Source organism: Aquamicrobium sp. YD-1-mutant5 (assembly GCF_059509755.1).
This window is the reverse complement of record NZ_JCAKKP010000016.1, coordinates 1-57,531: the sequence shown is the minus strand read 5'-3', so window position 1 is coordinate 57,531 and position 57,531 is coordinate 1. Positions and strand designations below refer to the sequence as shown.

The following is a 57,531-nucleotide window of genomic DNA, read 5'->3' as shown; positions in this document are numbered from 1 at the left end:
GTCGGCGCCTATGTCCAGGCGCGGACGGCCTTTTCGGTGCAGGATGCGGACGGTCTTGTGTCGATCTCGACCAATTTCCGGTCCTGCGCCTCGATCCTCACATTCGTCAACGAGCGCTTCGAGGCGATCCTGTCAGCGGACGGACAGCCCGGCTTCACCGCACTCGATCCCTTCCATGACGACCGCGGCGGCGTCTGTGTTGCCGCGCTCGACATCGCCGTCGCCGACGAGAATGGCAAAGCCAGCGCCGAACAGCAACGCGATGCCGAAGCCGACGCTGTGGCTGAGCTGTGTGCTCGCTTAATCGGTAGCCATCCCGTTCTGGATCGGAAAGCCGGCGCGGAACGCCCCTGTCAACCGGGTGACATCGCTCTTCTCGCGCCGACCGGCGCGGATTTGTGGCGTTATGAGGAAGCCCTTGAACGGCGCGGCATTCCGGTGGCAACGCAAGCCGGCAAGGGCCTTTTCCGCCGGCAGGAGGTGCAGGATCTTATCGCACTGACCCGTGCGCTGGCCGATCGCCGTGACACTCTGGCGCTGGGGGCGCTGCTGCGCGGCCCGCTGGTCGGGCTCAGCGAAGAAGAGTTCCTGGACGTGGTCTGGGCTCTCCCCCGGTCCGAGGAGGAACCTGACCGAATCCCCCGCCTCGACCTTGGCGTCGACCCGGCGGCAATCAGTCATCCGCTAGCGCGCGACGTCATTGAAAAGCTGCAGGCACTCCAGCGGCGCGGCAACAGCACCACGCCGCACCAACTGCTGTCGCAAGCCGTGGATGTCCTGCGCTTGCGTCCCATTCTGCTCGATCGACATCGGGGTCAGGCCGAGCGGGCGCTCGCCAATGTGGACCTATATCTCAGCCTCTCGAGCAGTTATGCGGTGCGCGGCCTACGCGCCTTCTCCGAGGCGATGACGGCGGCCTGGACTGACGAGGCCCGGGCGGTCGAGGGTCGACCCGACGCGCAAGAGGAAGCCGTCGCGCTGTTCACCATGCATGCTGCCAAAGGTCTCGAATGGCCGGTCGTTATCCCCATCAACACTATGACCGGCGTAATGGCACCTGACAGCGCGGTGATTGACCGGCAGAACGACACTTTCTACTGCCCTGTTCTCGGTGTCCCTCCCTCTGGCTATGACACAGCGCGGCAAGCCGAGAAGGCGGAATTGGACCGAGAACGTGTCCGTCTCTGGTATGTCGCTGCGACCCGTGCCCGTGAGCTGCTGATCCTGCCACGCCTGGACGTAGCCCCTTCGAAGTCTGCCTGGATTGGTCTTGTAGATCTGTCACTCGCGGACCTCGCCGCGCTGGACGTATCGCATTTACCACCAGATCCAGTCGTGGTAGCTCACGGCCACAGCAACAGTCAGACGCGTGAGAGCTTCGCCGCTGAGGCCAGCGCAATCACGGATCAGCAGATCCTACTGAAATGGCTTGCTCCGAGCCGTGACGAGAATGCAGCCGGAACGGTCTTGCAGGAAGAGCAAGCCGATATCTGGACCGGTTCGGATGATAATACACCGCCGGAGCTCGTAGCTTCCTCCACCGTGCAGGGTGGCCGTGAGCGCGGGCTCGTCCTTCACAAGCTCATGGAAGAAGTCCTGAACGGCGAAACCGGCGACTCGCACGCGGCGCTCTCTGCGCGAGCCGGGGAGCTCGTCCGTGCGCTTGGCGTAGTTCCGGTCGCCGACCCAACTGCCGGGCTCTCCCCCGAGGAGCTGGCTGGTTGCGTTGGACGGACTTTAAGGCTGCCCGAAATCGCAGCCCTCCGGCCGGCGCTGTCTGCCGAGTTCCCCGTTTACGCGCTTCGCGAGAAAGACGCTGAGCTGGTCGCAACGGCGGGCATAGCCGATGCGCTGACGGTTGGTCCAGGGGAGACGCCAGCTGTGGTCATCGATTGGAAGAGCGATGTAAATGCCGATCCCAAAACGCTTGACCATTATCGGGCGCAGGTCCGTGCGTATCTCGAAATGACGGGAGCAGAACAGGGGCTGATCGTCCTGATGACGAGTGCGACGGTGATCGCGGTCAGGCCAAATGTTCCCTCCCCTCCATCCTGATTGCGGGGGGCCCTTCACAACGTGCCGACTTTTCATCAGGCCAGTTCAAAACCGTGACCACTTCCGCGGCAGGAACGAGCCGTCTGTTCCACTCAGCGCCCTAGACGGAATTTGTATGTCCTATCTTGCTTGGATTGATTTCGACCCCGAGGAGCGGCGACGCGCACAAACGCTGATCGATCTCTTCAAACAACCTGAAGCTCGCGACGAATTAGGTTTGGGAACAGTGCGCGATGGTCTTGCCGATCTCCTTTTTCCAGGCACCAGCACAATCCAGACGCGGCTACGCTATATGCTTTTTATTCCTTGGATCTACCTTGAGGCGCAAAGTCGCAAGGCGACACAAGCGGAGCGGACGAATATTGCTCGGGACCTGGAATTCCGGTTGAGCGAAGCTCTGCTTCGGGGCGAGGAAACGATCGGCGTGATCGGCCGAGATGCCGGCCGAAACCTCAAGCGGCTCGCCTCAAGCGTCTATTGGGCAGGTCTCAACACCCTTGGCATACGCACCCTGGCAGGGTCCCAAGCGACTTTCCTCTCCTATGGTCCCGAAAGCCTGAAGGATCACGATCTGAAACTATGGGCGCCAAGCCTACCTAAAGCGCCCGGCAATCTGTTTGATTCGGCAACGTTTGCGCTGACACTAGAAGAAGCGGATTTCCTGCGAGATCGCATTGCCGGCAATGCAAAGCCAACACTGCTGAATGAACTGGCGCGCACGGGTGAGACTTATTCTCAGGCTTGGCCGTGGCAGGTGGACGAAGGCAGCATCTCGAAATCCAATCGTGCGATGTTGCGTCACGCCGAAAGATTCTCGGGCGTGATGTATGGCGCCAGTCTGTTTTACAATCTTCTGCTGGCGCTCCGCGCCGCTGCGCGACCGAATGCCAAAAAGCATGCAGATGCTCCAGCCCTGGTGGAGCATTACCGGTCGCGACTTGAAGCCTGGAGGGCAGAGCTCAGGCATCTGAGCTTGAATGAGTGGGATCTCGACGATCTTTTTAGCCTTATTGGCAAGACCAGCCACAATTTGACGAAGTCGTCTCGTGATTTTATCCGCAGCTGGGCATCCATGGCGCGGGATGGCTCGGTCCAATTGGAGACAGACAGTGCAGCGATCGAGCTTCTAAAGCACCGAGAACACGGCCTGAAGCGGTTAAAGGCCCGCCTGCTGCACGATGCGCCACTAGAGAGATGGTCAGGTGCTTCTGGCGACGCCCGTCTCGATTTCAGATGGGGTATTTCAAGAAGCTACCTCGGGGAGCTCGCCGATGCCGGCTGAACCCGTGTTCAACCCTGAAAATCGCGAACTTTACACGTCTCTGGTGCGCGCGCCCGATCAATATCGGTTCGACAATGCCGCAGCGACAACCTACTCGCTTGACTTCGAGACGGCGCTCACCATTCCAATCGCCATCGTTTTTCGAGACGCCGAGAACCGTGACGAGATGTTGCGGAGCCCGCTGGCCCTGCTGCAAAGCGTCGAACGGATGGCCGGCAGAATGGCCATCTACTGTGATCGGGGCCGCATCAAGGAGGCGCGCCCGAATGCAGCACGGCTGATGGCGCTTTACGAGAAGACGATAATCGAGGTTTCGGCGCCGGAGGGCGGTGCATTCCATCCGAAGCTGTGGTGCATCCGTTTCCAACCGGAACAAGAGGGACAGCCCACGCGCATGCGGCTCGCCATTTTGTCACGGAACCTCACGAATGATCGATCCTGGGACCTGGCTCTTTGCCTCGACGGGAAGGTTGGCGACAATATCAACGATGCGAACGAGCCTGTCGTGCAGCTTCTTCGCGCGCTTCCGGGATTGGCGAATTCGGCAAATCGCCCGCCGGCACCCAAATTTCTTCCGTCGCTCGCGCGCGATCTCGAGCACTGCTTCTGGGATGATCTCCCCGCTGGCGCCACCAAAGTCACCTTCGCAGTGAATGGTTTGAAACCTGGCGCCTGGTCTCCGCAAAAGGGCGAGCGCCTCGCCGTTCTCTCACCTTTCGTAAGCAGTGCCGCGCTCGCGCACCTGGCCAAAGACTACGAGGAGCCGACAGCCTGTCAACTCGTGGCACGGGCCGAGGAACTGGATTGCATCAAGCCTGAGATTCGCGAGCTTTTTGACATACGGACCCTCGATGACCGAGCGACTCGTTACGAGGAAGAAGATCGTGACGAGATAGATTCTGCCGATCTTGAGGGCCTTCATGCCAAGGCCTACGTGGTGGAGCGGGGATCACGTCTTCATGTCCATCTTGGCTCCGCCAACGCAACGAGCGCTGCGCTGATCCCCGGCCGCGGCGGTCGTACCCAAAACGTAGAAATCATGGCAACCTTGGACGGCCCCAAAAGCCGCATGGGTTCAATTGCCGAAACGCTTTTCTCGGACGAATTTCAACGACTTCTGACGCCCTATGTGCCATCTGAGCCGCCCGGGCAGGATGCCGCTGCAGCCGCTGAGAAAGTGCTCGAAATTTTGCGCACCAGGATCGCGGCGCTGCCGCTCGACCTACACTGTACCCAACTTCCCGACGCCATTGGGCTCGAACTGGTGCTATCCGGCAAGACTTCGCCGATCGAGATACCGGCGGGAGTGAGATGTTTCGTTCGCCCCATTACGGTTGCGAATGAACGGGGATATGACGCGGCGCCTTTGCTCTGCGGCACGGCGCCGAGAATGGCTGTAAGCAGCGTCTCTTTGAGCGACGTTACACGCTGGCTTGTAATGAGGCTCCGCGATGAGGGTACAGGCGTAGAGGTTGCGTTCACTTTGGGCGCCCGTCTCATCGGTCTGCCCGATGGCCGGGATGCTGCCGTCCTGCGAGCACATATTGCCAATGTCGAGAACTTCTTCCGCTATCTGAGCTTGCTTCTCGGGAGTTTGGGTGAAGGCAGCTTCCTCGAAAGCGAAACTGCCGGTGAGGGCCAATGGCTTCGAAGGCTCGGTCAAGGTGGCAACGCGTTGCTGGAGCCGATGGTGCGAGCCCTCACCCTCGGTGGTGGTGAGCTCGCCGAGATCGATCACCTCATCAAGCGCCTAGATGACGGTGGCAAAAGCATAGTCCCCGAGGATTTTCTTCAGTTGTGGGCCAGCTTCGCGCCGCTCGTAGCCATCAAAGGAGCCCGAAAATGACTTATCAAGCAGAAGAGCATCTAAAGCTCCTCAAACCTTTTCAGCGGGCCACAGTCAATTACGTGTTTCGGCGTCTATTCACCGATGCGCAGACCACGGCGCAGTTTCTCGTTGCCGACGAGGTGGGCCTTGGAAAGACCATGGTGGCGCGGGGAGTCATTGCTAAAGCAATCCAAGAGTTGACCGGCAAGGTCGACCGTATCGACGTCGTCTACATATGCTCCAACCAGGCGATTGCCGAGCAGAACATCAAGTCGCTCAACGTTATTGGCTCGGCGACAAAACCTCTCAATACCCGCCTTACTTTGCTACCGCTCGAAATCGAGCAGGAGGGCGGGATTGCCTCACAGCCCGTGAACCTTATCAGCCTCACCCCAGGAACAGCACTCGATCTGAAGTCATCATTAGGTACCGCAAAAGAACGAGTCCTGATTTACGAGATGCTGAGAAAGAGGCTCGGCATCAGACACGGCGGCGTGCAGCGCGTCTTCCGCGGAGGCGTGGAGGCAGAAAACTGGCCTGGCTGGACTGACTGGATACGCACGCAGAAAATTTCCGAGGAGATCTCGAAGAATTTCAACGCGGCTGTTGGAGATGAATTCATCCAGCGGATTCGCGCAGCCGCGGAGTTGGCGAGGAGTAAGAAAAATCCAAACTATCCCGTCGATCAGCGGCCAGCTTCCATCATAGGGGAATTGCGGCGGATCCTGGCACGTATCTGTGTCGATGCGTTGACCCCCGATTTGATCATTCTTGACGAATTTCAGCGGTTCGCCGACCTGTTGCACGAACACGATGCACAGTTGGCTCCAGAAAAGGCAGCCGCGGCGGAGCTCGCGCGGGCGCTCTTTTCCTACTCTGGCGGCGACGGCTCGAAAGCTCGGTTGCTGCTCCTGTCAGCAACACCATACCGCATGCTGACCTTGAATAGCGACGATCCAGAAGATGGCGATCACTACAGTGATTTCCTGCGAACCATGCGCTTCCTCTTTGGCGCAGAAGATGGCGATGCGCGGATCAAGGAGCTGGAGCACGAGCTGACTCGTTTTCGCCGGGCATTGCAGGCAATGCCGGAGACAAGATTTGATGCCCGCGTCACGCGTGATCGCGTTCAACACATTTTGAGTGAGGTCATTGCCCGAACCGAGCGCGTTGATTCCAGCGATGATCGCAATGCGCTGGTCAGGGAGAGCAAGCCGCAGCTGACGATCGAAACAGAGGATCTTAAGGAGGCGAAGGTGATTGCTCAGGTAGCAGCGCTCGTCGGTGCGCCGGGCGTAGTGGAGTATTGGAAGTCGGCGCCGTACCTTCTCAATTTCATGCGTGACTACAAGCTCCGGCAGAAACTACAGACGGTGAAGCTCCGGCCATCTAAAGAACTTCGCCACGCAATCAAGGCTGCCGCTCCGTTCCTCATCAGCAAGGAGCAGGTCGAGGGCTATGGGGAGATTCCGCTTCGTAACGCACGAATGCGGGTTATGGCGGATACGACCTTCCAGCATCAGCTTGATCGCGCGTTGTGGATTCCGCCGTCTCGGCCAACATTCGGCGAGCAGATCCCGGCAACCAAGTCGCTCATATTTTCGGATTGGTCGATGGTGCCTGACGCGGTCGCCGCCCTTCTTTCGCATGAAGCAAGTCGGCGCATGGGAATGACGGCCGACCTCGTCAGCCGCACCAGCCGTCCCATTGGCATCGAGGAGATGATGCCAATGCTCTGCCCTTCCCCTACCCTGGCGGCGTGGATCGACCCCTTGGCATTGGAGCGCCGGTATGGACATGCGCCAAGCTATGATGAGCTGCATCTCCAAGTGGTCGAAGTGTTAACCGAGCGTATCGACGCAAAGCATCTAACACGTCTGACCGAGAGATCCGATCGGCTTCTGCCGCTCACACTTGAGGAAAAATTGGGGAGCGGCGTGGACTGGGGAAGGCTCGGTGCGATCGAGCATGAAGGTCATGATGAACACGGGGCAATGGCGCGCACCATCGAGATAATAGGAAACGCACTCGAAGGCGAAGATCATCTCGACGATGCAGACGTCAAGGATACCTACGACAAGCTCGCAGAATTTGCCCTCGGGTCCCCTGCAACCTGCGCACTTCGCGCGCTGGGCCGTCTATGCCCAGAGCTACCTCTGAACGATCCTGCCCTTGTCGGGGCAGCGATGGCGATCGCGCTCGGATTTCGGAGCCTGTATAATCAGCCGGAAACCAGGGCGTTGTTGGGAGAAACATCGCCCCTGAACTACTGGCGCCAGGTCAATGCGCATGCCGCGAGACACGATCTGACCGCTGTTTTGGACGAATACCTCCAGCTCGTGGTCGACGCTGAGCATGCTGCCGAACTGGACGCGCGACAACGCGCGGCTCTCATCGCCAACAAGGTCGTAGAAGTCGTCGCATTGAGGCCAGCTCAAATAACGCTGGATCACTGGACGGCAGGGCGCTCGCGCTTGCACGATAAGACCTTCGAGGTGCGGGCGCGTTTTGCGATGCGATTTGCGACAAAAGCGGAGGACGAAAAGGGGGTTCGCCGTACGACGCTCGTGCAAGCCGCCTTCAAGTCGCCTTTTCGTCCATTTGTACTGGCGACAACCTCGATTGGCCAGGAAGGTTTGGACTTCCATCCCTATTGTGCACGTATCGTGCACTGGAATCTGCCCCGAAATCCGGTTGACATAGAACAGCGCGAAGGGCGGGTTCATCGCTTCAAGAACCACGCTGTCCGGCGCAATATCGCTGCCAAGCTTGGTGATTTTGCGCTCCGTGGCGATGATTGTATCGCACCATGGGAAAGCATGTTCGAGGCCGCTCGGCAGCAGGAGATCTCACAGAGCCGCCCTGGTGACATCGTGCCTTACTGGCTATACCCCGGTGACGAAAAAATCGAGCGCGTAGTTCTTATCCCCCCGTTCAGCAGAGAAGTTGAGCGCTACGGAAATTTAAAGAAATCTTTGGCGACCTATCGATTGGCATTCGGTCAGCCACGACAGGAAGAGTTGGTTCAGCTATTTACGAGATTTGAATCTGAGGTTGTCGCGGAGCTGGCTGATCTGCAAATATCACTCAGGCCAAAAACTGATTTGAATATCGACAGCAAGCTGCACGATGCGCAGCAAGGGCAGCAGTAAGAATTTTGGGGCAGGAGGGTAGTTTTCGGATGGTGCAGGATAATCTTTCGGGCACATCGATATACAAGCATAAACAGGAGTCAGTGCAGCGCCCCGATGTCGGCGTTGAAGCGCAGTTTTCGAGTAAGAAAGCGCCCAGGACCTACCGCTACGATTCCAGCCTTGCGCCCGAACTCTCATGGGATGAAAACGCTGATCGTGCCTTCGCTGAATGGCTTTTGACGCTGGTTGCCGATGCCGCCGAGAAGGGCGAGGCCGCCGTCTTTGCTGAACCGCAGGTCTGGCAGGGCACCGAGGAACGGTTCACGTCCCTTTCGCAATGCGCGGCGCGGCTGCGCAGCCTGACCAAACCGTTCCTCAACTGGACCGGCAAGGCCGAACGGCAGCAGGTGACGGTGCCAACGCTGCCGCTATTCGTGCATGAGCGTCATTCGACGCAGGCCATTCTCGAAACCCTCAAATCGCACAAGGCGCTCGGCACCAATCTTGACCTGTTCGGCGATATCGACCTCGACGTGGCCGACAAGCTCGACGCCTACGAGCACAAAGGGCCGTGGACCAACCGCCTCGTCCTCGGCGATTCCTTGCAGGTCATGAACTCCCTGCTTGAATATGAGGGCATGGGCGGCCAGGTTCAGATGATCTATTTCGACCCGCCTTATGGCGTGAAGTACGGTTCGAATTTCCAGCCGTTCGTGCGCCAACGGGACGTGAAGCATGGACCGGACAATCAAATGATCCGTGAACCCGAGATGGTAAAGGCTTATCGGGACACGTGGGAGCTGGGTCTTCACTCTTACCTTACATACTTACGCGACCGGCTGACGCTAACGCGCGAGTTGCTGACAGAAGCCGGCTCTGTCTTTGTCCAGATTTCCGACGACAACCTGCATCATGTGCGCGAAGTATTGGATGAGGTCTTTGGAGCGGCTAATTTTTGCTCCATTATCGCATTCAATAAAACAAGCGGATTTAGCCCCAAACTTCTTTCAAATGTTGCTGACTATCTCCTTTGGTATGCGAAAGACATCAAGAGCGTAAAGTATCAGCAGATATACCTGCAAAAAGAATTGGGCGAAGAAGGCGCAACGCAATACACCTACGTTGAGTCTTTGGATGGCTCAGTTTTTCGTTCTATGACCGCCGAGGAACAGGCAGACCCAAGCAAAATTTCTGGCGACTTTCGCATCCTTACGCATGGCGACATGTCGGCACAGGGGACGTCCGGCAATACCGAACCATTTGATTTCAATGGCAAGATTTTTCGGGTGCCCGCAAACTGCCATTGGAAAACTACTCCGAATGGCATGCGGAAGCTCGCAGAAAATAATCGCCTTTTGGCGATGGGCAATTCATTGCGGTACAAACGGTATCTATCAGACTTCCCTTTGTTTCCTGTGTCAAACGTCTGGACGGATACCGGGACTAGCGGCTTCGCAGCAAAAAAACTTTATACGGTGCAGACAAATCCTTCGGTCGTGCAACGCTGCATGTTGATGACGACCGAGCCAGGCGATCTCGTGCTAGACATCACCTGCGGTTCCGGCACGACTGCCGTTGTAGCTGAACAGTGGGGCCGTCGGTGGATCACGGTTGACACCTCTCGGGTGCCGATTGCCCTTGCACGACAACGGCTGCTGACCAGCACCTACCCTTGGTATAGGCTCAAAGAGCCAGCCACAGGCCCGTTAGGTGGCTTTGTCTACGAGCGAAAGCGCAACAACAAGGGAGAGGAAACTGGGGGTCTCGTGCCCCGGATCACGTTGAAATCTATCGCCAATGATGAAGATCCGAAATGCGAAACTATTCCCGATCGCGCGGAAACAAACGACAAGATCACCCGTGTCTGCGGTCCGTTTACAGTGGAGGCGACCATCCAAGCCGCGATGAGCTTGGAAGAAGATGCACCGCATCAGGCCATGCAGCCGCAATCGAGTAGCCCCCGTTCCTACCTGGACCGCATGATCGAAGTCCTGCGCCAGAGCAAAACGTTACGTCTGCCGGGGAATGTGACGCTGGAGCTGGAGGCTGTTAGCCCGCTTTCCGACCGCGAGTATCTTCACGCCGAAGGCGTGGCGCGGGATGGAACCGAAAAGCGGATCGCCTTCGTCTTCGGACCAGAAGACGGCGCGATCGGCTCCGAGTATGTCTTCAACGCACATACCGAGGCTTTGCAGCAGGGCTTCCAGCAGCTTTTCCTGTTCGGCTTCGCGATCCAGGCCAAGGCGCGGGAAATGCTCGACAAGCTGAAAATTCCGACGGTCTACGTGTCTGTAACGCCGGACGTGGTCATGTCCGACCTGCTCAAAACCAGCAAGGCCAGCGAGATTTTCTCCATCACCGGCCTGCCAGACGTGGAGCTGCAAGCCGCCGGAAAACGCGATGACGGGACGCCGCTGCGCCGCGTCGTCATCAAAGGGCTCGACATCTTCCGGCCGGATACGATGGAGACGGACGAGATCAAGGCCGAAAACCTGCCGTGCTGGATGCTCGACACCAATTACAATGGCATGGCGTTTCTTGCGTCCCAGGTGTTTTTCCCGAAGACCAGTGCGTGGGACAATTTACAGAAGTCGCTCAAGGGCCAGTTCGCCGACACTGTTTGGGAACATCTGGCGGGAACGGTCAGCGAGCCGTTCGTTCTCGGCGACAAGAAACGGATCGCGGTCAAGGCCATCGACGAGCGCGGCAATGAGCTGATGGTCGTCAAAAGCGCGGAGGAAGCCCGCTGATGCCCGCCGCGCAGGAGAAGCAACAACCGCCGCTGACCGTCGCGGAGGTCGATTCCCCGATCATCAATTCGCCGTTCCGCGAGCCGGAATACCATTGGCAGATTGAACGCGGGAAGCCGCCAGTCAAGGCAGAAGGACGACGGCGCGCCAGCTATTTCTACCGCGTGCCGGAACACGCCGGGCGCGGACGGAAGAATAAGAAGCAGGCCGAGCTTTTCGAGAGCGAGAAGGGCGAGGAAATCGAGCTCGAGATCGTCAACCTCATCCGCGATCGGGTGAAGGAATGGCGTTCAGGCAGTCGGTCCGGCGGTATCGCCTATGACGGCGCGTCGCCCGTCACCAAGGAATTGCTGGAGCTATGGCGCAGCAGCGACCGGATGCAGCGGCTGTTCTTCGCGCAGATTGAGGCCGTCGAGACGATCATCTTCCTCATCGAGGCCAACGACGTTTACCACAAGGGCTTGCCGGAGATTCCAAAGGACGAACCCGGCCTGGAGGCGAAGGCCGCCGGCGTTCGCGCCTTCATCCGCTACGCCTGCAAGATGGCGACCGGCTCCGGGAAGACCACCGTCATGGGCATGCTGACGGCCTGGTCGATTCTCAACCGCACTGCCTCGCCCCGCGACGATCGGTTTTCCGACACCATCCTGATCGTCTGCCCCAACGTCACGATCCGCGAGCGTTTGCAGGAGCTGGACCCTGCGCTCGGCGACCTGAGCCTCTATCGCACGCGCCAGCTTGTGCCGCCGCACCGCATGGAGGAATTGCGGCGCGGCGAGGTCATGATCGCGAACTGGCACCGCCTTGCGAAGAAGGAAACCAACACCGTCAACGGCGATTCCGCAAAGGTCGTGAAGACCGGAGAGCCTGTGGAAGTCGTGAAAAACGCAGGCAAGGAAAACGAATCCGTCGAAATCAAATACTTTGAATCCGACGCGGCCTGGTTCAAGCGCATCCGGCGCGAGCTGGGCAGCGGAAAAGGACGCAGCCCGCACTGGCTGATCTTCAACGACGAGGCGCATCACGCCTATCGGCGCGGCGACGCCGGAGCCGAGGATCAGGCTCTTGAGGAAGACAAGGACCTTGCGAAGAAGAATGAGCGCGAGGCGACAATCTGGATCGAGGGGCTAGACCGCATAAACCGCCTTGCCGGCGGCAGCCGCAGGCGGGGGATCAATCTCTGCGTCGATCTGTCAGCTACGCCCTTTTATATCCAGGGTTCCGGCAATGAGGTCGGTAAGCCGTTCCCGTGGATCGTTTCCGACTTCGGCCTTCTCGATGCCATCGAGTCCGGCCTTGTCAAAATCCCGCAATTGCCCGCCCGTGACGTGACCGGGGCCGAGGAAGCTGCCTATTTCAATATCTGGCGATGGGTGCAGGCTAAAGCCAAGGAAGACGGCTACGGCACCAATCTCACACCTGAGCTGGTCATGAATTATGCCAGCGCGCCGATCAATCTACTGGCGGCCGAGTGGCATGAGCGCTTTCTTGAATGGGAGCAGTTCTCGAAGCAGCAGCACAAACATCCCGTGCCGCCTGTCTTCATTGTCGTCTGCCGCGACACGGCCGTCGCCAAGGAAGTCCATTCCTGGCTTGCGAACGGCAATGACGGCTACGGCGTTTCCCCGCCCTGGTTTCGGAATTCACCCGGCCAGGAGGTCACGGTCCGCATCGACTCAAAGGTCATCGAGGACATCGAGGAAGGCGGCAGCAAGGACGAGACCCGCCGCTTGCGCTACATCCTCGATACGGTCGGCAAGGCCGAATGGCCGGGCGGCAAGGTGCCGGAAGAATGGTCGGAGCTGGTCCGCAAACACAACGACAAGGTCGCCAGCGACGACAATGACGGCTCCCTGAAATGGATCGACGAGCGCATCCCGCCGGGCCGGGATGTGCGCTGCATCGTGTCGGTCGCAATGCTGGCCGAGGGCTGGGACGCCAACACCGTCACACATATTGTCGGCCTGCGACCGTTCGGATCGCAGTTGCTCTGCGAACAGGTTGTCGGCCGGGCGCTGCGCCGCAAGAGCTATGCCCTGAACGAGGAAACGCAGATGTTCGCCGAGGAGACCGCCAAGGTCTTCGGCGTGCCGTTCGAGTTGATCCCGTTCAAGGTTGCGCCTGCCGGACCGACTCCCCCGCAGCCGGAACCCAATCATATCTATTCGGTGCCCGAGAAGGCCGAGTTCGAGATCACCTTTCCGGTCGTGACCGGCTACCACCAGTCCGGGCAGTTTGAGGTTTTCATCGATTGGGACCAGGTCGCCAAGGTCACGATCGATCCGATGAGGATTCCGCAGATCGTCGAGCTGACCCCGCTGACGACGCCGGACGGCACTCTCGCGGCCTACGGTCCGGGCGAAAAGCCGGTCCTGTCGCTCAAGGACTGGCGCGCGATGTTCCGCGACCAGCAGGTCGCCTTCCGGCTCGCGCGCGAAATCTGCCTGCGCTGGCAGGCCGATAACGGCGCGGCGGCGGTGCCGACACAGCATCTCTTTCCAAAGGTCGCTTTCGCTGCAAAGCGCTTCCTGGCCGAGAAGCTGGATCGGAAAGGCGGCAGCCAGCCCTGCGACGTTCTGCTGGTCGGCGAATATATGCAGGCAGCGATCGGCTCCCTGCTTGAGGCGATCAAGAAGGGTTCATCAACCGCCGACGCAGAGGTCGCTGTCGTCCCGCAGGGTGCAGCCGGGCGTGGCAGCACCCTCTATGTCGATTTCCATACGACGAAGCCCATCTATCCCGTGACACACTGCCATCTGAATGCGATGGTCGCCGACACGCAGCGATGGGAGCAAAGCGCCGCCTTCCTTCTCGATAGTCATCCCGGCGTGAAAAGGTGGGTCAAGAATGACCGGCTTGGCTTTTTCATTCCCTATCGGAATCGTGGAATTCCGGCCAAATATGTGCCGGACTTCATCGTCGTCACCGACACGGATCAGAATGTCGTCATCGAGATCAAAGGGCAGATGACGGACGGCGCGGACGCAAAGGCGAAAGCGGCACAGCGCTGGACTGATGCCGTCAACCGACTGGGGCAATATGGCCAATGGCATTACCTCCTTGCGACCGATCCCGGTCGTCTTGGTCTCATGCTCAACGACTTCACCGAAGCCTCCTGGGATGAGGGGCCATTCGCGCTGACATAGCTCCTGGCGGTCGGGTTCCTGTTCTCTCGTGTGGCAGCGGAGCCCGATCGCCTGCCCATCACGGTCCCGGCGTGCGGCCTAGCACACCGCGACGCTGCCAGCTGCGCGGCCTTGCATTCTGTTCTCACGACCATCGAACCGGCTAACGGAGAAGGGGAGCGCATCGATAGAACGGAGATCCATCAGTCTATCGCTGCAACCTTACCCTAAGACGCCGAGCGCGCTCCTTGAAGGCGTCCTCGCCCCCTTCCAGGATACTGCACACCTGATGGCGCATGTCGGCGTCCTCCAGTCCTCCGGAAACGTAGGTGATTGACGGCAGTTCGCCAGGGCTATGCGTGCCGGCGCTAGCGACGATGATCTGGTCAGCATCCGTGTTGATCACGAGGTTGGCGTTGTGGGTGACCATGATGACCTGCCGCTTGGCCTTGGCCGCGATGAACAAGGCGACCAGTTCATCAAAGATCGATTTGGGATCGAGATTCTCCTCGGGCTGATCGATGATCAGGGGCCGATGATCGCTCTCGTCGAGCGCCAAGTACAAGAGGAGCAAGACAATCCCGCGCGTACCCGGCGACAACTTTGTGATGTCGGTGCCTTCGTAATCGATGCTGTAGGCGATCTGGATGTGGTCGGTGCTGAACAGCCACTTTGCGAAACGCATCAGCCAGCTTCGATATGCCGATTGATCATTCGCCGGTACATTGGCCACCGCGAGAAGCTCGTCCTGCCAGGCATCAGTGAAGTGCTGGATCGCCGTATCGATGGCGCCCACATCACCTGTTTCCCACGCCTTTCGGAGGTTGGCGTTGGCCCACTGTTCGATCGAGCCCTTTCCCTTAAAATCGCCGGCGCGCCGCAGGTCGAAAAGCTTCTCGCCGAGCGCGGCCCACTGCTTTACATCGGCATGCCGGCTGGCCGAAAAGGACAGCTTCTGCAACGTGCCTTGGGCGGCCTGTAGGCGGTCGACCAGAGGCTGATACAAGTCACGCAGGACCTGCTCTTCGGCGATAATCGCTTCGAACACGCGTAGGTAGCTGTCCCGCCGCTGCTTGCTGAGATCCGCCATGCGCACAGCGGCCTTTTCGCAATCGGCAAGCGTGGCGCGGCTGGCCTCGATCTGAGTATTCTCCTCGGCAATGCGCTTGACCAACGCTGCAAACTTCTGCGCGGTCTCGGTGTCGATATTGATGAGAGCCTGCAGACGCAATGCCTCCGCCTCCAACACTGCAAGCGGCGTCTTCTCTGGGTCCGCACCCTCTGCCAGATAGGACTGATTGGGATCGGTGATACGTGCCGGAGGCACCCCTCGCCACGCTGCCGCATTCTTTCGTGTGGTCTCAAGCTTGGCTGCCAGGGCGGCGTCGACGTCACCATGATACTCAAGCAGGAATGCTTGCCAGTCCGTGTCATCGAGACGAGCCGCGACGAAGCTCGATTTCGTCTGCCGAAGCGCTTCCGGCGCTTTGTTTTGCCGAAACGCCTTCACCTCATCCTGCAGGCCGAGGAGCGAACTCTCCTGATTGGCGAAGTACCGGACGTACGAACGCACCTTTTCGGCGGCATTGGTGATGGCTGAAAGACGGTCGGCCCGTGCCTCGCTCCCTTTCACGATGAGCTTGTCGCGATCGCTCTCCAATCCCTTGACGGTCTGCTCCTTCTGGGCGAGCTGCTGCTTTAGCCCAGAGATCTGCCGCTTCTTTTCCCGCTCGAGGCCGATCTGATCCGAGAGCGTGGAAATGGCATCCTCTTCGCGCTGGCGAGCGAGGCGGAGGCGCGTTGCCCGCAGCTCCAGAAGCTGGTCGAAGCGAAATGTCCCATCCTTTTCGGGATGCGCTTCGAAGATCACTCGTTCGATCTCGGCCAGAAGTGCATCGGTCATTCCGTCAGCCGAGCACAGTTCCTCGACGAACTTCTGCGAAAGATAACGCGCCCGCGGGAAGCGTCCGTCTAGCTCGGCATCATAGTCGTAGTCGAGCAGATCGCGTTCGGATGGGTCGCCGCTGCCCCAGTCAAGTCGGACACTTGCCCCTTCGAGTAGATCCCCTGCTCGGAGAAGGAAGGAGGCAGGGCTGAGATGTTCAGAAGCCGCATCGCAACCTGCGGCAATCGCGTCGGCGAGAGCCGTCTTTCCTGAACCCCGCGCGCCGATGATAGCGACGAGCCCAGGGTTGAGCTCGACGACGGGTGTTGCCGCCCAGTCGGCATTTTGGATTGTGACGCAAGAAATCACCTGCGAGGGCGTGGCGCGAGTCGGAGGTGCGGCGCCGACAAATGCCCGTCCGGCAGGATCGATGACCGCCTGACGCAGCGAGTCGAAGTGAGCACCCCCCTTTACCCAGGAATAGCGATCGCCGTCGGGAGCCCCGACTTTTGCTGTCTCATGGGCATCGCTTCCGTGCAGACAGGGTTTGAGTGCTCCATACCGGGAGCGGATATCGTCCGGCGTGGCGCTGCTTTTACGGCCTAACCAGAAATCCCGTTGACTGATGCTGCTGGCGAATATGATGTGAGCGAACCGCTCAACCTCCTGTCGCTGCGCCCCTTCAGCTTCGCCCCGCATGCCGGACGTGCCATCATGCTCGCTCCCGGCAACTGCTATGAGAACATTGGCTTGGGCCCAATCGATCGCGCGATAGAGCTCCACCAACTGTTCAAAGCTCACCTTAAACTGCGTCGCGCCACGTGCGAGTGCAGCTCGTCCAGAGAGACCGGGATCGATCCTCGAGCCGAGGCGCGTTAGCTCGTCTGGCGTGCATGCGAACCGATCCCCAGAATACTCGAACGTCAATTGCGCGAGGAAGCGCTGTGTAACCCCTACATGATCAGGATCCTGCGGATTGACGAGAAGATGGCAGTTCACCCAGTTGCCCTTGACGGTCCCAAAGGCAAGTCGCAGCTCCACATTCGGAAAGACAAGGTCGACGCCAGGAAGGCGACCGTCGCGGTGTTTCGCATCACGGACGCGCTCATAAGTGTCGAGCAAATAGTAATCGGTGACGCCTAGCGCGCGGATGACGGGCGCCGCCATTTCAATCCTGGTGAGATATTGCTCCCAGCTGTCGGTGCCATTAAACTGATCGTTCAGTACGGTACCCGGTGCATGAATATGAGGCTCCCATCGGAGCCAGCGTGATCCGGAACTACCCACATTCCCCCCAATCATGTGTTTTTATGCCGTCGAGTTCCGCCTCGTGACTATGTCAATGTCGCAAACCAAGAGCTCGCAGCCACGCCTCGACCTGCCCGAAGGCATCCTGCTGCCATTGCTCGGGTGTGCGACCATCAAGGATATCCGTCTCAGCAACGAATTTTCGGACGCTCGTCGGCCCATATCCTTCGGGCGCGTCGAACTTCTCCGCAATATATTGATAGCCTTGTGAGCCGCTCTCATGCTCGAGTAGCGGTTTGCACGCTGCGGCCAGGGCTTCGATCCCATCAGGATAATTTCGAATACAATAATAGATGTCGTAGGCGTCCTTCTGCTTGTGACGGCCGTTGAGGGCATAGCCCTTCATCGCAAGCAAGGCAGGGATCGAGCATACGGCTACCTCGACGCGGTTGGTGCCGCCTTCCGGCATATCTCCGGATATCGCGACGAGTTGGTAGAAGCGAAGAGCAAGGTCCGCTCCGTCAGCGCGCTGAACAGCAAAATCGCTCAAGATCGGCGGGCTATTCTTCACGATCTCCGCGTGACGGGGCATGAGGAAATCGACGACGATGTCGATGGGCGCCCCGCCATCGTTTACCGGCACCTGACGGACAAGCTGAAAGCGCCGAAGTTCCTCCCTCTGCTTGTACCCATTGCCCAAGAGAGCCTCGACCAAGTTCACATACTCGCCATCGCCGAGGGCTTCCGCGTCGAGGCCGAGATCGACATCAAGTGTCCCCAGATGGGGCATGTCCTCATTGTCGAGCAGCAGCCAGGGAACCGCACCACCAATCACCGCGAACTTCCCTTTGAAGCTGCCGAGGATCTGTCCGATTTCGACAAGGACACCCTTCACGGCCTTCGTTGTGCGGTCCTCATAATCCGCTGCGGACTGAGGCTCGGGCGGCACTATTTTCGCCATGAAAGGAGTTCCTTTCTGAGATGTTCAGCAGCTTCCGCTCCGCGTTCGCCCGCGATGGAAAGATCAAGATAGGTTTGGACGGGACTCGTGCAGATTACATTCGGGGCAGGCTCGACGATATCGTTGAAGAGGCCACGATCTTTAAGCACCGTAACCACAACGTTCGCTCCCGACGCCGCGGGGGAAAGTTTCAGGGCATCGCGCAGACGGTTGAGCCCGGCCGCATCCGCGTAAAAATGTTGTGTGGCAACGCGGCCATAAGGGGCCAGCCAGTGCGCCGCCGAAAACGAGGCGAACGCAGCGTGGGGATAGCCTTCCTGTGCACCAAGTGCGCCTCGCGCAGAGGCCTCCAAGGATTGGCCATGGAGCGTCGTGTAAAAACTCATGCGCTCGCCTGCCGGCGCTTCATAGGCTTCGCGCCAAGAGTCAAGGAGTCCATCGGGCTGAGAAAGCCGCAAGCCATCTTCCGTAACCTCGGCCCATTCGCGGTCGACCAACTCGCTCCGAACATTACTCACGTGGCCAAGGCTGACATCGGAGGCCTGGGCGAGGTCTGCGACTCGCCATGGTCGAATAGGATCGCGAAGAAGAACCCGAAGAACCTGCGCCGACTTTGGTTTGAATATTGATTTCAGACTGCGGTGGACCGCGGGTGGCTTCGCGTCGACCTGCCGCTCGATGAAGACGCTTTCGAACGCGATCCGCGCGTTCCCCACGAAATCGATAAATCCAACATTGAACTCCCGGCATAGCGCTTGCGCATCCGGCGATAGATATGGCGCGATGAAGATCGGTGTTGCCGGTGGATCGAAATGATCCGCGGCTTTGTGGAGCTGAAGGAGGGTCGCACGCACATGCCGCGGCTGGCCCGCTGGCTTGACCTCGCAAACCAGGAAATGGTGATGCCCATCGATGTTGAGTTCTACCAGAATATCGACGCCGGAGCGTGGTGACGTCAGCTCCACTTTGTTTATCCGTAAGACGGGCACACTCTGCAGCAGCCCCTCAACAACCTTCGCTGCTTGGCTTTCGAGTTCATTCAATGAGTCGTCGGTTTTCAACATTTGCTGAAAATGGCGCCTTCGGTGAAACCAGTCAAGCGAATTTCAGTGGACGATGGTTTTCAACAAGCGCTGAATAACCCTGCTAGAGTGAAACGCATTGCATGATCGGGCCACCTGGTGGCAAGGGAGCAAGGTCGTGCGGGTCTAGAGAACGCCCCACGCTCGGTATCTACCCCTGCCCGTCATCTCGCGAGCACCAAGCTCGCTAATTAAATTCAGAGCGCCGCGGGGCGTCACCCCGGCCGCCTTTGCGATCATGGACGCCGACACGATCGGGCGCGACAGGATCAGATCGATCACCGCCGGAAGGCTGCTCGACGAGCGACGGCCGCGCATCCTCCGCTCCATCTGATCCCGCGCCTGGTTGAGCCGGACGATCTCCTTCATACCAGCCTCCGCCGCGATAGACATCGCCTCAAGGAAAGCGAGCAACCGCGTCGTTCGCTCTCTCGCGCGACGTCGCTCTCGAGGAACAGCTTTCAGCCCGACATTGTATGCCAGCAGATGCGAGATGATCTTGCCGCTCGACCGGAGATAGGCGACGACGAGCTGGCCACCGAGCCAGTGCTGGCGTTGCACCGGCTCCAAGGATTCCCAGGCGTCGTACAACAGCACGGCCGCAAGTGCGGGTGGCAGTGTTTCTGCACACTTCAGGACCGAACGCCATTGTGACAGCCGTTCCGCCTCATCCCAGTCTGGGTCGCGGATAACCAGGTCGCCGACGGCGAGTGAGGGGCGCGCTGCGGATGTCGGCGCAGAGCCGTCGCTCAACGCGTCGAGGACGCGCTGCGAGCGACATATGATCGCATCAATATCAGCGAACTCGCGGGCAAGCACACCATCCTCATCATCGTCGAGATCGACGCTCCCCTCCCCTGCTCGCCCGGCCAGCGCGAACTCTTGCTGCCGCTCCGCGCCGAGAACCGCTCCTGTCAGCGCAGCCACGCCGCCCTCGCTGACCGCCCAGGCGGGATCGGCACCGAAGATCCGACGCCGAGCACGGAGGATCGTGTGCCCGATGGTCAGCTCATGGGTGGGCGCCCGGATATCCATTTGGGCATCGTGGAGCACGAGGTCCTCGACATGGACGAGTTCGCCCGCCACCCACATACTGGCAGCCGCATCAAAGAAATGTCCCCGCTCGACAAAACCATCGCCGACGGGGCTGCGGCGTACAACCTCGTCGAGTCGGGCAAGTCGATCTTCGGCCCGTGCAATGGCTGGAAGAAGCGTCTCCAGAGGCAATTTCTCGATTTCGTAAGCCATTGTAATAAAATGCCTGCCAATCCGATACAGAAGTTATCATGTCCTTCGCTTCCGTCACATAGGTAGATTTCCCGCGCGCGTACTTAGTAAAGGCGGCTAGGCCTTCCGGATTGAACAGAGGTATGCCCACCGCGCCTCAGGTCGACGAGAAAGGCCATTTTTCCAATGGTTTCGACATTCAGCGCTGCGGCAAATGGAAACAAGAGACGTTTACAAACGATCGTTTTCTGGCACATTGCTTATTTGTACAAGCCGCCCCAAAAACCCCAGAAAAATCCGATGGCGAAAGCTGCAAACCTCACTCCCCCTCCCCTGCCGCAAAGGCTGATCGGATACGCCCGCGTTTCGACTGACGATCAACTCAATGACGCGCAGGTCGACGACCTAAGGGCGGCCGGCTGCCACCGTATCCACCAGGAGCACGGATCCGGTGCGTCGCGCGCAAGGCCCGTGCTGACAAAACTGCTCAAGGACCTTGGCGCCGGCGACGTTCTCGTCGTCGTGCGCCTGGACCGCCTTGCCCGATCGGTCAGCCATTTGCTCGATGTCATCGAAGACCTCGAAAAGCGCGGTGTGCATTTCCGCTCGTTGCGTGACCCGATTGATACCTCGACGCCACAGGGGATGTTTTCCTTAGCAGTGCTTGGCGCCGTTGCTCAGCTCGAGCGGGCCCTGATCGCCGAACGAACGAAATCCGGAATGAAGGCCGCCAAGGCGCGCGGCCGGCTTGCTGGCAATCCCGGCCTTCGGGAACGCCGCCCTGAGGCGATCCGCGCGGTTTCTGCGGCGCGCGAGCGCGCCTACCTCGACGAGTTGATTGCATCGGCACAGACATGGCTGCCGACCGTACGGCAACTTAGACCTCAGCACAGCTGGGACAACGTCGTGCGTATCCTCAATCGTCGCGGTCATGACTGGACCATCGAGCGGCTGCGGCGAGCGGTTCATCGCTTGGTTCGTGAGAAGCTTGCCAAGCCGGAACTGCTGGCTCGCTCTCCTCGTCGCGCGCCCGAGGACCATTTGATGAAGCTCGTCGCCGCAATCACGATCGCCGATCCGGATCTTTCGCTTCGCGACATCGCCGCCCAACTGGATCAGATGCACGAGCGACCGCCCCGCGGCGGCCGGAAATGGCAGCCGTCCTCCGTCAGGAACTTGCTGGAGGAAGCACGCCGCTTTGGACTGGTGCGCTCTTAAGCGCCTCGCTCATGAGACGCCAAACATGCCTGTCGCGCGACCGACCCTTCATTTGGGCAACTTCTTTCCATTCACCGCTGGCGAGAATTTTTTCGGCCAGCCGACGGTACTCCGCATCCGACCGCAGTTGGAGCTTTACGGAAGAAATTTTCGTCGCCGGCGCCGGCCTTTCGGCCGCCGACGACGGCGAGCCACGGAGATATCCGGTGAACGCCTGCTCCATGAAAGTGGGCGGCTCCCCGAACAATTGTCTTGCTCCGACCAAGTCGAGCAGCTGCGCCGCCGACAACAGAGTGGCGATGCGCCAGGCAACCGACAAATCTGAAAGAGAGTTCTGGAAAGCGGAAGCAAGCGGATGCAATCCGAACGCACCTCGCAACCACGCTATGTATGGCTTTCCCTTGAAGTGAGTTGGCATCCATAGGAATTGCATCGCGACCGTCAGATCGTCAGTTGAGAGGACATGCCGGCCCTCGACGATCGCCTGAATGGCCTTGGCCAGTTCTATCTGGAAGTCCAAAAAAACCGGAGCCTCGGTCTCCCGCGTCGTGGTCGACACCGGGCTCGCGCACGCTCTGCAGACAAGCACCGCCCTCCCCCGCAGGCAGTCAAACCGAAACCAACCACGAGCAAAGCAGCACTCGCAGTAAGTCCGCAACGTGCGGCGATGCTTCACGCAGACGGCAGCTTCAACGTGACCCCATTTAAGGCGGAGGAAATGATCACGGCCCTCCGCAGCGTCCTCATCGAGACATTCGGCGCACGTTCCGCGTTCTCGGCGATCATCAACATACCAGACTGCGGGTCTGATCATGCGTCCAAGTGCCATCGCCTCGATTTGGTCCGGCCGCAGTCTGCAGGAACGTGCCCAAGCCTTGAGCATCTGGGCTCTCGGATGGAAGTCGCGCTTCAAAAACCTCCTCGCGAGGTCATCGTCCCCGCATTCAAGCCAGAGGTCGATTTGGTCTGCCGTGCATCCATAGCGGCAGGCAACGCGCTCTTGCCATGATGAAATCAACTCGCCATCGTAAGGACGCGGCGCGATCGGCAGCAGCGGTATTCGCCTCATCGGCCGACCCGTCGCCCGAGTTGCCGTTCCGCGTGACGGCGCATGGCAACGAGCGGCAAGACGAGATCCTCGCGATCGAAGCTTTCAACAGTGATGCATTCCCGGCCGCTGCGGATAGCGTCTGTCGCGACTGTCTCCATCAGTCGAAAAATCCGCACCGTCACTCCTTCCGTTAGGTCGAGAACGCGCCTGCGGATGGCAGCCGCGCCCAGTTGCGATGGCTGGCGCAGCGGCAGAATGCAAGCGAGGCTCGACAGGAGTTGCGCCAGTTTTTGATCGTTCGACCAGCGTTCGAGATGAAACGCTTCGAAGCGCTCGGCAAGTTGGGGATCGGTGAGCAAAGCTTGTCGGGCTAGATCTGTACCGGCGCAAACCAGTTGAACCCTCAGGTCATTGGCGAGGAAGCGGATGACGTTGAGAAAGATCCTCTGCTGGCGGAAGGTACCGGTCAGCATGGCATGGATTTCGTCGATGATCAGCATCCGCACACCCATGCTGCGCATCAGGCTTCTGCAAATTCCCTTGAGCCGAAAAGCCGCATCGCTCGCGGGCCCCGGCGCCCCCATAGCATTCAGGAGTTCGCCGTAGATGTCCCGTTCGACCGGCTCCGCCGGCATCTGCATCGCCACGACCGGCATGGTGGTCACACCGCTTGCTCGATCGAAGGAGGCCGCGTGATCGCGGAGGAATTTACGGATGATCTTCGTTTTTCCCATGCCCGTGTCGCCATAGAGAAGCAGGCAAGGCATGCGATCTCGCGGAGGATAGGACAGCAAATCCTCCAAACGCATCAGTGCTGATCTGGCTTGCGCCGTTTCCAGCCACCGATCAGACCGGATCCAGGCCACGCGCTCGTCGTCGCCAAGAGCTGCTTGGCTTTGATAGGCCGGTAGCAGATGCGCATATTCTATCACGACCACTCCTCTACAGTTAAGGGCGACAAGTCGATGAAGGTCTCGTCTTCAGCCTCGGTCTCCGGCGGGCGGGACGGTTCCCCGCCAACGGCGAGTGCTCGTTCGGTTCGTTCCACATGGCGGCGCATGCTTCGGGTCTGCTGAACGGCGCTTTCCAGCAGTCGCCGTTGCTCCGCGATGGTGTCGAAAATCAATTTTTCATCGACAGAACGAACCCCGCGCTCTCTGAGCGCTGCACGCGCCAGGCGATGTTCCCCTAGGGTGATAGGCGGCCGGTCCAGAGCCGCAAATCGGACGGGCCAGACAGAGCCGTCCTCCTGTTCAACATAGACACAGGAAAGGTCGCGCGGATCGAATTTGACCCGTACTTGGCGCGCCGACCGGCCAGCCAACGGACTGAGAACGTCATCCCAATAACGAATTCCAAACAGATGCAGGCCATCCCTGCGGATGCAACGCTCCTTGAAGGGCAGGAAATCTCGCAAAAACCGGTCTGGATCGTGCGGCAGGCGCAAGGGATCGACACGGGCCGCGACAGCATCATTCCAGGCGGTTCGCGGCGGGAGCAGCAATGCGCTGTGAACTTCAGCGTGATAACGGCCGACGATCTGAAGGGCCAACCACCTCTCCAATTCGTCCAGCGTCATCGCCGCGTGCTTTTGCGGATCGTAGGAGCCTCGCTTGGCTATGTTGCTCGAGGTGGATCCGGGCAGCAGATGCACAGCGCCCATCATCGTGCCGATCAGCCGCTCAATGTGCCCGCCGTAATGCGGTCGGGCGACGGGGCGGTGCACCAGCTCGATGCCGTGCTCAGGTGCTCCTCTAACGAGAGCTTTGCCATGAAACTCCCGCCCGTTGTCGAGGTGGATAATGTCGGGCAGTCCAAACACCGGCCACTCGGCATCAATGCCCCTCGCCTGCAGCCAAGGTGCTTTTGGCATCACCAGATGCTGGATCGCCAAGGCTACCGACGTCGACGACGGAGGCTCCAGACTGAGATAGAAGCCGGCCACCATTCTGCTCGCGATATCAATGGCCAATGTCAACCAGGGACGCTGCAGCGGCCGTCGATCTCTCGCATCTACGATGAACAAATCTACCAAGGTATGATCGATCTGGACGATGTGGAGGGCGTGATCGGCACCGTACTCGCAGACGACGGCATCGAATTTCTGCCGGGCTGCCTTCGCGCCTTATCTCGCCTGCATCAGGCTTCTGGGATCGGCGAGGTCTATTCGAGCCCGGACAGCTTTCAATGATGGTGGATGAAGCCGACGTTCATGACAGAGTTCTTCCACCCGATCGTAAAGTGCGGTGACAGTCGGCCGCTCTCGTTTGCGGTAGGTATCGGCAATCGCCGTCTGAATGATCTCCTCGATCTCAGGCGACAAAAGCGTCTTGCCTTTCGGTGGACCCGAGCTGTCCGCCAGCAATGAACTCGTGACCGGCGAGGCACGATACCGGCTCAACAGTACGTAGAAGCGACTTCGACTTATCTTCAGCTCACGGCATGCCGCGCCTACGTGCAAAGGTGAAAGGCGCGGCAATAATGCCAAGGGTCGGATCACTTTTTCGCGCGACACGGCATCCAACCACACCGCGTCATCGACCATGAGCTTATCGCGTTTACGGCTCATCGGCCGTCACCCTTACCTTAACCGGCAAATCAGAATAGAATCCTGCGATCCTGGTCGAATCCACTCAATTAGGGTGACCTACTATTGTTACAAAACAAAGACATACAGTCCATTGAATTAGGACTAGCGACACTGTCGCTCGCATTTGATCGCCGGACAGTCCGTTTCAGGCGTCTGTGGTCGTCGAAATTCGCAGCCATTGGGCGGACTCGTTGTGCGCTTGATCAGCGGACTGCAGCGGTCTAGCGCCTCGCATGCAATCCCGACCGGCGTTGACGGCGGTCGCGGCGACCGACCGGGTGCTCACAGGCACCTTCTTCCGGGCAATCGCCGATTTCGGCCAAGGAAGCCCGCTCTGCGGTTTTTTACGCTTGACGAACAACGCCTCATCCCGACCCGCGAAACGCGCTCCATGGTCTTCTGTGTGACTCGATTTTTTCGCACTCGCTGTCCTCTCGGGCGGAGACCCGGTAGCGGGTCACCCATTCCTGGAATGCGCCGCATCAATCAGCCGCGCACGAGCCCTGTCGCGTTTGCGATGCGGTAGGCGTTGTGCGGCTGTCCACCTTGGGTCCGCCAGGATCTGAGTGGCCAGGCGCTCATATTCAGCCGAACTGCGCAGCAACGGATCGGTGGCCATTCCATGGGGCGGCGGTGACATGGTGCGCGTGCGCCGCGCGCCATTCGAATAGCGGCCTCCGACATTCTAGCGACCCCATCCGGGTTGACGCCGAACACGTCGCTCAGGGCGAGCAGCGTGACGAAGCGCCCACCGACGACCGGCCGAGCGGCGCCCCGCTTATGATGCGTGCAATTCGGGGCTGGACGAGTTATATAGGTAGAATATAGATCATCAGGAACCTTTGAAGATGGCCCTTAGTATAAAAGATCCGGAAACCGAACGTCTGGCGCGCACGCTCGCGGAGCGCACCGGCGAAAGTATCACTCTCGCGACGCGGACAGCGCTTGAACAGCGTCTACGCCGCCTCGGATCCAGTATTCGCAAGGCAGCTCTGCTGGAGGATCTCGCGGCCAGCAGACGACGCTGGCGCAGCCTTCCAGTCCTAGACACACGTAGTGCAGATGAGATTGTCGGCTATGACGAGAACGGACTACCCGGCTGATGGTCATCGACACCTCGGCGATTGTTGCGATCGCGCTGGACGAACCGGATGCCTTGACCTTCGAAGAGCGCATCGCCGACGATCCTATACGCTTGATTTCGGCGGCCACCGTGCTTGAAGCGGCAATGGTGCTTGAAACGAGGCTTGGCGAGGCTGGCGGTAGCGAACTGGATCTATGGCTCCACAAGATCGGTGCCGAGGTCGTACCCGTATCTCCGGGCGATGCGGATCAGGCACGCCGCGCTTGGCGCCGCTACGGTAAGGGCCGCCACCCGGCTGGGCTAAATTACGGGGATTGCTTCTCCTACGCTCTCGCGTTCATGACGGGTGAGCCGTTGCTCTTCAAAGGCAATGACTTCTCACAAACGGACATCAGTGCCGCATGACAATTGAAGAGCGAAGCGTTGGGACGCGCTATAGTGCGCGCCCCTCCCCTCCGCTTAGGGTCCATCTGCAGGACGTCACCGATCGCGCTCGCGATTATGTCGAGGCGGCAAGCTCAGCCAGCACCCGCCAGGCTACGCATCAGATTGGAAGCGTTTCTCCGCCTGGTGCCGGCGGCAGAGTCTTTCTTCGCTCCCGCCGGATCCTTCGGTGGTGGGACTCTACATCACGGCATGCGCTTCAGGCGCACCGACGCGCGGCGGCAAGGAGGACAGCGTTTCGACGATCGAGCGTCGTCTCTCCGCCATCGGCTGGAACTATACGCAGCGCGGCGAAAAACTCGATCGCAAGGACCGCGCCATTGCCACCGTGCTGGCCGGCATCCGCAAAAAACACGCGGCCCCGCCCCGGCAGAAGGAGGTAATCCTGCCGGAAGACCTGATCGCCATGCTTGAGACGCTCGAAAGGGGGACGCTTCGCGGCATGCGGGATCGTGCCATGCTGCTTGTCGGGTTCTCCGGCGGCCTGCGCCGCTCGGAAATCACCGGGCTCGACCTTGGCCGCGACCAGACGGAAGATTCCTCGGGCTGGATCGAAATCTTCGACAAGGGCGCGCTGCTGACACTGCGCGGCAAGACGGGCTGGCGGCCGGTGTACGCGACGACCTCTCCGCGGCCGAGCGCGGCCAGATGTTTGCCGGGCACTCGTTGCGTGCCGGCCTCGCCTCCTCGGCCGAAGTCGACGAACGCCATGTGCAAAAGCAGCTCGGCCATGCCTCCGCCGAAATGACCCGCCGCTACCAGCGCCGCCGCGACCGGTTTCGCATCAACCTCACAAGGGCCGCGGGCCTGTAGCCCTCCCCTCCCCGCCAAGGTCTCGGCAGTCGACTTGCTTTGCGGTCGCCCATACGGATTGGCCGCCACTCTCACCATGGCGTCGAGGGTCAGGCATTGTCAGGCAAATACAATCGGCGCGATAAGTAGGCATCTCCCTCTCGTTTCGCATTGGTGGTATGAGGGAGCGATGTGGCGCGGGCGACGAAGATGGGACAGGGGAAGACTTGCCCTGCTGGCTGCGGGGGCGCTGGCCTCCTGCATCCCGACGAATGCCGCGATCGCTCAGATTGAATGGCGCGCGCCGCCTTGTACTTACTCAATAGCGACCAGCACTGGAACGCTATGCGTCCGCGAGGCCACCTTTAATCGCGACATATGCAGGGCGCTAGCCCGTTTCGCCGGCGAGAACGATCTACCGCCAGATTTCTTTGCACGGCTGATCTGGACGGAAAGCCGGTTCCGTCCAGATGCCGTCAGCCCAAAGGGCGCGGAAGGAATAGCGCAATTCGTTCCCTCCACTGCAAGACTGCGCGGCCTATCGAACAGTTTCGACGCTTTGGAGGCATTGAAGAAATCAGCTGAGTATCTCGATGACCTGCGAGACCGCTTCGGCAACCTCGGTCTGGCCGCCGCCGCCTACAATGCCGGCGAAGGCAGACTGCGGACGTTCCTGAAAACCGGAAGCCTGCCGCCGGAGACCCGCAACTATGTCCTTGAAATCACGGCACATGCGGCCGAGGACTGGCGCGACAACCCGCCTGCCGCCATCGATCTGCGACTCGACGGGCAAAAGTCCTTCGAGGACGCCTGCATCGCACTTGCCAGCACGCGGCGCCTCAAGGCCCTGGATTTTGAAGCGGAAGGCGCCTGGGCGCCGTGGGGCGCACAACTGGCGGGGCATTTCCAGAAGCCGGTGGCAATCAGACTGTTCCTGTCGACCATTCGATCTCTGCCCGCGCCGCTGAATAAGGAAAAGCCGCTGATCCAGAAGGAACGCAACCGTGCCTTCGGGACAAGGCTGCGATACACGGCCCGTATCGGCCGCCCGACCCGGCAAGAAGCCGAGGCCGTGTGCGTTGAAGTCCGCAAGCGCGAAGGCGCCTGCATCGTCTTCAGGAACTGACTGGCCCCAGCGGTTCGCCGAATTGCGTGCCGTGCGTATAAGGCGATCGACGCACAGATTGGGGCAAACTCGTAATCCACGAGAAGGAACCGAGAAACGGGGCGGTAACCTCGCTGGCGGTTTGATGGACGAGTAGTATGGAGCCTATCGTTCCGCGCCATCGCGATCATTGCCGCGCTGGCGTTCCTGTTCGGCGTGCCGGAGGATCCGCTGGCGTTGTTCGTCCTGCGCGCCCTTGGCCGCGCCTGCCTGCTCCCGCGCCGCACGAGCGGCACGACCGGCGGCAATTGCCTGCTGCTGGGCAGCGATAGCAGGATCGACCGTCTGCGGCACGGCCCGATCTTGGGTTCGCGCATCATCGGCGCGGGCCGCCAACGGTTTGCCCCCTCCCCCTGCGGTGTCAGCGACCGACCGCACTTGCTGCATCTCGATGTCACGGCGCTGCTCGGCAAAGAGCGCGGAGATTTCCGTCCGCATCTCCTCGACAGCCTGGCGTTCCGCACCGCTGTCGACCATGGTCTCCAGCCGGTCCATTGATTTGTTCGCCCGCGACACGCGCTCGTCGAACTGCTCCAGCGATAAGGGCATGGTCTTTTCCTCCTGGCGTTGAATGTTTGCGATGAAGCTTTTGAGCTCTGCCAACGACTCGTTCGACGGCGCACCGGATTGCTGAGTAAAGGCATCAAACCGTTTCTGAAGCCAGGGCGACGGCACTCCGTCCTTCCCAGAACCAGCGGCCTCAATCGCGACGCCGGCGCGAATACCTTGTTTCAGGAGCTTGGCCTGGATGTCGCTGGTGACGGCCAATGTTTCGCCAACGGGGCCGAACGCGTCGTTCTGCTTGGCCAGCTCACGCTCTATTTTGCTGACGCTCGCCGTTGTGGGCGCCAGGACATAAATCGCCTTACGACCGGCCAAAACGAAGGTGCTACCTACGCCGACCACCCGCTGAACAATCGCAGCAATCGTGTCGCGATCGGCGGCCTGCTCACTCTCGAGACGAAGGAGGACAAAGCCATTGGCATGGCGCGGCGCTGGCTGGACAGCCTTTTCGGTCGCCGCGGCTGCGAAACGGTCAGCCGCCGCGATCACCGACGGCGCCGCCCCGGCCCTTTTTAAGGCGCTCGCCGTTGCCTGCCATTTCGGCGCAAGCGCCAGGTTCCCATCGGTAAGCGAGGCACGATCGACGACGCCGGCCCTCTTGCGCTCGACGCGTTTGGTGACGGCGGGCGTCTTCAGATAGCGAGGATCGCTCTTGCTGCGCTCGTAGGCGCCGGCCTGCGACTGGCTGTAAGGCCGTGTGGCCGCCACATCCGAGCGCCGGGTGGCGACCATGGCGATGCCCTGCTCACGCGCCTTGGCCGCAAAACGCTCCCGCCATTCATAGAGTTCCGGCTTGGTCAGGCGCAGCGCCTTGCCAACGTCATCATGCGCCGCGATCATCGCATGGACATGCACATGGCCGGTATCGGGATGATGCGCGGTGATCCACCGGTGGCCGGCGACCTGTTCGCTCAGGAAATCCCGGACAGCGCGCGTCATCGCCTCCGGATCAGTCCCGGCGCGGGCCGAGAAGATGACATGAAAGCCGTTGCGCGGCTCAACGGTGCGAATGTGGCAGGACCAGGCGGGCCAGATGCCTTCAGCCTGCTCCTTGACGCCGGTCCCGCGCTTGACCGGCTCGCCTTCGCTGGTGGTTACGGCCTTCTCGGTGCGCAGAAACTTTTCAAGGAAGTAACGACCGGACTTTTCCGAGACGGCCGCCCCGAGAATGCGGACCTCGGCGGAGACGCCGGCGTCGGCCAGTCGGCGCACGAAATCATTCTCCGCATTTTCGACAGCGCGGGCCGGACCCTCCCCCTTCTCGCGTGCCTTCAGCGCGCCGGCGATCTTCTTCGCGGGCAGGTCGGTCACCGCATAGACGGAGACCTTGCCATCCGGATGCCGGGAATAGAGGAAAGGCTTCGAGCCGAAGACAGTGTTCAGGGCGTCGTGAAGCGCTGCATCGTCGACCGGATCGGCAAGCGTGATGGAAAACGTGGCCAGCGCGTCGACCGCATAGGCATCGCGGAAGTCCGAGCCCCATTCGGCCAGAACTGCTGCCCGGTCCGCACGGCTTGCGATGACAAGGCCGTCCTGATCGTAGACCGGGATGTCGACCTTGCCCTTCTCACCGTTCTCCTTCTCGATTTCCCGCGTTCCGAGATAGGTCATTAGACCCGCGGCCGACCCCCTGCTGGACACGGTTGACGTCACCTTGATCACCGCCGGCTGCGCGCCGGCGGCAATCGCCGCGCGGCTTGCGGTCTCCGCTGAGGATCCATTCGTTGCTGCGCGCAGCGAGGAGATTGGCCGCGCCTTATGAGACGAAGTGACGGACGAAGCACCGGCCCCTCCCCCGCCGGACTTGCGCCGCTCATCGTCGTCCTCCCGGTTGCCGCCAGCGCCGATGGCCCCGACCAGCGCGATGACGCCCTGCTGTGATGACTGCGGCCTTTGCAGGATCGACGCGATCGTCGGCTCGTTGGACGAAATTGGACCTGTGCGCGCCTTGCTTGCTATCCCGGTAGGCATGAAACGCTGCTTCGGTGCCTCACCCGCTATGGCGAGGCCAACCGCGCGGCGCCGGCGCAACTCCTCTTCGTCATCAATCAAGAAAGATGCACGACGGGCGGACAACGCCTGGATTTCGCCGAGCAGTCCGGACCAATCATGCGCCACGGCCAGCCCCCCTCCGCTCCTTGCGGCTGATCCGCAGCATCAGGTCGACGTCGGCGCGCAGCCGAAACACACCGTCGAGAAGGTAACGGAGCGCCGCGTCGAGATGCGCTTCATAGCCGACACGCCCCTCGTTCATCGCCCGGACAGCCTGATTGAGGTTGATGCCGATGCGCCGCAGCTCCTCGTTCGTGCCGCGGAGGGCGTCTGCCTCGGCCGGACCGACCGGGAGCGGTAGACCGGCCTGGTCGCGAAACAGCAGCCGGATGACGTCGCTGGCGGTGCGGTCCTCTCCGCAAAGCACGGCCAGCGCATCTCGCTCCTCCGGCTGTAGACGGACCCTGACCACCTCGCTTCGCATCGTTTCCTTCCCGCTTTCCAGGTTGCCGGAGGCGACCCTGAGCGCCAGAGGCGCGAACCACAGCCCTGCCGGAGGCGCGGCGACGTCAAGTTTGTACCACAAACTTGACTATCCTGCCATAATGAATGACAACTATATTTTCTTCAATGACCTGCTTCGCTCGACCATGCATTCTCAGTCTCGCCATCATGTCACGTCGATAGCGGCGCGCAATTGTCCCCCGAACAATTGCCCGTTATTAATGCGATCGTTGCCAGCGATATCGCGAGCAATTGCCAATTACTCATTAATTATTGACACTTAACCACGCTCCGTTTGCCCGTTAACAACGGGCAATTGATGATTGCTCATTCACCATTGCCCGTTGTCATTGGGCAAGCATCAATCGTCAATCATCAATGGTGAACGAACAATGGGCAATGATTTAGTTGCGGAAAAAAGATAAGAGAGTAATTATAGTTTATTTATTTGAAGGAGCCGACATGATCGTCACCATCGCCAACCCAAAGGGCGGGACCGGCAAAACAACGCTCGTCAGGGCGCTGTCAGGCACGGCCGCCCATGCAGGCAACAACGTGTTTCTCATCGACGCCGACAGCCGGGCCAACACCATGCGCTGGGTCACGATGTCGAAACAGATGAACGTCTGGCCGGACCGGCTGGAGGCGGAAAGCTGCCTCGACCCGAACCGGATCTACAAGATGGCGCTGGAGCACCAATTCGAAGGAAAGATCGTCTTCATCGATATCGAGGGAACCACGAACGAAAACCTGTTCGCCGGTCTCTATTGCGCCGACATCGTTCTGATCCCGCTGCAAACCACCCAGGACGATGTGGTCGCCGGAATGCAGCTCGCGCTGAACCATATTCCGGTGGTCGAGGAAGACCAGAAACGCAAGCTGCCGACGATGATCGTCATCAACCAGCACGATCTTGTCACCGGCCGGGCGAAGGCCCACGAGCCGCTGCGCGAAATCCTCCGGGAGAGCGGTGTCGCTCTTGCATCCCGGCCGATCGCCCGGCGGGCATCCTACCAGTCGATCGGCGCCGCCGGCACGCTCCAGACCGTCGCGAAATCCGACCAGAAGGCAATTGCCGAGATGGAAACCCTACTCGGCGAGCTCCTCACCCTCTACAGGTCGACAGCGAAAGAGGCTCTGCTATGAGCGAAGGATCGGATAACAAGAACCTCGTCCTCGGGCTGATTTCAACGGGCCGCGACCGGCCATCGGTGCGCGGAAAACCAGCCTCCTCCCCTCCCCCGGCGAACACCGACGATGAAAGCGCCGCCTCGTCAAAACCGACAGTCGGCCGAACCCAGTTCCGCGACCTGGTCGTCAAGGGCGAAAGTCGCGATCCCATCGCCGGCAAGCGCTTCCGCGATACCGAAAAAGTCACGACCGGCATCCATATCCGCGCCGAGGTCCACAAGAAGCTGAAGATCCTTGCTGCCATCGAGCGGCGCAAGTTCAACAGCTACGTCGAGGAGGCGATCGACGACTATCTCCTGAAGATCGCGGACCGGATTCCCGACATCTCCTGACACGGGGCCGAGAAGCGGATCCGTCACGCGCTCCGCTTCTCGGGTCCTCCATTCGCTCTCAGCGCAGCCATCAACATTGGCCCGAGACCGAATTCGCCGCGCGCCGCCTTCCGTGTGAGATCGCGCAGATAACCGCCGGCCGAATTGATGTGCTCTGCCCGTTCGAGGATGCAGGCAATGGCAATGGCCGCGTTTTCAGGCCCCATTGCTTCACACGCCTCCTGATAGGCCGACGGGCTGACGCCCAGCATCGACCGCACCACCACTGCGGCCGTCATCAGGTCACGCCAGCCCTCAATTTGGCCACTCGGAGCGTAATCCGCCATCTGGGGGCATGCCTTCAGCACAACACCCAAGGGGAAAGCCTTCAGCGGCTCGGTGATCCGTTTCGGTTTCCGGCTCGGCATCTCGCCCTTCTCTTTTTCAGAGCGAGGTTCAAGTTCATGGAAGGATTCGGGTTTTGAATTCTGTATGTGACGTCCGTTATGGTCATCATTGGCGTCCGTTTTTTCTGCTTTTAACTGAATTTCCAATCGGTTGATGATTTCCTCGCGAAGAAGCTCCATCTCATCGAGCGCCGCAGCGACATCTTCACGCCGAGGAGAGCGCGGAAGGCGCGCGACGAGGTCGATATACATTGCCTCTATGGAGGCCCAGTCGCCGTCCGCACCCTCTTCCATGGCGGCCGAGATCAGTTTGCGGACGTCACGCCGGCAAAGCGACAACGCCTCCTTGGCGCGCTTGAACCGAAGACGCTCGGCAGCAACCTGCTGCGCGAGGCTCGCCAGCTCGGCGGCGCGGGCAAGCAAGGGTGCGAGGCTGAAGCCGAAGGCCGCCTCGATCTCCCCTCCCCGACCCCGATGCGCATAGCGCTTGCCATTCGGGCTGTCGCGACGCTCGATCAATCCTGCGTCTACCAGCGCGGCAAGATGCCGGCGCAAGGTCGTCCCGGCGATGCCATGCGCGCGCAGGGACAACTGGTTATTCGACGGGAACACGACCAGACCACCGCTTTCGTCGGAAAGCTCGTCGCTCGGATAGAAGCTCAGCAGCGCCTGCAGCACCGTAATCGAACGGTCTTGCAGGCCGAAGACTTCCTTCGCCTCGCCGACGTCGTTGAAGACTTTCCATTTGTTGACCGCCTTACTCGGGCTGCGATCGGCCGTCGCGAGCTGTCCTTTCACTAAGGCAAGCGTCATCGGACGCCCATGAGGCGTCGTTACACGTCCTGTCTGCATTTTCCTTCACCTCTCAAAAGGCAAAAGAAATCCACTCACCAAAACGGCGCCAAAGGCTCTTGACTGTGATTCGTGGAAATGCGATTCTCTGGGTGCTTAGATCAGAGGAAGACTTCCACGGCGGTAACGCTTTGGGGGTCTTTTTCTTTTGCGGCGGTCTCTCCTTCCGACCAATTGAACCTCTCAGCCGAAATCCCGCTTACTGCGAGGGATCGGCCGCGTTGAACTCACGCATCAGCTCCGGCATTCGTTCTGCCAGCCACCGCGCAAAGACCTGCTCCTTTTTCGGGATCGTCACGATCGTTCCCGAAAAGGTAGATTTCATGCGGCCGAAAACGCGGCCGCCAATGACGAAGTCAAGAATTTCTTCCTGTAGGTGTTCTTCCGCCTGAGACACCGGCGAGGTGGTCGCCCGCATTGCCAGGGAAATACGCCCAGCACCGTCTGCCTGCTGAAACTCGGCCGTGGGGACAATTTTTCGGACGGCGTCAACCTTGCTCGCGTCCTTCAGCAGTTCTGCAAACGCGGTCCATTTCGGGCGGCCCGCTGACTGAGCACGACCTATTGCAAAGATGATGTCTTCCGGAATGGCGGACGTTACGCGGAACATTTGTGAGACCGCGACTTCGGATAGCCCCATGATCGAAGCGATTTCACGCTGAGAAATGCCGCTGGCTTTCAGCTGCACGGCCCACATAGCTTTCTCGATCCAACTGAGATCCTCTCGCGGACCATTCTCAAGCGTTTGCTCCTCGATCAACTGGCGATCGGTCAGGTCACGCACATAGGCCCTGATCTTGATGGTTTCGGGACGATCAGCCTCCGCCATGATTGCCAAGACGGCGTCGCGCCTACGGCGCCCATAAGCAAGCTGATAGTGATCCCTCTTGGTCGGATGAGGCCGGACAAGGACTGGGATTCTTTGGCCTTCCGTGGCTATTGAGAACTTCAAGGCACCGAATTTTTCATCGGCTTCTGCATCGTACTCAAACCTGTCCTTGAAGGGCGAAGCCTCTACTTTCGAGGGATCGAGAGAAACAATAACGTCTTCGCTGAGGTGGGAAAGCGCCCTTCCTACGTTGGAGACGACTGGAGATGAGTGGCGACGAGTAAGGCCAATCCTGTCCGTCCCATCGCTTGCAGGAGCTGCATCACCGCGATTTTCGGCATCCGCCGCCATCCGTTGGAGTATGCTCTTCTTCATGCGCTACGCCCCCAAACCTTGTGAACGAGTTCAAGAATTTCGAAATTAACGCGGTCGGCGCTCTCGATAGCCCGCTTGAGCGCTTCTCGGCCGACCTCGCCTGCTTCAAGCTCGTAGAGGGTCTTCTTGGCGACTGCAGCACCGGCGATGGCAGTCGATTCCAATGCATCGGCAACCAGAACGTCGCCTCCAAAGAGACGGCGCATGACACCCGACATATATTTCTGCGGCCCATCGTTCGGGTTTACGCGGGTCAATAGGAAACGGAAGAAGTCGTGCTCGAACCGGGCACCGAACTCCGCCAATGTTTCACTGAGATCGGAAATCATGATGAGAAACTGATTGCACGACGCAACATCCAACATGGCGGGATGGACCGTGATGATCAGGGACGTAGCCGCATAAAGTGCTGCAAGCGTGGAGTAGCCGAGCGACGGCGGCGTATCGAGAATTACGATGTCGTATCGATCCTCTACGCCAGCGATCGCGTTGTTGAGCCGCTCAAAGAACAGTCCGAGATCATCACGATTTTTCTGCGAGAGGTAGGAAGGGGTGTCGAACTCAAAGTCCATGAGTTCCAGATTTCCAGGCACGAGATCGACCCCCGGAAAATACGTGGTCCGGATAACGTCTGCCAGAGGCCGCCGGTCGTTGTCGTACCGGATCGCAGCATAGGCCGTTTCATTCTCGCCAAGATCGAATTCCGGCTGGAGACCGAACAATGCCGTCATTGACGCTTGGGGGTCCAGGTCAATGCAAAGAACACGGTAGCCTTGAAGGCCGAGAAAATGGGCAAGGTGGATGGAGGTCGTCGTTTTGGAACTGCCGCCCTTAAAATTCGCTGTCGCGATTATTTGCAGTTTCTCCCCCGCACGCCGATGGGGCAGCAGAGTTTGAGCATCGTCTGGACGAAGTTCCGCGAGAAATGCGCGCAGCTCTCTCACCTGATCAACGGTATAGGTGCGTCGATTGTTGTCCGCCCGCTCGGGTACTGGCCCCTTCCCCTCGATGGTGAGCTGCCGCAACGTGCTTTCAGGAACTTTCAGCAGTCGAACGAGGTCTGTTGTCGAGAAGGTGCGCGCAAACGTCTTCTTCGCGGTCGGCGGATAGAAGCCTTCGCGCATCTCATGCAGTTCCGCCGACAGCTTCGACGTGTAATTGCCGATCTTCGATGCGGTATCGGTGACGCTTCGAGAAGCCGGTTGAAGCATTTATTCCTCTTGACGGTTTTGGACGCGATACGCGATCATTTCCGTCATGGATGCCAGACAGACTCCGATTCTTCAAGGTGTTTTTTGTTAACGAAAGATTAACATGGCGGATCCTGCGGAGGCGCTCGGTTCTGTAAAATGGTATTCCAGTGACCAGACCTGAGCGGCTTAACAGCTGTTAAGTTCGCGCTGACGTGACGCCGGATTCCTCCAGCTGACAAGTTGGCCAAATCCAGACGCAACTTAACAGCTGTTAAGCTGCAGAAATCGTGACTGACGACCGCATCTCGCCCCGCCTCAAACGATATCACATACGCGAGCGGGGGCTTGCCCCTTCCTCCATCGGGAGAGCGTTGAGAGGGGGCTTGCCCTCTTTCATCAGCCTGGGCGGCCGGTCGAACCGGCTGATCAGGCTCACTTGTCGAGGTAAAGGCAAAAGGCGGCCGTAGCCGCCTTTCGCCTGCATCTCAGTCGGTGTCCGGTCCCCAGAGCGGATTGCGTTCCGGATCCTAGATGCCATCGTAATCGGGCGCCATCGCAATGAGCACCGCCCTGATCTCGCAGTTGCCTATCTTGGTGCGACCTTGCGCCACCAGGATGCTCACGGCAGTCTCGTTTGCCTCGATCGCCCGGATCGCATCTTCCATGCCGTCATGGGGGCTGAGGTTTTCGATGGCGATCACGTCGCCGTCCTCGTCGCAGCCGCCGTGAAGATACATCGGCGCATCCGCTAGTCGCCGCGCAGCATGCTCCGCTTCGTGGATCAACCGGAAGCCTTCTGTCCGTTGCCTCCAGTATTCTGCGCTGCCACCGTCGATAATGGTGATTTTTCGTTCCGTCATAGAAGCCTCCTTTTCGCTCTGACGAAAAGGAGCCCGCATTGGCGCCCCAAGCAGTCAAGGATCGCGAAGCGACCGCCGGAGGCGGCGGGTGGGGGAACCGAAATGCGTCAGCATTTTGATGATGTGGACGGCCCTCCGAGACCTCAGCGCAAAGGTGCTATTCTCAGTCGGCACAATTCGGACAAGGAACCACGTCATGGCTTTTGAGAAGATAAGTGTTATCGGCCTCGATCTGGCCAAGAATGTTTTCCAGCTACATGCTGTCGATGAAGCCGGCGATGTCATCATCCGTCGCCAGCTCCGCCGGAATCAGCTTCTACAATTCTTCGAGCACCTGCCCCGCTGCCTTGTCGGCATGGAAGCATGTTCGACGTCACACTATTGGGCACGTGAGCTCGTCCGCCTGGGCTTCGAGGTCAAGCTAATGCCGCCAGCTTATGTGAAGCCCTACGTCAAGCGCGGCAAGAATGATGCGGCGGATGCCGAGGCCATTTGCGAAGCCGTGACTCGTCCCACGATGCGTTTCGTTCCCGTGAAGAGCTGTGAGCGTCAGGCACTCCTGATGCAGCATAAGACGCGGGATCTGCTGGTGCGGCAGCGGACCGCTCTTATCAACGCCTTGCGTGGGCATCTCGCGGAATTCGGGATTGTCACGTCGCAAGGAAGATTAGGCTTGAGAGCGGCAATTGAAGCGCTGAGCGCTGCCCAGGAATTCCTTCCAGAGCCCTCCTGGCAACCGTTCGAACACATAAGGAAGCAATTGGAGGAGCTGACCCACAAGATCGCTGAACTCGATAGGATTATATTGCGGTGGTGCCGCAACGAAGCGGCTGCCCGGCGTTTGATGACCATTCCCGGCGTCGGTTTCCTAACGGCAGCGGCGATCGCAGCTTCGGTCGGTGACGCCACCGAGTTCAAATCTGGCCGTCAGTTCGCAGCCTGGCTTGGATTGACCCCACGACAAAACAGTAGCGGTGGGAAGGAGAGGCTTGGCCGGATAAGCAAACAAGGCGATCGCACGATCCGACGGTTGCTGGTAGTCGGCGCCACCGCCGTCGTGCGCAGAGCCCGTCTTGACGCTGCGTCATTTCCCTGGATCGCTCGCTTGTTAGATCGCAAGCCCGCCAAGCTGGTTTCGGTAGCGATCGCAAACAAAACCGCACGCATCGCGTGGGCAATACTCAGGCGGAGGGAAAACTATCGTTTTGCCACCGCCTGAAAAGATCCATTCGGCCCAAGTGTGGCCGGATGGAGGAGTGAAGGACTTAGTTTGATGGCGAACCGGTTAGACCGGGGACGGAGGAAAGCCGGGGTTCCCCCAGCGCCTCGAGCGCGACAATTTGATTGGCTCTCCGTCTGCGGATCTCATCAGGGCCAGTGGCGTTGATGCCACGATTATAGGCCGGACACATGACTGAACCTAATTGGTCGCTTACAAGCAAAAGTCTTGCATTCCACGGGCCGTCCACACATGGGGGGACCGCTCGTCCTTTACGGCGCAGGGGCGAATGCGACTCTAGGAATTCAGAGAGAGAGATGAGCCCGCGGCCCCGGCAAGGGGCCGCGACCGCTTGGGCCGGGGAGGTTTGGAGGGGGTGGACCACCCCCTTCATGGGTGGGGCTTGAAGGGGCGGGGCTCTGCCCTGCCCCTTTCATGGGGGAGAGATTGAGAGGGGCCGGCTAGCCCCCCCTCTCAAAGAAGCTCCGGCCGGTCAATCCGGTCGGAGCTTCTAGCCTATGCGCTGCGGTCTAAAACAAGCGCAATTGCCCATTCCCCTCAACGGCCGGGGCGGAGGCTCCTTGCTTCGGTGCGGCAGTGCCAGCGGCAACCACCGCAGCCCGTCGCGGTACGGCAACAGGAAGAGCCCTTTCCTCTTCCCCTACCCCTGCCCCGGCGTTTTCCCTTGCGCGCCGCAACTTGGTCGACCAACCGCCCATGGCATGGGCCATCGTGTGCGATTCCTCCCGGAACCGCATCGCCAGGCTGTCGCCTACGATGACGGTCGCCGGAATATGAAGGAGCGAAAACTGGATATAGGCCATGTGGACGGCGCGCGGGTCGATGTCCACGGCGGTCACATGGAGAAGCTGCTGGTAGTTGAAGCCCGCTTCAAGGATGGCCTCGGCAAGCGCGACGATCATTGCGCCGCTCCCTACGGCGGGTTCCTGCGCAAGCATGAAGCCACGCTCCGCGATCGCCTTCTGCATGTCCTCGGCGCCCCCGGCGATGATGCGGGCCATCAATTGGCAGATGGGGTGCGGCGTGAAGAATTGTCCCCTCGCCTTGTTGTGCAATTCGAGCGCGTGAAATGTCATGCCCAAAATATCTTGCGGCTTTTCCTCCAGCGCCATGACCACCTCACCGAATATTTTCGAGAATGTCGCCATGGTTTCGCTCCCGTATTTTCGAGCGATTTCGACATATCGAGCCTCGCGCTTCTCGAAGTTCACCAGATCGACGGCATTGCTCATGGATATGGCGGAGCATTCGCACCAGTCTCCAAAGACGGTGTAGAGATCATGCTTGTAGCGGCAGGTTTCAAACAGCTTCACGATGGAATTGAGACGGGGGGAGGTCATAGGATCACCTGTCCGGGCCGGGCCGCAGGGCTCACTTCGCCAATCGCCGGAGCAATGCCGGCGTTTCGTTGCGGCTGGTTTTGGGAAATTCAGCGAGTGGAACAGGCCGCGCCGGAGACTGGCGCGACCTGTCGCAACCGATTACTCGGCTGCTTCGGGGAACTGCTGGTGGTCGGCGTTCGGCTTGTCATCGATGTCGAACGGGCAAACGCCGTCATCTTCGCCATCGGCCTCCGCCATCCGCTCGCGCTCCTGCTCGGCGGTGAGAGCAATCCGCACCGGCGCGGGAAGCCATCCGGTTCCGGTGATCTTCCGTTCGGCATATTCCACGGCTTTCGCCTTCTCCATACCGGGAACGCCGAGCGCGAAATCCTCGCCAGCGGCTTCGGTGACCGCCTGCTTGATCCCCGCCTTGCTGATCCGGCCGAAGTAGTTTTCGCCGGTCGCGGCGTACCACTGCGTCATGTCGATCTTGAGGGCCTGTGCCAGCCGTTCAGCATGGGCGCGCTGCGACTTCCGGTCATAGTGCGGGTGTTGCACGGCATTGACGGACTTTGCCGCCGCATAGGCCAAGAGGTCGAGGAGCGTTGACGTCGGCTGCTCAAGGCACCATTCGAGAAGATCGCTCGGCTTGCCCGGAATGATATGCCCGTAGTTTTCCTTGAGTTCGTCCAGCGCTACGATGCCCTTGCACTCCGCTGGATTGGCAATGCAGTTTTCCAGCCTTTCGCTTTTCACCGTCACCTCCAGGGACGTATATTCATTGCCGCCGTAGTTGCCGAAGAGGTTCACCAGCATGGCATGCACCACGGCGGCGAGGGCGACGTCCGGATTATGCGCAAGCTCGGCCCGAATGGCGGCGGTCTTCTGCGCCGTAAGGTCCTGCACAAGCAGGGCGGGAATTTTGAACGTCGGTTCGGCGCGCTGTTCGGGCTGCTGCGCAACCGTCATCTCACCTGCTTCCGTCTCCTCGTTATCGCCTTCGGCGCTTTCGTCGCCGTCTTCCCCCTCGTCTCCGTCCACGCCTTCATCATCGGGCCGGACAAGACCGCGCTCGATTTCGACATTGCCGTAATAGTCCATCGTGACATAGCAACCGGCCTTGGCGATGTCCTGCGGGGCGTAGGCTTCCTGCGCCATCGATAAAACCGTCAGCCTCGCCCGAATGGCTTCGATGCGCGGCTCGGCCTCGCCGTCGGCCACCCCTGCCTCGATCTGCTCCGCCAGCGTGTCATGTTCGTGTTCCAGCCGTTCCTCCTCGGCCTGTTCCTCGTCCGTCAACGGAACGTCAGTGGGATAGACCCGGTGCATGCGATGGGCTTCGTCCGGGATGACCGGCACGACCTCCACCCATTTCCAGCCTTCCTCGCGAACCGTTTCAGCCTCGGCTTCAAGCCGGTCGCCGACCAGCTTTTCGACAAGAGCGACGTCGAGCGCATAGCCGCCGTTCTGCTCATCGAAGAGATCGCGCTTGACGGCTCCACCAGCGGCTTCATAGGCGTCGAGCCCGCCGATGAATTTCATGCGCTTGTCCGTGGCCTTTACGGCCTCGCCTTGCAGGGTCGCACGAATGGCGCGGTGATCGCAATTCCACGATGGCAGGCTATTCCAGACCTCCACCTGCCTTTCGTGATCGTCGGCCACGGTAAAGGCCGAAAGCTGCTGGAAGCTGATTTCCTCCTGCCGATGGAGGTCGAGCAAGATGGGCGAAACCCGCCCGAGCGCCATACGCTTGCGGACCATGGTTTCGGTGGTTCCGAAGCGGGCCGCGATGTCTTCGACGGATTTTCCGGCCTCGGCCAAGACGCGATAGGCCTCGTATTCATCGACCGGGTGCATGGCTTCGCGCTGCGTGTTCTCGATCAGGCTGATTTCGGTGGCGTCCTCGACGCTGCGCACCTTGCATTCGACGGCAAAATCCTTGGCGATTTCGCCCAGGTCGGCCAGAAGGTCGAGGGCGGCGAGGCGTCTACCGCCAGCGATGACATAGAAGCGGCCGCGCTTGTCGCCTTTGCGAACGATCAGGTTCTGCAGAATGCGGTAGCCATCGGCACGGATGGTCGCCGCCATCTCTTGGATGCCCTCCCTGGTGTAGGTCTTGCGCACGTTCAGAGGATCGCGGTCCAGCTTGTTCAGGGCCACGGTGATGGTTTCGGTTCCTGTATTGGTGTCGGTCATTGTCGGTCTCCTTGGTTTCCCGTTTCCCGAAGGGAAGCCCCCTTTGGGCGAAGCCTCCCCGGTCTGTCCGGGGGAATGGCCTCTGACATTCCCCCCGACAGAGGGGGGAGGGCGAAAGCCCGCCCCACGGCGGCGGTCGTTCGGGTCAAGGGGTCGTGACGGGAAAAAGCGGAAGGTTCGGCCGCAGGCTGAAAGCCGCTTTTTTTCCGGCGCGACAAGCGGCTTGCCGCGCCTGCCCCTTGATCCGAGCGGCCGACGATGTCATGGGGCGGAAACGAAGACGCGGCCCGGAACGGGCCTCTCCTTCGGGTGCGCAGCGCCCGATGGACAAGCGATCGTCACCGGGATCGGCGGAGACGGCCGCAGGCTGGCTCCGTGCGCGCATAGAGCGCGGCCGCCCTGAAAAGGCGGTGTCCCAGCTTTCTTAAGGGCGACGGACCCCAAGCAGACTGACTACAGATCCGAAGCGGAACAAACTAGGAACACAATCCTATCAGAAGCAATTTTCCCCTATGTGCCATCACGCACGGGCTGATCTCGCTCGCCCGCATTTTCGTAGAGCCCGCCGATAGGAAACCCAGACAAAATCGAACGGTTACACATTGATTTTGATAGATTTTTCGCCTCTGCCCTACAACAGGGCGATCCGCGCCTACGCGGCAGGCCGGGCGGCGGCGTCCCGTTCAGCTGGATCGACCGAACCGCCGTGATCGCCTGCTCGACGTCGGCGAAGGTGCAAGCGTCAAGAAGCTGATGACGATCGGCGAAGCGCGGCGCGTCGGTTCGGGCCTGATCCTCGTGCCGCAAAACCCGGACATCTACCGGCGACCGCTCAATGCCCTGCTGCCCGAGAACGGGACCGTCATCGACACGGTCAAGAGCATCGACGCGTTGACCGCGGGCTCGATGACAGCGGCCGGCGCGATCCCAAGCTTTTTGCCGCCCGCCCCACGGCGGCGATCGCGGACAATAGCTGCTGATCGGGCCATTGCGGAGCAGAGCGAGCACTGCACTATCCTGGGAGAAGGAGAGCATCGGAGAAATCAGTATAGCGCCGGCCGTCGGTCGGGATTTCGGGAATTCTCGATGCGACGCGGGCGGAATGAGCGCAGCCGCGGGAGCATCAGCATAACGTCCCGGAGGGGAGGCGGAACCGACTGCGCCCGCTCGCGGCGCGCCGCTTTGTCGGGCGGGCAGGGGGAGGGGCGGGGCTTCGGGGCGCTCCTCGTCCTGGTCCGACCCGCTCGACGCGGTGAGGACCAGGCACTCGCGCTGCGGCCCCGAGGGAGAGGAACACCAGCAAGCCCCTCCTTAGTCCTCGCCCTCTGTGGGCTCCACGTCGCGCAATTCGATAAGGACGACTTTCTCGCTGCGCTCCTCCCCGATCAGGTCGAGATTGATATGGACGTAATCGGCAAATGGCTCGCCGCACAAGCGCCAGACGATGCCGACGCGGCCGACACGCCGCTCGTTGGTGCCATCGATGGACGGCGACGTGCCGGTAATGCGCACCCGTTGGCCGAGGCGGAGCCAGTTCGCCGCGCTGGCGATCATCGCGGCCTTTTCTTCCGGTGTCAGCGCCTTGCGGGTCGTGCGCGCCCAAGGCGTGTGAGGATCGGCGGCGAGCTGCTGTGCCTGCTCCTCCGGCGAAAGATCGTGGAACCGCGTGATTTTATAGTCGAGCGGCCAGTCCTCCGCCTTTGGCGGCTTCGGATTCCGATGGAAATGCTCGGTCGCAGGCGCACCGAACATATCCGGCTGGACGCTGGGAATCCGGCGCTGGCGCTGCGCCTTGCGATAGTCGGCACGCCGTTGACCATCGGGGGTCAGGGTAGGGAGCTCGCGTTCGCCTACCAGGCGGTCCAGTTCTTCCCGGTCGTCCATGTCCGTTCCTCCGATGGCATCACTTCGGCTGGCGGGGAGGGGAGGGTGCGAAACGGGACGACATCGCCGCCCCGCTCTATAATGAGGCTTGTCGCTTACGCCTCGACGGCTTCCACGGCTCTCGGCGCGCTGCGGTTGAGGATGATTTCGATGCGGGCGATCTCGGCTGCGATCACGCCGGGTCGCTCGGACACCACGATGACAGGGCGAAGGACCGGACGGACAATGGCGAAAAGCGTCGCAACCCCCTCGATGGCCTCGGTCACGTCCACCAGCTCGCCCAGCCTGTCGGATTTCGTGACCAGAAGATTTCCGGCCAGCGGCGTCGGCGCGCCTGCGACTTCCGTCAGGCACGGCACGGTGTCGCCCAGCCCGTTGTCATCGACGATGATGTCGAAGCCGTTCACCCGCACGATATCGATCATGTCGCATTTCACGAAATCCTTGATCTCGGCATAGCTGCCTTCAAGGTTGATCGTCACCGGACGAATGGTGCCTGCCATCGGCTCGATCAGGAAGGCTTTGACTGCGCTCATTGTCTGTCTCCTGTTTTCCCGTTTCCCGAAGGGGGAGCCCCTTTCGGGCGAAGCCTCCCCGGTCTTTCCGGGGGAATGGCCTCTGACATTCCCCCGGACGGAGCGGGGAGGGCGACAGCCCGCCCTGCGGCTCCGGTCGGGCGGATCAAGGGGTCGTGACGGGGAAAAAACGGAAGGTTCAGCCGCAGGCGGAAAGCCATTTTTTTGCCGGCGCGACAAGCGGCTGTGCCGCGCCTGCCCCTTGATCCGAAAGGCCGGCGCTGTCATGGGGCGGAAACAGAGATGCGGCCCGGCGTCGGGCCTCAGTGCCGGGGGCGCAAGCCACCGACCGGACAAGCGATCGTTACCGGGATCGGCGGAGACGGCCGCAGGCAGGCTCCGTGCCATTGGCATAGAGCGCGGCCGACCGGAACGGGCGATGGCCTGACAGCATACCGAGGAACATCACATTCATGAAAAAACGCCCGTTTCCCACGAGGCTCCGGAAAACCCTTCGGCGCTATTGGGGAGCGCGGGTTTCCTCCGCCTGCTCCGCTCACCGACAAGCCGGCTCGCTCCGGCCGCGGCCGCGCCGTCCTCACGGCGCTGCGGCTGGAAAACGGTCTGCATCACCGGGAAAAATCAGCACGAAGAAGAGAAGAGCCAACAGATTGAGGCTCGGTCTATTCCGTCCTGCTCACCCGCGCAGCCGGCTCGGCAAGGAACGGCTTAAAGGCCGCGGCGACCTTGGCGAGAAAACCCTTGCTGAAGCTGCCCAGCATCTCGGCGTTGGGATCGTAATAGAAGGACATTTCCGCGATATCGTGGTTGAACTCCGAAACGGTGATCCAGGCGTCCTTCCAGTCACGGATGCCAGCGCGCCGGCATTCGAGCTGCGGGATTTCGAGCGCGGCTTGATCGGGACGTGGCGGCGTGCCGGAGATGGCTAGAATCACGAGATGGGTCTGCGTACCCTTGGGGATGGCCAGCACCATGCAGACGGGGCGTGACTTACGCCCTTCCGTTTCGCCCTTGTCGCGCTGCCACGCCCAGAGATACGGATAGCGAAAGATGGAGCCGTTGGCCGGAATCTCAGCCATCGGCGTCCGGCCCTTCCGCGATCAGGCGGTCCAGTTCGGGCATGATAAGATCGACCAATTCCTTCGGCGCTTCGCCCGCAGCATAAACGCGCCGGGGATCTCCCCGGCTTTTCATCGCCTCGAACTCATCGTAGGTCATGAGGACGTAGCGCGGCTTGCGGTGCTGCGTGATGGCGACCGGCTGGCGGTCCGCCGCCATGGTGACGGTCTTGATGTCGCGCAGCAGATCGACGGTGGTGAATTTCTGCATGGGCGGCCTCCTTCAACTAAGTCGAATTATACGAATAAATCGACTATTTCACAAGCCGAAAACCGTCGCCTGGGAATAGCAGCGGGCGCGGCGGAACACTGCAGAAGACCACCACCACCGAAAACCACCCGTTTCCCACGAGGCTCCGAAAAGCCCTTCGACGCTATTGCGGAAGAGCGGGTTTCCTCCACCTGCTCGCCTGGGGCTCGCTGCGGCCGCGGCCGCGCCGTCTTCACGGCGCTGCGGCTGGAAAACGGTCTGTATCACCATAATACAGTCGGCCACAAAGAGAGTGTTGGCTGGAAGCGAAAGCGTGAATCGATTTCATCGTCTCCATCCGCCGTTGGACATAACGGCGGGATCGAATCGTCGGAATGCTATTCTGAGAGGTCCCACGGATTGACGAGTGGGACACCCATGCCGTCGAAATCCCGGATGTTGCGTGTCACCAGGGTCATGCGACGGGTGAAGGCCGTCGCCGCGATATAGGCGTCGTTGATCGGCTTGGGATCAGGCACATGCCATCGGGCCGCCTGAACGGCCGCCGCCTCGTCCAGGGGCAGGATACGACCCGAAAACGTCGTGAGGACGGTATTTTCGAGCCAGTTGCGCAATACTTTTCCGGCGGCGGGATCATTGTGCTCCACCAGCCGCACACCAATTTCCAGCTCGTGCAGCACAACAGACGAAATGAAGGTCTCGGCCGGATCGACGGTTTCGTTCCAGACCACGACGTTGGGATGCGCCCTGCCGCTCGCAACCTTGCGCAGTTCGGACACGACATTGGTATCGAGCAACAGCATTAGGACAGATCGACCGGCCGGGCATGCTCGGTGCGCTGCGGGAGCGGCAAGTCGACGTCTTCCGCCCCTGGCGCGGCCAGCATGTCACCGAGCGTCCGCATCTTGCCGGTGAGCCGCTTGTACTCGTCAAACGACAAAAGCACATGCGCTGGCCGCCCCCTATCGGTGATGATGACAGGCCCCCCGTTGGCGGCCCGCTTTGCGCGGCCAAGATCTTGATTGAGTTCACGGCCTGAAAGTGTGGTGATGGCCATATCAAGCCTCCGAGAGTCGTGGTTACGTAACCACATTTAGTCCGTTTGAGCCGGAGTTGCAAGATGCCACTGCGCTGAGCGAACGAATGGAGCGTCGCGCTTCGCCTCGGGCGAGCAGGGGAGGGCCTTTGGGGCTCCTCTCGCACCGCTTTGCGCCCGCTCGATGCGGGCGCAAAGCGGTCACTGGCGCTGCTGCCCCTCCACGACGGGACGAGTGACAGGGTCGAACCCGATGACGGCCTCGTCGTCTCTCCTCTCGCCTTTCAGAAGGGTGATCGTGTAGCGGCTCGTTCGTGGTCCTCACTTTGCAAATTTCACTCCCATCTTCCACCATGGATCGTCAAAGTCCGGAATCTCGACGTCGCCACTTTGAAACCCCTCGATGGCGCTCTCGTGACCGGCCGCATCGATCTCCACGGTGATCCTGCATTCGGCGCGGAATGTTTGGATGATGGTAAGCGTCTGCTTGCTCACTGGCGTTTTCCTTTCCCGCTCGTGCCAACGACTAAAAGGCGAACGCGGCTTGACCGCTTGCCTGCACATAGGAGGCGCTATCGCCGGCTGCGTAACGCTCGCGCCCAAGCTCGGACCATTGGAGGAAACCGGCCCGATCATGGCGAAACCAGCCGTCCTCGATGCCGAAGATCATCCCCCACGCCACGATCTCGGCGGACAAGCGGCCGCTATTAATCGGCCAATGCTCCGCGCCCTTTTCCTGACGGCAAAGGCTCGGGGCCGAAAAGGCGCGGATGGTGGTGCTGCGCTCGCCGGGTTCTTGCGCGCCGGCCGCGTCCATGACCTTTCGGGTGTCGGCAATCGAGATGTAGCCGGACGCCTTTTTGTCCTCGTGATGGGAATAGCGGCATCCGAAGGCCACAGCCCGCATGATGCAGTGCGGCTCGGTGAATTCCCGCGTTTCCAGCAATTCTCGCCAATTCCCCGCCATGATCAGATCGACGGCGTGCCACCAGCAGGCGGTCGGCGCGGTGGAATAGTCGTGACGGTTCGGCGCGCCGTTGCGGGCGATTTCCAAACCCAGCATGGCCTCGACGTGGCGCACATAGGGATGGTCGGCCAAGAGAGGATGGCGAAGGCCGAGGGTACGCGGCTGATTGTCATCGGGGCGGCAAACCTCGATGGGAAAGCGGAACATGCGCGACGGCAGGTTCCACGGCGCAGGCAGATCGAAATTGTGCGGGACCGACAGGGAGTTGTTGATATCGAGAATAGCAAGGTTGGGCGCAAAGCCCTTCACCACAAGCGCAACGCCCAGCGTGTCGATGTTCGGGGCATCCATGATCATATCCTTGAAATCGTCGTCGAAGATTTCCGCGTGCGCCGAAGGGGAACAATCCCCCTCGGCCGGCCGGTGTTTCAGTAGCGCCATCACTCCCAGGGAATAACGGCCATCAGGTCTTCGTCGTCCTGACCGGGAAAGCGGCCGAGATTGGCATTGAGCCGGCCATGGCCGGTGTTCACGGAGAGGCTGAGATAGCCGCCGCCTTTCTGGTTCTTCTTCTTCCAGATGCCGCCGACTTCGATGCGCCGCCCACGCGGGGACTTGGCAAAGAGGCGATAGAGCGGCGCTTTCGCATTGGTGCTGGTGAAGGGTTCGCCGCTGATATCGAGGTCGTAAGAGATCGAGGCAATGTTCCCGCTGATCGTGTTGTCTTCGTTGACGCGGATGAAGTTGGAAAGTTCGGTCATGGTCTGTCTCCTGAGTTTGCGTTTCCCGAAGGGAAGCCCCCTTGGGCGAAGCCTCTCCGGTCTTTCCGGGGGAATGGCCTCTGACATTCCCCCGGACGGAGCGGGGAGGGCGACAGCCCGCCCTGCGGCGACGGTCGGACGGGTCAAGGGGTCGTGACGGGGAAAAAACGGAAGGTTCGGCCGCAGGCGGAAAGCCGTTTATTTGCCGGCGCGACAAGCGGCTGTGCCGCGCCTGCCCCTTGATCCGAACGACCGGCGCTGTCATGGGGCGGAAACAGAGGTGCGGCCCGGCGTCGGGCCTCAGTGCCGGGGGTGTAGCCACCGACTGGACAAGCGATCGTTACCGGCATCGGCGGAGACGGCCGCAGGCTGGCTCCGTGCTTCGCATAGAGCGCGTCCGACCGGGACGGGCGGTGGCCCAACTGGCATTTCTGCGAGTTGCCGATGCCAATCCTGCAGCGACGCTCCGATCCGACAGGGATGACTCGCTGAAGGAGAAAAGCAATGGAGACGGCGCCAACCCCCATCCTCTATACCGTGACCGGCAAGTCGCACCTTGGCGAACACCGCTGGGACGACCCTTCCGTGCCGGCCTATTTCTTCCAGGACAGGGACACGGCGAGACAGGCGTTGCTGGACTTGCGTGCTGATCTGCTGGCTGGTCTCGATCCCGACGATAGTCCGCTCTGCCTGGAAAAGATCGAAACCGTTCCGATGACGGCCGCCGCTATCATGGCTTTGCTGAATGACGGTTTTGCTGCCATCATCAATTACGCGGTCATCGAAACGATAGGCCCGGCACCCGACGCCGCCTGATGAAGCGATCAGTTGACGAGCGTCGGTCGCGGCAGCACCCGTTCGCTCACGGGGCAACCTTCCTGAAGCTTGGTCCAGGAAGAGACGTTAAGCTTCATCTCGCAGCGGGCAAGATAGGAACCGCCGTCGACACGAAGGCAGGATGTTTCGCCGAGCTTGAACATGACGCCGCGATTTCGGCATTTGCAGTTGTGGGCATCTGCCCCGGTATGGATCAGGGCCATGATCAGGCCGGCTACGAGCACTCCAAGACGCATGGCTGAGGCTCCTACCGATGTACAGCCAGACTACACCCGCTCCCCGACATCGTCAAAGTAGCCACCTGTCATCCCTTCGCCTGGATGGCTGGAAGGTTCCACGGGCGACGTTGCTCGGACAAGTGACCGCATATAGATTGCAACGACACCTGGGAGATCGGAACCATGGCGCTGAAGCGAATGGACAATGTCGGGATCGTGGTCGAAGACCTCGATGCCATGATCGATTTCTTTCTCGAACTCGGCCTTGAACTGGAAGGACGGGCGATGATCGAGGGCGAGTGGGCCGGGCGCGTCACTGGTCTCGGCGACCAGCATGTCGAGATCGCCATGATGCGGACGCCCGACGGCCACAGCCGGCTCGAACTCTCCCGCTTCCTCAGACCAACCGTTATCGCAGATCATCGAACTGCCCCGGTCAACGCTCTGGGTTACCTCCGCGTCATGTTTACCGTCGACGATATCGGCGAGACCCTCGAACGGTTGCACACGCACGGCGCGCAGCTCGTCGGCGAAGTCGTCGACTACAAGGACGTTTATCGGCTCTGCTACATCCGAGGGCCTGAGGGGCTGCTGATCGGGCTCGCCCAAGAACTCAGCTAAGCGCAATACCAGTTTCCGCCGCCATCAGGCGTAGGCGCCGACCGATAATAGGGAGAATAACATGGCTATGTCCGGCCATGAACGCGCTGCCTTCGAACGGCTACTGAAAATCGCGAGAAGCGACACCGGGCAGTCGCGGCGCGTGGCGGCGTTTATCCTGGCATGGTGGAACGCCGGCAGCCTCGGCGGTTTCGATCTGGCGGACCTCTTCGGCGTCGATCAGGCGATTGCCGCCGACATGGGAACGGTCTTCATCTGCCTCGGTCGCCAATCCGAAGCGTTCTATCCGGAAGACTATCAAACGGAGATCAAGGCACTTATCGAGGCGTGGCGGCCTGAGATCTGGGCCGCAAGCCAAAACTCACCGGCCTGACGGGCGGGAAGGGAGTTCGAGGGATGGGGCTTTGGGGCACCCCTCGTCCTGCCCCGCGCCGCTCGACGCGGTGAGGGGCAGGCATACGGCAACCGGCGCTGACCAAGTCGCGGTTCCACAAACGCAAAAAGACGTCCGACCTTTCGGCCGGGCGTCCCTGTATGAATAATAGGTCTGCTCACGCCTTTAGCGCGGCCATCCTTTCGCCCAGCAACCACAGGGCCTTGTTGAGCTTGATATCCTGATCAATCCCGTTGACGGCGCGGGATTTCACGCGGCGCGGCCTGCCGAGGTCGTCGCGGCCGACGCCACGCAAGCCTCCTTTGATGGCGTTTTCCTGAACCACGTTCCACGTCGTCCAGAGGTCGTTGGCGCGGTCGTCGTGGCGGCGGGGAACAAGCAACTGTTCCGGCTTGATCGGCGTGGTGGTCTCACCTTCATTGTCTCCGAAGCGAAGAACATGGGCGGCATCCGCCAGAATTCTTGCCTCCTCGGAGTTCATGCGCATGGTCGACCAATCCTGCGGGGCGGCAAGGGTGCGTTCGGCTTCGCCGAGGACACGATAGGTGCCCTCGATAACCTTGTGCTGCACGTCGCCGGAATGGCGGACCTTGATGGCGTCGATGGTGCCGGTCTGCGTCACCAAGGAATTCAGGCAACGGACGCGGAAAAGTCCAGCCATCAATTCGTAGGCGCTGGTTCCGTCATTGGCGTTTTTGAGGAGGATTTCGCAAACGGTGTCCCCGACATTATAGACCTTGCCGTCGCCGATGCGGCGCATACGGATAAGATGCTTGGTGAAATCGGCCTTGCCCTCGATACGGCTGCGGGACTGCTTCGCGCCGACCGGCATGAAACCTTCGTTCATGAGGCCGCGCAGCACCTCGATGGTCGGGATTGGTTTGAAACGCTCGGACCGGCTCTCATGGGCGGTCACGGCAAAGATCGACGGCGCGATGCGGCGCATTTCGGTTTCGGTCAGGGCGCGGCCGGTGTCGAAACGGGCGGTCTCGGTGTAGATGCTCATTGTCTGTCTCCTGTTTTCCCGTTTCCCGAAGGGAAGCCCCTTTCGGGCGAAGCCTCCCCGGTCTTTCCGGGGGAATGGCCTCTGACATTCCCCCGGACGGAGCGGGGAGGGCGACAGCTCGCCCTGCGGCGACGGTCGGACAGGTCAAGGGGTCGTGGCGGGGAAAAAACGGAAGGTTCGGCCGCAGGCGGAAAGCCGTTTTTTCGCCGGCGCGACAAGCGGCTGTGCCGCGCCTGCCCCTTGATCCGAACGACCGGCGCTGTCATGGGGCGGAAACAAAGGTGCGGCCCGGCGACGGGCCTCAGTGCCGGGAGCGTAGCCACCGACCGGACAAGCGATCGTTACCGAGATCGGCGAAGACGGCCGCAGGCTGGCTTCGTGCTTCGCACAGAGCGCGGCCGACCGGAACGGGCGGTGGCCCATGGCCTGCAGTCAGGATGGCTTCTTCGCGAGGAGATTGAAGAGCTGCGCGATGACATCGGTGGTGTAAACCTGTTCCCCGTCGCGTTCGTAGCTGAAATTCGAGATCCGGGACTCGACATAGACGAGATCGCCCTGCCCGACATTTTCTTCGATCCACGCGGCCTGCTTCTTGTCGAGGATCGTTACCTGTGTCCAGTCGGTGGCGGTTTTCCGCTCGCCGTCGGCCTGCCATTCGCGATTGGTGGCGATGTTCACCTTCAGCACATTTTTTAGTTTCAGGATGTTTCCGACGTGGCCGAGCAGGGTGTGACGGTTGACAGTCCGCATGGATTTAAACCTTCCTTAACCGCTAGAATCCGTTTATTTGTGCAACTCGAACCAATGCCGCTCGGTTTGGCCAGAGGTGTCATTCTTGATGTCGAAGAAATAAGGCTCTGACCTAAGCGGTCGAGACATGGAGACGGTTTGTATGCAGCTCCGCTGCCGATCAGAGTTGTAGAGGCTGTGCGTGTTGCCTTGGCAAACGTTGACTGTCTTGATGCACAGATCGCCTTCCCTGGCGAAGCCGTTGCGGTCTCTGCTGCTGCCCACCTGATATCCTTCCGGGCATTCCGCATATTGCTCGAAACCCGGCGCTCCGCTGGCTGCCTCCGGGCAGGCGGGCCAACTGAAACCGGGCTTCTTCATCGCAGACATCAGGCGGTTCATCGGTGGGAAACAGGCGGGCACGCCTCTCCAAGATGGATTGGACGACGAAGCGCAGAGCAAGACTTCGCAACCCCATTCGCTGCCCGCGGCGGGGGCCGCGAACACGGCGACCGCGAGAAGCACGCCGACGGTGACGTAGACAGGTTTGGAATTGACAGGCATCGGCCACCCTTTCTAGAAACACAACAATAAATAAATTATAGTTTATACGATGACGACGATCAAGCGCAAGAAGACCGACACTGACCTGGGGACGATGATCCTGCGAAACATGGCGATCGTCATGGAGCGCGAGCGAGAGAAGCGTGCCCTGACAAAAAAGGAATTTGCGCAACTCTGCGAGATTACCACGCCGTATTATTTCAGCATGCTTGACGCTACGGCGAACCCATCGTTGCAGGTCATTGCGCGGATCAGCTTAAATCTGAAGGTCCCGATGGAGGAGCTGTTGATGGGCGTTCGACCAAAAGATAGCTGAATCAGGTGGCCCAGGTCGCTTTCGTCGTCGTAAAAAGGCGCTGCACCAAATGTGAAATATAGTTTATCATTTTCCCCCGTATCAATGAGCCGGACGTGGCGTTCGGACCAATAGGGGATGATGGATGTTGAACTATCCGCTGATTTCGGCGCTGCTGCTAAACGCGACCACCGCAAGCGCGGGGGACAATCCGATGTGGCGCAGCAGCTTCACGTGGTCCTGCAAATTCACCTCGGTCATACGATGCGAGCGATCGGTCGATTGCGCATCAAGCGGCGAGGCGGGAAGGCTAGAGTTGGCCTACCGCGAGAACCATCTGGTTGACGGCGAGGGCCAGGCCCATCAGATCAAACGTCACTATGTTCAAACGGTCACGGACAGCCCGATCGTGAGCGAGGTAAAAATCGAGCTCGATACGAACGAAGTGCTCTGGCTTTCACCAGCCGATGGGGCAGGGGCATTTTCCGACAACTGGGTCGGTGTTATGCTATCGCCGAAAGCAGGTGTGATCGTTCAGGAGCTTCGACCACTGATCTGCAAGCCGATAAAATAGTGCGCCGCCGCCTCTGGTTATTGTGCCGCCTGATGAAAGTCGCTGATGATCGCGTCTGGACCCTGCTATATTTCCATCCCAGTGCCTTATGCGACCTGACGACTGTGTTTGAGCCTCAGCGCCCAAGCGCCGATAGTCTCGCTGTTGTCTGCCCTCTTCGCTCTAAGACGAGAGAAGCCGGGCACGAGGGTTAGCTTAACGTCGAACATCACCGGGATGGAGTAGATGTCCGCCGCGTGACGGTTCTGAAACGCTGCCTCAGCCTCTTCGACGAAGGTCGGTCCGATATCCCTGAAAACCGATAGCAGAAGGAGGACGATCGCTGTACCAGAGATTGCCAATGAGGTGCCGAACGGGGTTACGGCGGAGCTGGCAGCGGAGGCGAATGGATAAATCGTTGACGGTACGAACACGGCCACAACAAACAGGACTGCCTCCCACCAGAGGCGGGGCGCACGCGGCCTACTGTTTGACGCTTCAGACATTCCATCATCCATCGCTGTTGTCGGCGCGCCCAGACTCTTAGAGGATATTCAAAGACCGATCAACCAACGCATACCCGACTTTTGTCACGTTATATCATATCGTGTAAGTTTCATTATGGAACTAAGCTATTGATTCTATTACCTAGTAGGTGATTAGGCTGAAGGTGGCAAACGCACCTTCGTCTGTCGCTTGGGAAAGTTATAACCGACATCCGTCTTGATAGGCCCTCGCGAGTTCGACGTCGTATCGCCTCCCACACCTGCACGTAGACCTCTTCGCCCTCGTCATCGCAAGGCTGAAGCAGATAAGGTGGCGTGCCGGCTCATACAGAAGCGCCTGCTTCGTCGCCTCGGGTCCGCACGAAGATCATAGGCCCACAACAGGCATGCGCTGTGCAGGTGAGAGACGTTCGGCTCGTCCAACGGGGGCGATTGTTCAGGAGCCTGTCGCTTCATCAACACCATCGAGGGCTCGGTTGGGCGAGCAACACATTCCTCGTCTTCGCGCCCGTGGACTACCATGGAACTTACCCGTAGATCCAGCCGTGCGGGACCGAAGGGGCCTCCGTTCTGCCGCTCCCTTCATGTCGAACCGCTGGTTCCGTCACGTATTCCCGGCCGGTTTGAAAACCACGCGCACCTCAACTGTGGAATCGTATTCACCGCCACCTTGGAGGGGACGCTTCCATGAACGCTGAATCTGTGAATCTCTATCGTGGCGCTCAAGTTTTTGAGGGGGGTCGACCACCAAGGGCGAAGTGCTGACGTTTCCGGGCGCCCGCGCTTGCGAATTGCTCGATGGCCGGCCAACCAGTCGAGCCAGCGACGGCAGACGATCCGGATCGTGTTCGGGCGATGCCACCTTCGATTCATCCGGTTTTCCGTAACGGTGACCAGTCCCATCTGCGCCGCGTCGCGGATCGCGTAGCGCGCGGTCGTGCATCCGACGCCTGCGCGAGCGGCTATTTCCGGAAGCGACATGCCGGAAAACCCATGGTCGATGACGGCGCAGGCGATAACAGCGAGAACCGCCAGCTTGCTGACGGTAAGCGTCTTGGCGATGCATGTCGGAATGATGCAATCCTTGGCGAGCGCGCGGCGGCGCAGCCGGCCAGCCGCTCGTTTGCCCTCGGGAATGTTTAGCCGCCGGCAATTCGGTCGAATTGCCGACAGGGCGACGGGACCGACCGGCCCCCTGCCCGACCAGGGTTCCGTTCGAACCGTTCTGCGTTGATGCTCGATGACCGGCGCTAGATACTCCATCTCGTTGTCGCCCAATAGCCCTTCTCCATTCAAGATCCAGGCGGATTTTGCGCACTCGTCGATCTGCTGAAGGGTGCGCGCTGCAAGCAGGCGCGCCAATAGGTTCGGCCCATAGGCCGTCGGGGATGCGGCAAGCATGATCTCTCCTTTTTATCGGCGGCGGAGAGAAGTCCAAGACGCACGTATTCGTGGCAAGAATTAACTTGCAGCGGTCTCTTCAATGTGCGAGAAAATCGGTGGCTATAAGACTTTCCGCACATCATCGTGTGTCTCTGAACCTGTCTCTCCGAGGCGGGTTTTATTTTGTCTACGGCATAGGGCCTCCTTGGCTCGTTCGCTGACATAGCGAGTCGCAAAGCTAATTATATTTTACGGACGAAACAAACATAAACCTACCCATGCCGTGAAAACACCGCTTTTGACTCGTGTACGGGTTGCGCGCGACATTGGGCTTGGCGGAGGATTCGCCCGGCCCGCTATCACCTCATCGACTGCACTTGCGCTGACATGCGTGCGCAACGGACAGAGCGAACTATCATCCTCCTGGACGCCGGCGGCGCAGGGACGGTGACAGGAAAGGATGACCGTAAATGGCCATTGAGAATGCCGCTGAGCTGGTGAAACTCCTCGCCAACGAATTTAACCGCCGCGGAACCAAGCCTGACGAATTCGGCGAGCTGACTGGCATCTCCGAAGAGCGCCTTGAACTTCTCCGGAAAGGAGCGTGGAACAAGCTGACGCTTCGGGAAATCGCGATTATCAGCGAGACCCTTCACGTCGATCTCTGGAGGCAGTGACTATTCCTGCCTCAGCATCACGGAAGCGGGATGAACGAAGGTTCCAGCCCACAGGCCGTTTCGGTCTTCCTTCGCAGCAGATTCAGCAACGGCATAGGCCGACGATACCGGCGCTCCGGAGGGGAATACGGCGGCAAATGCAGCGCCCGAGGAAATGAGCGCGGTCCCAACATCGACGGTCGTCCCATCGATCTCGGCCGCGCAGACGACGAAGGTGGCGCCGTCCTTGGCGTCGCCGAGCGGCTGGCAGCCGACGGAGCCGGTCGAGAACAGTGCAGCAATGGACGCGATCGAACGCATCCCGCAATCGACATCTTCTCCCTTAGGTGAGCGATAGGTGTAGCGGCTTGCCAACATAAGCGCCTCTGCTCGCAAACATCGGCATTTTCTGCTCGAATTATCTGACAATGGAGCGGGCGTCGTGCTCACGCTCTTTGCCAATGTGCTCGCAAACATCCGGGTCTGCTTGCAAACATCC

At 60.2% G+C, this 57,531-nt stretch carries 51 protein-coding genes and 2 pseudogenes (1 of these 53 only partly in view); 20 read left to right on the top strand and 33 right to left on the bottom strand.

Annotated elements, in window-relative coordinates; genetic code table 11:
- The 6 genes from AC5XE7_RS17535 to AC5XE7_RS17510 form a co-directional block, all read left to right on the top strand.
- On the top strand, positions 1-2,055 hold the 3' portion of the coding sequence (locus AC5XE7_RS17535) for a UvrD-helicase domain-containing protein (protein ID WP_272809237.1). It extends 1,338 nt beyond the left edge of the window; only the last 2,055 of its 3,393 coding nucleotides appear in the window; the start codon falls outside the window, past its left edge; it ends in the stop codon at positions 2,053-2,055.
- A 115-nt stretch (positions 2,056-2,170) separates the two neighbouring features.
- Positions 2,171-3,337 (top strand): DUF6361 family protein, encoded by a 1,167-nt coding sequence (locus AC5XE7_RS17530; RefSeq protein ID WP_272809192.1) that lies wholly within the window; start codon positions 2,171-2,173, stop codon positions 3,335-3,337.
- On the top strand, positions 3,327-5,183 hold the full coding sequence (locus AC5XE7_RS17525) for a phospholipase D family protein (protein ID WP_272809191.1): 1,857 nt from the start codon (positions 3,327-3,329) through the stop codon (positions 5,181-5,183). The genes AC5XE7_RS17530 and AC5XE7_RS17525 overlap by 11 nt, the downstream gene beginning before the upstream one ends.
- Positions 5,180-8,317 (top strand): C-terminal helicase domain-containing protein, encoded by a 3,138-nt coding sequence (locus tag AC5XE7_RS17520; RefSeq protein WP_272809190.1) that lies wholly within the window; start codon positions 5,180-5,182, stop codon positions 8,315-8,317. Before AC5XE7_RS17525 ends, AC5XE7_RS17520 begins: the two co-directional genes overlap by 4 nt.
- A gap of 29 nt (positions 8,318-8,346) precedes the next feature.
- On the top strand, positions 8,347-11,049 hold the full coding sequence (locus AC5XE7_RS17515; protein ID WP_272809189.1) for a site-specific DNA-methyltransferase: 2,703 nt from the start codon (positions 8,347-8,349) through the stop codon (positions 11,047-11,049).
- Entirely contained in the window at positions 11,049-14,195 is a 3,147-nt protein-coding gene (locus AC5XE7_RS17510; RefSeq protein ID WP_272809188.1) for a BPTD_3080 family restriction endonuclease, read from the top strand. The genes AC5XE7_RS17515 and AC5XE7_RS17510 overlap by 1 nt, the downstream gene beginning before the upstream one ends.
- A gap of 187 nt (positions 14,196-14,382) precedes the next feature.
- Here the strand turns inward: AC5XE7_RS17510 and AC5XE7_RS17505 are convergent, their stop codons facing one another.
- The 4 genes from AC5XE7_RS17505 to AC5XE7_RS17490 all read right to left on the bottom strand — a co-directional run bounded on the left by AC5XE7_RS17505 (position 14,383) and on the right by AC5XE7_RS17490 (position 20,598).
- Complete coding sequence (locus AC5XE7_RS17505; RefSeq protein ID WP_338341948.1) at positions 14,383-17,361, bottom strand: TrlF family AAA-like ATPase; 2,979 nt, start codon at positions 17,359-17,361, stop codon at positions 14,383-14,385.
- A gap of 37 nt (positions 17,362-17,398) precedes the next feature.
- Positions 17,399-18,268, bottom strand: coding sequence for a nucleotidyl transferase AbiEii/AbiGii toxin family protein (locus AC5XE7_RS17500; RefSeq protein ID WP_272809186.1), 870 nt, complete (start codon positions 18,266-18,268; stop codon positions 17,399-17,401).
- Positions 18,256-19,332: a type IV toxin-antitoxin system AbiEi family antitoxin gene (locus AC5XE7_RS17495; RefSeq protein ID WP_272809185.1), complete on the bottom strand. Its 1,077-nt coding sequence runs from the start codon at positions 19,330-19,332 to the stop codon at positions 18,256-18,258. The genes AC5XE7_RS17500 and AC5XE7_RS17495 overlap by 13 nt, the downstream gene beginning before the upstream one ends.
- Before the next feature lie 144 nt (positions 19,333-19,476).
- Complete coding sequence (locus AC5XE7_RS17490; RefSeq protein ID WP_272809184.1) at positions 19,477-20,598, bottom strand: RHE_PE00001 family protein; 1,122 nt, start codon at positions 20,596-20,598, stop codon at positions 19,477-19,479.
- A 279-nt stretch (positions 20,599-20,877) separates the two neighbouring features.
- On the opposite strand from AC5XE7_RS17490, the gene AC5XE7_RS17485 reads away from it, so the two are divergent.
- Complete coding sequence (locus AC5XE7_RS17485) at positions 20,878-21,795, top strand: recombinase family protein (RefSeq protein WP_272809249.1); 918 nt, start codon at positions 20,878-20,880, stop codon at positions 21,793-21,795.
- Here AC5XE7_RS17485 and AC5XE7_RS17480 read toward each other — a convergent pair.
- From AC5XE7_RS17480 to AC5XE7_RS17460, 5 genes and pseudogenes are all read right to left on the bottom strand, one after another.
- The gene (locus AC5XE7_RS17480) at positions 21,746-22,354 is read right to left on the bottom strand and encodes a hypothetical protein (RefSeq protein WP_272809250.1); all 609 of its coding nucleotides are present in this window, start codon (positions 22,352-22,354) and stop codon (positions 21,746-21,748) included. The two genes, AC5XE7_RS17485 and AC5XE7_RS17480, sit on opposite strands and share 50 nt — an antisense overlap.
- Positions 22,355-22,462: 108 nt before the next feature.
- A pseudogene (locus AC5XE7_RS17475) lies at positions 22,463-22,864 on the bottom strand (TniQ family protein); the annotation flags it as partial.
- The gene (locus AC5XE7_RS17470; protein WP_272809251.1) at positions 22,861-23,778 is read right to left on the bottom strand and encodes a TniB family NTP-binding protein; all 918 of its coding nucleotides are present in this window, start codon (positions 23,776-23,778) and stop codon (positions 22,861-22,863) included. The pseudogene AC5XE7_RS17475 and the gene AC5XE7_RS17470, both read right to left, overlap by 4 nt.
- Positions 23,775-24,872, bottom strand: coding sequence for a transposase (locus AC5XE7_RS17465; protein ID WP_495917910.1), 1,098 nt, complete (start codon positions 24,870-24,872; stop codon positions 23,775-23,777). The genes AC5XE7_RS17470 and AC5XE7_RS17465 overlap by 4 nt, the downstream gene beginning before the upstream one ends.
- Before the next feature lie 99 nt (positions 24,873-24,971).
- Positions 24,972-25,415 carry a DNA-binding domain-containing protein gene (locus AC5XE7_RS17460; RefSeq protein ID WP_272809252.1) on the bottom strand — a complete coding sequence of 148 codons (444 nt, stop codon included), beginning with the start codon at positions 25,413-25,415 and terminating at the stop codon, positions 24,972-24,974.
- 869 nt (positions 25,416-26,284) lie between these two features.
- Here AC5XE7_RS17460 and AC5XE7_RS17455 point away from each other — a divergent pair.
- From AC5XE7_RS17455 to AC5XE7_RS17440, 4 genes and pseudogenes are all read left to right on the top strand, one after another.
- Positions 26,285-26,539 (top strand): type II toxin-antitoxin system VapB family antitoxin, encoded by a 255-nt coding sequence (locus AC5XE7_RS17455; RefSeq protein WP_272809253.1) that lies wholly within the window; start codon positions 26,285-26,287, stop codon positions 26,537-26,539.
- On the top strand, positions 26,539-26,925 hold the full coding sequence (locus AC5XE7_RS17450) for a type II toxin-antitoxin system VapC family toxin (RefSeq protein ID WP_272809254.1): 387 nt from the start codon (positions 26,539-26,541) through the stop codon (positions 26,923-26,925). Before AC5XE7_RS17455 ends, AC5XE7_RS17450 begins: the two co-directional genes overlap by 1 nt.
- Positions 26,922-27,777, top strand: a pseudogene (locus AC5XE7_RS17445) (tyrosine-type recombinase/integrase). Before AC5XE7_RS17450 ends, AC5XE7_RS17445 begins: the two are co-directional and overlap by 4 nt.
- A gap of 169 nt (positions 27,778-27,946) precedes the next feature.
- Positions 27,947-28,882 (top strand): lytic transglycosylase domain-containing protein, encoded by a 936-nt coding sequence (locus AC5XE7_RS17440; protein ID WP_272809255.1) that lies wholly within the window; start codon positions 27,947-27,949, stop codon positions 28,880-28,882.
- Between the two features lie 144 nt (positions 28,883-29,026).
- On the opposite strand, the gene AC5XE7_RS17435 is transcribed toward AC5XE7_RS17440, so the two are convergent.
- Positions 29,027-31,603, bottom strand: coding sequence for a relaxase/mobilization nuclease domain-containing protein (locus AC5XE7_RS17435; RefSeq protein WP_272809256.1), 2,577 nt, complete (start codon positions 31,601-31,603; stop codon positions 29,027-29,029).
- Positions 31,593-32,063, bottom strand: coding sequence for a MobC domain-containing protein (locus AC5XE7_RS17430; RefSeq protein ID WP_272809257.1), 471 nt, complete (start codon positions 32,061-32,063; stop codon positions 31,593-31,595). The genes AC5XE7_RS17435 and AC5XE7_RS17430 overlap by 11 nt, the downstream gene beginning before the upstream one ends.
- A gap of 380 nt (positions 32,064-32,443) precedes the next feature.
- Between AC5XE7_RS17430 and AC5XE7_RS17425 the strand changes: the two genes are divergently transcribed.
- A complete protein-coding gene (locus tag AC5XE7_RS17425) occupies positions 32,444-33,127 on the top strand; it encodes a ParA family protein (protein WP_272809258.1) in 684 nt (227 codons plus the stop codon).
- Positions 33,124-33,504 (top strand): hypothetical protein, encoded by a 381-nt coding sequence (locus AC5XE7_RS17420; RefSeq protein ID WP_272809259.1) that lies wholly within the window; start codon positions 33,124-33,126, stop codon positions 33,502-33,504. Before AC5XE7_RS17425 ends, AC5XE7_RS17420 begins: the two co-directional genes overlap by 4 nt.
- Before the next feature lie 23 nt (positions 33,505-33,527).
- Here the strand turns inward: AC5XE7_RS17420 and repC are convergent, their stop codons facing one another.
- The 4 genes from repC to AC5XE7_RS17400 all read right to left on the bottom strand — a co-directional run bounded on the left by repC (position 33,528) and on the right by AC5XE7_RS17400 (position 37,999).
- Entirely contained in the window at positions 33,528-34,742 is a 1,215-nt protein-coding gene (gene repC, locus AC5XE7_RS17415; protein ID WP_272809260.1) for a plasmid replication protein RepC, read from the bottom strand.
- 199 nt (positions 34,743-34,941) lie between these two features.
- Positions 34,942-35,946: a plasmid partitioning protein RepB gene (gene repB / locus AC5XE7_RS17410; protein WP_272809261.1), complete on the bottom strand. Its 1,005-nt coding sequence runs from the start codon at positions 35,944-35,946 to the stop codon at positions 34,942-34,944.
- A complete protein-coding gene (repA, locus tag AC5XE7_RS17405; RefSeq protein WP_272809262.1) occupies positions 35,943-37,157 on the bottom strand; it encodes a plasmid partitioning protein RepA in 1,215 nt (404 codons plus the stop codon). Before repA ends, repB begins: the two co-directional genes overlap by 4 nt.
- A gap of 509 nt (positions 37,158-37,666) precedes the next feature.
- Positions 37,667-37,999 carry a hypothetical protein gene (locus tag AC5XE7_RS17400; RefSeq protein WP_272809263.1) on the bottom strand — a complete coding sequence of 111 codons (333 nt, stop codon included), beginning with the start codon at positions 37,997-37,999 and terminating at the stop codon, positions 37,667-37,669.
- 196 nt (positions 38,000-38,195) lie between these two features.
- On the opposite strand from AC5XE7_RS17400, the gene AC5XE7_RS17395 reads away from it, so the two are divergent.
- Complete coding sequence (locus tag AC5XE7_RS17395) at positions 38,196-39,218, top strand: IS110 family RNA-guided transposase (RefSeq protein WP_050746837.1); 1,023 nt, start codon at positions 38,196-38,198, stop codon at positions 39,216-39,218.
- A 530-nt stretch (positions 39,219-39,748) separates the two neighbouring features.
- Here the strand turns inward: AC5XE7_RS17395 and AC5XE7_RS17390 are convergent.
- The 11 genes from AC5XE7_RS17390 to AC5XE7_RS17340 form a co-directional block, all read right to left on the bottom strand.
- On the bottom strand, positions 39,749-40,552 hold the full coding sequence (locus AC5XE7_RS17390; protein WP_495366997.1) for an N-6 DNA methylase: 804 nt from the start codon (positions 40,550-40,552) through the stop codon (positions 39,749-39,751).
- A 168-nt stretch (positions 40,553-40,720) separates the two neighbouring features.
- Entirely contained in the window at positions 40,721-42,757 is a 2,037-nt protein-coding gene (locus AC5XE7_RS17385; protein WP_272809265.1) for a ParB/RepB/Spo0J family partition protein, read from the bottom strand.
- A gap of 1,311 nt (positions 42,758-44,068) precedes the next feature.
- Entirely contained in the window at positions 44,069-44,641 is a 573-nt protein-coding gene (locus tag AC5XE7_RS17380) for a hypothetical protein (RefSeq protein WP_272809267.1), read from the bottom strand.
- A gap of 95 nt (positions 44,642-44,736) precedes the next feature.
- The gene (locus AC5XE7_RS17375) at positions 44,737-45,177 is read right to left on the bottom strand and encodes a hypothetical protein (RefSeq protein ID WP_272809268.1); all 441 of its coding nucleotides are present in this window, start codon (positions 45,175-45,177) and stop codon (positions 44,737-44,739) included.
- A 662-nt stretch (positions 45,178-45,839) separates the two neighbouring features.
- Positions 45,840-46,256 (bottom strand): hypothetical protein, encoded by a 417-nt coding sequence (locus AC5XE7_RS17370; RefSeq protein WP_272809269.1) that lies wholly within the window; start codon positions 46,254-46,256, stop codon positions 45,840-45,842.
- Positions 46,249-46,506: a type II toxin-antitoxin system Phd/YefM family antitoxin gene (locus tag AC5XE7_RS17365; protein ID WP_272809270.1), complete on the bottom strand. Its 258-nt coding sequence runs from the start codon at positions 46,504-46,506 to the stop codon at positions 46,249-46,251. The genes AC5XE7_RS17370 and AC5XE7_RS17365 overlap by 8 nt, the downstream gene beginning before the upstream one ends.
- A gap of 377 nt (positions 46,507-46,883) precedes the next feature.
- Positions 46,884-47,309 carry a type II toxin-antitoxin system VapC family toxin gene (locus AC5XE7_RS17360; RefSeq protein ID WP_272809271.1) on the bottom strand — a complete coding sequence of 142 codons (426 nt, stop codon included), beginning with the start codon at positions 47,307-47,309 and terminating at the stop codon, positions 46,884-46,886.
- Positions 47,309-47,563: a type II toxin-antitoxin system Phd/YefM family antitoxin gene (locus AC5XE7_RS17355; RefSeq protein ID WP_272809272.1), complete on the bottom strand. Its 255-nt coding sequence runs from the start codon at positions 47,561-47,563 to the stop codon at positions 47,309-47,311. Before AC5XE7_RS17355 ends, AC5XE7_RS17360 begins: the two co-directional genes overlap by 1 nt.
- A 300-nt stretch (positions 47,564-47,863) precedes the next feature.
- Positions 47,864-48,037 (bottom strand): hypothetical protein, encoded by a 174-nt coding sequence (locus AC5XE7_RS17350; RefSeq protein ID WP_272809273.1) that lies wholly within the window; start codon positions 48,035-48,037, stop codon positions 47,864-47,866.
- 31 nt (positions 48,038-48,068) lie between these two features.
- Positions 48,069-48,860 (bottom strand): hypothetical protein, encoded by a 792-nt coding sequence (locus AC5XE7_RS17345; protein WP_495366998.1) that lies wholly within the window; start codon positions 48,858-48,860, stop codon positions 48,069-48,071.
- Positions 48,861-48,949: 89 nt separating this feature from the next.
- Complete coding sequence (locus tag AC5XE7_RS17340) at positions 48,950-49,270, bottom strand: DUF736 domain-containing protein (RefSeq protein ID WP_272809275.1); 321 nt, start codon at positions 49,268-49,270, stop codon at positions 48,950-48,952.
- A 504-nt stretch (positions 49,271-49,774) separates the two neighbouring features.
- Here AC5XE7_RS17340 and AC5XE7_RS17335 point away from each other — a divergent pair.
- The gene (locus AC5XE7_RS17335) at positions 49,775-50,086 is read left to right on the top strand and encodes a hypothetical protein (protein ID WP_272809276.1); all 312 of its coding nucleotides are present in this window, start codon (positions 49,775-49,777) and stop codon (positions 50,084-50,086) included.
- Between the two features lie 8 nt (positions 50,087-50,094).
- Here AC5XE7_RS17335 and AC5XE7_RS17330 read toward each other — a convergent pair whose 3' ends face one another.
- Entirely contained in the window at positions 50,095-50,343 is a 249-nt protein-coding gene (locus AC5XE7_RS17330) for a hypothetical protein (protein ID WP_272809277.1), read from the bottom strand.
- A gap of 165 nt (positions 50,344-50,508) precedes the next feature.
- Between AC5XE7_RS17330 and AC5XE7_RS17325 the strand changes: the two genes are divergently transcribed.
- Together AC5XE7_RS17325 and AC5XE7_RS17320 are read left to right on the top strand one after the other, a co-directional pair.
- Positions 50,509-50,946 (top strand): VOC family protein, encoded by a 438-nt coding sequence (locus tag AC5XE7_RS17325; protein ID WP_272809278.1) that lies wholly within the window; start codon positions 50,509-50,511, stop codon positions 50,944-50,946.
- 61 nt (positions 50,947-51,007) lie between these two features.
- Positions 51,008-51,319, top strand: a complete 312-nt coding sequence (locus tag AC5XE7_RS17320; protein ID WP_336314415.1) for a DUF7673 family protein — start codon at positions 51,008-51,010, stop codon at positions 51,317-51,319.
- A 178-nt stretch (positions 51,320-51,497) separates the two neighbouring features.
- Here AC5XE7_RS17320 and AC5XE7_RS17315 read toward each other — a convergent pair whose 3' ends face one another.
- From AC5XE7_RS17315 to AC5XE7_RS17305, 3 genes are all read right to left on the bottom strand, one after another.
- Complete coding sequence (locus tag AC5XE7_RS17315) at positions 51,498-52,346, bottom strand: DUF932 domain-containing protein (RefSeq protein ID WP_495366999.1); 849 nt, start codon at positions 52,344-52,346, stop codon at positions 51,498-51,500.
- Positions 52,347-52,778: 432 nt separating this feature from the next.
- On the bottom strand, positions 52,779-53,096 hold the full coding sequence (locus AC5XE7_RS17310; RefSeq protein ID WP_272809280.1) for a single-stranded DNA-binding protein: 318 nt from the start codon (positions 53,094-53,096) through the stop codon (positions 52,779-52,781).
- Between the two features lie 33 nt (positions 53,097-53,129).
- The gene (locus AC5XE7_RS17305; RefSeq protein WP_272809281.1) at positions 53,130-53,639 is read right to left on the bottom strand and encodes a hypothetical protein; all 510 of its coding nucleotides are present in this window, start codon (positions 53,637-53,639) and stop codon (positions 53,130-53,132) included.
- Between the two features lie 49 nt (positions 53,640-53,688).
- Between AC5XE7_RS17305 and AC5XE7_RS17300 the strand changes: the two genes are divergently transcribed.
- The gene (locus AC5XE7_RS17300; protein WP_272809282.1) at positions 53,689-53,955 is read left to right on the top strand and encodes a helix-turn-helix domain-containing protein; all 267 of its coding nucleotides are present in this window, start codon (positions 53,689-53,691) and stop codon (positions 53,953-53,955) included.
- Between the two features lie 124 nt (positions 53,956-54,079).
- Positions 54,080-54,508, top strand: coding sequence for a hypothetical protein (locus AC5XE7_RS17295; RefSeq protein WP_272809283.1), 429 nt, complete (start codon positions 54,080-54,082; stop codon positions 54,506-54,508).
- 86 nt (positions 54,509-54,594) lie between these two features.
- Here AC5XE7_RS17295 and AC5XE7_RS17290 read toward each other — a convergent pair whose 3' ends face one another.
- On the bottom strand, positions 54,595-54,993 hold the full coding sequence (locus AC5XE7_RS17290) for a hypothetical protein (protein ID WP_272809284.1): 399 nt from the start codon (positions 54,991-54,993) through the stop codon (positions 54,595-54,597).
- Between the two features lie 582 nt (positions 54,994-55,575).
- On the bottom strand, positions 55,576-56,394 hold the full coding sequence (locus tag AC5XE7_RS17285; protein WP_272809285.1) for a hypothetical protein: 819 nt from the start codon (positions 56,392-56,394) through the stop codon (positions 55,576-55,578).
- A gap of 452 nt (positions 56,395-56,846) precedes the next feature.
- On the opposite strand from AC5XE7_RS17285, the gene AC5XE7_RS17280 reads away from it, so the two are divergent.
- Positions 56,847-57,053: a hypothetical protein gene (locus AC5XE7_RS17280; protein ID WP_272809286.1), complete on the top strand. Its 207-nt coding sequence runs from the start codon at positions 56,847-56,849 to the stop codon at positions 57,051-57,053.
- Here AC5XE7_RS17280 and AC5XE7_RS17275 read toward each other — a convergent pair.
- The coding region (locus AC5XE7_RS17275; RefSeq protein WP_495917900.1) for a thermonuclease family protein at positions 57,054-57,531 on the bottom strand (478 nt) is incomplete at its 5' end.

Bases quoted from the DNA above. Each gene is read 5' to 3' on its own strand.
- AC5XE7_RS17530 (WP_272809192.1), top strand. From the start codon at position 2,171: ATGTCCTATCTTGCTTGGATTGATTTCGACCCCGAGGAGCGGCGACGC.
- AC5XE7_RS17525 (WP_272809191.1), top strand. From the start codon at position 3,327: ATGCCGGCTGAACCCGTGTTCAACCCTGAAAATCGCGAACTTTACACG.
- AC5XE7_RS17520 (WP_272809190.1), top strand. From the start codon at position 5,180: ATGACTTATCAAGCAGAAGAGCATCTAAAGCTCCTCAAACCTTTTCAG.
- AC5XE7_RS17515 (WP_272809189.1), top strand. From the start codon at position 8,347: ATGGTGCAGGATAATCTTTCGGGCACATCGATATACAAGCATAAACAG.
- AC5XE7_RS17510 (WP_272809188.1), top strand. From the start codon at position 11,049: ATGCCCGCCGCGCAGGAGAAGCAACAACCGCCGCTGACCGTCGCGGAG.
- AC5XE7_RS17505 (WP_338341948.1), bottom strand. From the start codon at position 17,361: ATGATTGGGGGGAATGTGGGTAGTTCCGGATCACGCTGGCTCCGATGG.
- AC5XE7_RS17500 (WP_272809186.1), bottom strand. From the start codon at position 18,268: ATGGCGAAAATAGTGCCGCCCGAGCCTCAGTCCGCAGCGGATTATGAG.
- AC5XE7_RS17495 (WP_272809185.1), bottom strand. From the start codon at position 19,332: ATGTTGAAAACCGACGACTCATTGAATGAACTCGAAAGCCAAGCAGCG.
- AC5XE7_RS17490 (WP_272809184.1), bottom strand. From the start codon at position 20,598: ATGGCTTACGAAATCGAGAAATTGCCTCTGGAGACGCTTCTTCCAGCC.
- AC5XE7_RS17485 (WP_272809249.1), top strand. From the start codon at position 20,878: ATGGCGAAAGCTGCAAACCTCACTCCCCCTCCCCTGCCGCAAAGGCTG.
- AC5XE7_RS17460 (WP_272809252.1), bottom strand. From the start codon at position 25,415: ATGAGCCGTAAACGCGATAAGCTCATGGTCGATGACGCGGTGTGGTTG.
- AC5XE7_RS17455 (WP_272809253.1), top strand. From the start codon at position 26,285: ATGGCCCTTAGTATAAAAGATCCGGAAACCGAACGTCTGGCGCGCACG.
- AC5XE7_RS17450 (WP_272809254.1), top strand. From the start codon at position 26,539: ATGGTCATCGACACCTCGGCGATTGTTGCGATCGCGCTGGACGAACCG.
- AC5XE7_RS17440 (WP_272809255.1), top strand. From the start codon at position 27,947: ATGTGGCGCGGGCGACGAAGATGGGACAGGGGAAGACTTGCCCTGCTG.
- AC5XE7_RS17425 (WP_272809258.1), top strand. From the start codon at position 32,444: ATGATCGTCACCATCGCCAACCCAAAGGGCGGGACCGGCAAAACAACG.
- AC5XE7_RS17420 (WP_272809259.1), top strand. From the start codon at position 33,124: ATGAGCGAAGGATCGGATAACAAGAACCTCGTCCTCGGGCTGATTTCA.
- repC (WP_272809260.1), bottom strand. From the start codon at position 34,742: ATGCAGACAGGACGTGTAACGACGCCTCATGGGCGTCCGATGACGCTT.
- repB (WP_272809261.1), bottom strand. From the start codon at position 35,946: ATGAAGAAGAGCATACTCCAACGGATGGCGGCGGATGCCGAAAATCGC.
- repA (WP_272809262.1), bottom strand. From the start codon at position 37,157: ATGCTTCAACCGGCTTCTCGAAGCGTCACCGATACCGCATCGAAGATC.
- AC5XE7_RS17400 (WP_272809263.1), bottom strand. From the start codon at position 37,999: ATGACGGAACGAAAAATCACCATTATCGACGGTGGCAGCGCAGAATAC.
- AC5XE7_RS17395 (WP_050746837.1), top strand. From the start codon at position 38,196: ATGGCTTTTGAGAAGATAAGTGTTATCGGCCTCGATCTGGCCAAGAAT.
- AC5XE7_RS17385 (WP_272809265.1), bottom strand. From the start codon at position 42,757: ATGACCGACACCAATACAGGAACCGAAACCATCACCGTGGCCCTGAAC.
- AC5XE7_RS17380 (WP_272809267.1), bottom strand. From the start codon at position 44,641: ATGGACGACCGGGAAGAACTGGACCGCCTGGTAGGCGAACGCGAGCTC.
- AC5XE7_RS17375 (WP_272809268.1), bottom strand. From the start codon at position 45,177: ATGAGCGCAGTCAAAGCCTTCCTGATCGAGCCGATGGCAGGCACCATT.
- AC5XE7_RS17370 (WP_272809269.1), bottom strand. From the start codon at position 46,256: ATGGCTGAGATTCCGGCCAACGGCTCCATCTTTCGCTATCCGTATCTC.
- AC5XE7_RS17365 (WP_272809270.1), bottom strand. From the start codon at position 46,506: ATGCAGAAATTCACCACCGTCGATCTGCTGCGCGACATCAAGACCGTC.
- AC5XE7_RS17360 (WP_272809271.1), bottom strand. From the start codon at position 47,309: ATGCTGTTGCTCGATACCAATGTCGTGTCCGAACTGCGCAAGGTTGCG.
- AC5XE7_RS17355 (WP_272809272.1), bottom strand. From the start codon at position 47,563: ATGGCCATCACCACACTTTCAGGCCGTGAACTCAATCAAGATCTTGGC.
- AC5XE7_RS17345 (WP_495366998.1), bottom strand. From the start codon at position 48,860: ATGGATGCCCCGAACATCGACACGCTGGGCGTTGCGCTTGTGGTGAAG.
- AC5XE7_RS17340 (WP_272809275.1), bottom strand. From the start codon at position 49,270: ATGACCGAACTTTCCAACTTCATCCGCGTCAACGAAGACAACACGATC.
- AC5XE7_RS17335 (WP_272809276.1), top strand. From the start codon at position 49,775: ATGGAGACGGCGCCAACCCCCATCCTCTATACCGTGACCGGCAAGTCG.
- AC5XE7_RS17330 (WP_272809277.1), bottom strand. From the start codon at position 50,343: ATGCGTCTTGGAGTGCTCGTAGCCGGCCTGATCATGGCCCTGATCCAT.
- AC5XE7_RS17325 (WP_272809278.1), top strand. From the start codon at position 50,509: ATGGCGCTGAAGCGAATGGACAATGTCGGGATCGTGGTCGAAGACCTC.
- AC5XE7_RS17320 (WP_336314415.1), top strand. From the start codon at position 51,008: ATGGCTATGTCCGGCCATGAACGCGCTGCCTTCGAACGGCTACTGAAA.
- AC5XE7_RS17315 (WP_495366999.1), bottom strand. From the start codon at position 52,346: ATGAGCATCTACACCGAGACCGCCCGTTTCGACACCGGCCGCGCCCTG.
- AC5XE7_RS17310 (WP_272809280.1), bottom strand. From the start codon at position 53,096: ATGCGGACTGTCAACCGTCACACCCTGCTCGGCCACGTCGGAAACATC.
- AC5XE7_RS17305 (WP_272809281.1), bottom strand. From the start codon at position 53,639: ATGCCTGTCAATTCCAAACCTGTCTACGTCACCGTCGGCGTGCTTCTC.
- AC5XE7_RS17300 (WP_272809282.1), top strand. From the start codon at position 53,689: ATGACGACGATCAAGCGCAAGAAGACCGACACTGACCTGGGGACGATG.
- AC5XE7_RS17295 (WP_272809283.1), top strand. From the start codon at position 54,080: ATGTTGAACTATCCGCTGATTTCGGCGCTGCTGCTAAACGCGACCACC.
- AC5XE7_RS17290 (WP_272809284.1), bottom strand. From the start codon at position 54,993: ATGTCTGAAGCGTCAAACAGTAGGCCGCGTGCGCCCCGCCTCTGGTGG.
- AC5XE7_RS17285 (WP_272809285.1), bottom strand. From the start codon at position 56,394: ATGCTTGCCGCATCCCCGACGGCCTATGGGCCGAACCTATTGGCGCGC.
- AC5XE7_RS17280 (WP_272809286.1), top strand. From the start codon at position 56,847: ATGGCCATTGAGAATGCCGCTGAGCTGGTGAAACTCCTCGCCAACGAA.